Origin of the sequence: Sporosarcina sp. USHLN248 (genome assembly GCF_037144575.1) — a bacterium.
GTDB classification, from domain to species: Bacteria; Bacillota; Bacilli; order Bacillales_A; family Planococcaceae; genus Sporosarcina; species Sporosarcina contaminans.
This window is the reverse complement of the sequence record NZ_JBBCZC010000007.1, coordinates 1-57,671: the sequence shown is the minus strand read 5'-3', so window position 1 is coordinate 57,671 and position 57,671 is coordinate 1. Positions and strand designations below refer to the sequence as shown.

59 protein-coding genes (1 of these 59 running past the window's edge) are annotated in these 57,671 nt (G+C 43.7%); 53 read left to right on the top strand and 6 right to left on the bottom strand.

Annotated elements, in window-relative coordinates:
* From WFH04_RS04315 to pyrG, 6 genes are all read left to right on the top strand, one after another.
* A protein-coding gene (locus WFH04_RS04315) for an acyl-CoA dehydrogenase (RefSeq protein ID WP_336822833.1) crosses the window boundary here: on the top strand, positions 1-754 show its 3' portion. Its footprint begins 383 nt before the window's first position; 754 of the gene's 1,137 nt are visible here — the last part of the coding sequence; its start codon lies off the left edge, out of view; it ends in the stop codon at positions 752-754.
* Between the two features lie 166 nt (positions 755-920).
* The gene (locus WFH04_RS04310) at positions 921-2,060 is read left to right on the top strand and encodes an acyl-CoA dehydrogenase (protein WP_336822832.1); all 1,140 of its coding nucleotides are present in this window, start codon (positions 921-923) and stop codon (positions 2,058-2,060) included.
* 13 nt (positions 2,061-2,073) lie between these two features.
* Entirely contained in the window at positions 2,074-2,700 is a 627-nt protein-coding gene (locus WFH04_RS04305) for a TetR/AcrR family transcriptional regulator (RefSeq protein WP_336822831.1), read from the top strand.
* Between the two features lie 73 nt (positions 2,701-2,773).
* On the top strand, positions 2,774-6,031 hold the full coding sequence (gene icmF / locus WFH04_RS04300) for a fused isobutyryl-CoA mutase/GTPase IcmF (protein WP_336822830.1): 3,258 nt from the start codon (positions 2,774-2,776) through the stop codon (positions 6,029-6,031).
* A gap of 859 nt (positions 6,032-6,890) precedes the next feature.
* A complete protein-coding gene (gene rpoE, locus WFH04_RS04295) occupies positions 6,891-7,466 on the top strand; it encodes a DNA-directed RNA polymerase subunit delta (RefSeq protein ID WP_336822829.1) in 576 nt (191 codons plus the stop codon).
* A gap of 171 nt (positions 7,467-7,637) precedes the next feature.
* Positions 7,638-9,248 (top strand): CTP synthase, encoded by a 1,611-nt coding sequence (gene pyrG, locus WFH04_RS04290; protein WP_336822828.1) that lies wholly within the window; start codon positions 7,638-7,640, stop codon positions 9,246-9,248.
* 304 nt (positions 9,249-9,552) lie between these two features.
* Here pyrG and WFH04_RS04285 read toward each other — a convergent pair whose 3' ends face one another.
* The gene (locus WFH04_RS04285) at positions 9,553-10,065 is read right to left on the bottom strand and encodes a DUF2529 family protein (protein WP_336822827.1); all 513 of its coding nucleotides are present in this window, start codon (positions 10,063-10,065) and stop codon (positions 9,553-9,555) included.
* 276 nt (positions 10,066-10,341) lie between these two features.
* Between WFH04_RS04285 and WFH04_RS04280 the strand changes: the two genes are divergently transcribed.
* The 41 genes from WFH04_RS04280 (at position 10,342) to WFH04_RS04080 (ending at position 47,017) form a co-directional block, all read left to right on the top strand.
* The gene (locus WFH04_RS04280; RefSeq protein ID WP_336822826.1) at positions 10,342-10,698 is read left to right on the top strand and encodes a response regulator; all 357 of its coding nucleotides are present in this window, start codon (positions 10,342-10,344) and stop codon (positions 10,696-10,698) included.
* Positions 10,699-11,092: 394 nt separating this feature from the next.
* Positions 11,093-11,950, top strand: a complete 858-nt coding sequence (locus tag WFH04_RS04275) for a class II fructose-bisphosphate aldolase (RefSeq protein ID WP_336822825.1) — start codon at positions 11,093-11,095, stop codon at positions 11,948-11,950.
* 82 nt (positions 11,951-12,032) lie between these two features.
* A complete protein-coding gene (gene fsa / locus WFH04_RS04270; protein ID WP_336822824.1) occupies positions 12,033-12,680 on the top strand; it encodes a fructose-6-phosphate aldolase in 648 nt (215 codons plus the stop codon).
* Positions 12,681-12,699: 19 nt separating this feature from the next.
* The gene (locus WFH04_RS04265; RefSeq protein WP_336822823.1) at positions 12,700-13,977 is read left to right on the top strand and encodes a UDP-N-acetylglucosamine 1-carboxyvinyltransferase; all 1,278 of its coding nucleotides are present in this window, start codon (positions 12,700-12,702) and stop codon (positions 13,975-13,977) included.
* Positions 13,978-14,070: 93 nt separating this feature from the next.
* A complete protein-coding gene (glpX, locus tag WFH04_RS04260; protein WP_336822822.1) occupies positions 14,071-15,036 on the top strand; it encodes a class II fructose-bisphosphatase in 966 nt (321 codons plus the stop codon).
* A 329-nt stretch (positions 15,037-15,365) separates the two neighbouring features.
* Positions 15,366-16,649, top strand: a complete 1,284-nt coding sequence (gene rho, locus WFH04_RS04255; protein WP_336822821.1) for a transcription termination factor Rho — start codon at positions 15,366-15,368, stop codon at positions 16,647-16,649.
* A gap of 284 nt (positions 16,650-16,933) precedes the next feature.
* On the top strand, positions 16,934-17,149 hold the full coding sequence (gene rpmE / locus WFH04_RS04250; RefSeq protein WP_336822820.1) for a 50S ribosomal protein L31: 216 nt from the start codon (positions 16,934-16,936) through the stop codon (positions 17,147-17,149).
* Positions 17,150-17,779: 630 nt separating this feature from the next.
* On the top strand, positions 17,780-18,385 hold the full coding sequence (locus WFH04_RS04245) for a thymidine kinase (protein WP_336822819.1): 606 nt from the start codon (positions 17,780-17,782) through the stop codon (positions 18,383-18,385).
* A 169-nt stretch (positions 18,386-18,554) separates the two neighbouring features.
* Complete coding sequence (gene prfA, locus WFH04_RS04240) at positions 18,555-19,631, top strand: peptide chain release factor 1 (protein ID WP_336822818.1); 1,077 nt, start codon at positions 18,555-18,557, stop codon at positions 19,629-19,631.
* Positions 19,624-20,478, top strand: coding sequence for a peptide chain release factor N(5)-glutamine methyltransferase (prmC, locus tag WFH04_RS04235; RefSeq protein ID WP_336822817.1), 855 nt, complete (start codon positions 19,624-19,626; stop codon positions 20,476-20,478). The genes prfA and prmC overlap by 8 nt, the downstream gene beginning before the upstream one ends.
* A 43-nt stretch (positions 20,479-20,521) precedes the next feature.
* Entirely contained in the window at positions 20,522-21,094 is a 573-nt protein-coding gene (locus WFH04_RS04230; protein WP_336822816.1) for a stage II sporulation protein R, read from the top strand.
* Positions 21,095-21,154: 60 nt separating this feature from the next.
* Complete coding sequence (locus WFH04_RS04225; RefSeq protein WP_336822815.1) at positions 21,155-22,186, top strand: L-threonylcarbamoyladenylate synthase; 1,032 nt, start codon at positions 21,155-21,157, stop codon at positions 22,184-22,186.
* A gap of 64 nt (positions 22,187-22,250) precedes the next feature.
* A complete protein-coding gene (locus WFH04_RS04220; RefSeq protein WP_336822814.1) occupies positions 22,251-22,757 on the top strand; it encodes a manganese efflux pump MntP in 507 nt (168 codons plus the stop codon).
* 57 nt (positions 22,758-22,814) lie between these two features.
* Positions 22,815-23,261 carry a low molecular weight protein arginine phosphatase gene (locus WFH04_RS04215; RefSeq protein WP_336822813.1) on the top strand — a complete coding sequence of 149 codons (447 nt, stop codon included), beginning with the start codon at positions 22,815-22,817 and terminating at the stop codon, positions 23,259-23,261.
* Entirely contained in the window at positions 23,258-24,547 is a 1,290-nt protein-coding gene (locus WFH04_RS04210; RefSeq protein WP_336822812.1) for a methyl-accepting chemotaxis protein, read from the top strand. Before WFH04_RS04215 ends, WFH04_RS04210 begins: the two co-directional genes overlap by 4 nt.
* Positions 24,548-24,647: 100 nt before the next feature.
* The gene (gene rpiB / locus WFH04_RS04205) at positions 24,648-25,094 is read left to right on the top strand and encodes a ribose 5-phosphate isomerase B (protein WP_336822811.1); all 447 of its coding nucleotides are present in this window, start codon (positions 24,648-24,650) and stop codon (positions 25,092-25,094) included.
* 7 nt (positions 25,095-25,101) lie between these two features.
* The gene (locus tag WFH04_RS04200; protein WP_336822810.1) at positions 25,102-25,647 is read left to right on the top strand and encodes a TIGR01440 family protein; all 546 of its coding nucleotides are present in this window, start codon (positions 25,102-25,104) and stop codon (positions 25,645-25,647) included.
* A 104-nt stretch (positions 25,648-25,751) separates the two neighbouring features.
* On the top strand, positions 25,752-27,005 hold the full coding sequence (gene glyA / locus WFH04_RS04195; RefSeq protein ID WP_336822809.1) for a serine hydroxymethyltransferase: 1,254 nt from the start codon (positions 25,752-25,754) through the stop codon (positions 27,003-27,005).
* A gap of 654 nt (positions 27,006-27,659) precedes the next feature.
* Entirely contained in the window at positions 27,660-28,289 is a 630-nt protein-coding gene (gene upp, locus WFH04_RS04190; RefSeq protein ID WP_336822808.1) for a uracil phosphoribosyltransferase, read from the top strand.
* Positions 28,290-28,305: 16 nt separating this feature from the next.
* Entirely contained in the window at positions 28,306-29,424 is a 1,119-nt protein-coding gene (gene wecB / locus WFH04_RS04185; RefSeq protein ID WP_336822807.1) for a non-hydrolyzing UDP-N-acetylglucosamine 2-epimerase, read from the top strand.
* A gap of 521 nt (positions 29,425-29,945) precedes the next feature.
* On the top strand, positions 29,946-30,320 hold the full coding sequence (locus WFH04_RS04180) for an ATP synthase subunit I (RefSeq protein WP_336822806.1): 375 nt from the start codon (positions 29,946-29,948) through the stop codon (positions 30,318-30,320).
* A gap of 34 nt (positions 30,321-30,354) precedes the next feature.
* A complete protein-coding gene (gene atpB / locus WFH04_RS04175) occupies positions 30,355-31,065 on the top strand; it encodes a F0F1 ATP synthase subunit A (protein ID WP_336822805.1) in 711 nt (236 codons plus the stop codon).
* A 65-nt stretch (positions 31,066-31,130) separates the two neighbouring features.
* Complete coding sequence (gene atpE / locus WFH04_RS04170; protein ID WP_252501943.1) at positions 31,131-31,355, top strand: F0F1 ATP synthase subunit C; 225 nt, start codon at positions 31,131-31,133, stop codon at positions 31,353-31,355.
* Between the two features lie 163 nt (positions 31,356-31,518).
* Positions 31,519-32,070 carry a F0F1 ATP synthase subunit B gene (atpF, locus tag WFH04_RS04165; protein WP_336822804.1) on the top strand — a complete coding sequence of 184 codons (552 nt, stop codon included), beginning with the start codon at positions 31,519-31,521 and terminating at the stop codon, positions 32,068-32,070.
* A complete protein-coding gene (locus tag WFH04_RS04160; protein WP_336822803.1) occupies positions 32,067-32,606 on the top strand; it encodes a F0F1 ATP synthase subunit delta in 540 nt (179 codons plus the stop codon). Before atpF ends, WFH04_RS04160 begins: the two co-directional genes overlap by 4 nt.
* A 23-nt stretch (positions 32,607-32,629) precedes the next feature.
* The gene (gene atpA, locus WFH04_RS04155) at positions 32,630-34,141 is read left to right on the top strand and encodes a F0F1 ATP synthase subunit alpha (RefSeq protein ID WP_336822802.1); all 1,512 of its coding nucleotides are present in this window, start codon (positions 32,630-32,632) and stop codon (positions 34,139-34,141) included.
* 55 nt (positions 34,142-34,196) lie between these two features.
* Positions 34,197-35,054, top strand: coding sequence for an ATP synthase F1 subunit gamma (atpG, locus tag WFH04_RS04150; protein ID WP_336822801.1), 858 nt, complete (start codon positions 34,197-34,199; stop codon positions 35,052-35,054).
* Between the two features lie 40 nt (positions 35,055-35,094).
* Complete coding sequence (atpD, locus tag WFH04_RS04145; protein WP_336822800.1) at positions 35,095-36,510, top strand: F0F1 ATP synthase subunit beta; 1,416 nt, start codon at positions 35,095-35,097, stop codon at positions 36,508-36,510.
* A 152-nt stretch (positions 36,511-36,662) separates the two neighbouring features.
* Complete coding sequence (locus WFH04_RS04140) at positions 36,663-37,064, top strand: F0F1 ATP synthase subunit epsilon (RefSeq protein ID WP_336822799.1); 402 nt, start codon at positions 36,663-36,665, stop codon at positions 37,062-37,064.
* A 97-nt stretch (positions 37,065-37,161) separates the two neighbouring features.
* Positions 37,162-37,389, top strand: a complete 228-nt coding sequence (locus WFH04_RS04135) for a DUF1146 family protein (protein WP_336822880.1) — start codon at positions 37,162-37,164, stop codon at positions 37,387-37,389.
* 497 nt (positions 37,390-37,886) lie between these two features.
* Positions 37,887-39,188: a UDP-N-acetylglucosamine 1-carboxyvinyltransferase gene (gene murA / locus WFH04_RS04130; RefSeq protein WP_336822798.1), complete on the top strand. Its 1,302-nt coding sequence runs from the start codon at positions 37,887-37,889 to the stop codon at positions 39,186-39,188.
* A gap of 724 nt (positions 39,189-39,912) precedes the next feature.
* Positions 39,913-40,914, top strand: coding sequence for a stage II sporulation protein D (gene spoIID / locus WFH04_RS04125; RefSeq protein WP_336822797.1), 1,002 nt, complete (start codon positions 39,913-39,915; stop codon positions 40,912-40,914).
* Between the two features lie 10 nt (positions 40,915-40,924).
* Complete coding sequence (locus WFH04_RS04120; protein ID WP_336822796.1) at positions 40,925-41,578, top strand: peptidoglycan DD-metalloendopeptidase family protein; 654 nt, start codon at positions 40,925-40,927, stop codon at positions 41,576-41,578.
* 167 nt (positions 41,579-41,745) lie between these two features.
* On the top strand, positions 41,746-42,015 hold the full coding sequence (locus WFH04_RS04115; RefSeq protein WP_336822795.1) for a sporulation transcriptional regulator SpoIIID: 270 nt from the start codon (positions 41,746-41,748) through the stop codon (positions 42,013-42,015).
* Positions 42,016-42,381: 366 nt separating this feature from the next.
* Positions 42,382-43,374 (top strand): rod shape-determining protein, encoded by a 993-nt coding sequence (gene mreB / locus WFH04_RS04110; protein ID WP_336822879.1) that lies wholly within the window; start codon positions 42,382-42,384, stop codon positions 43,372-43,374.
* Between the two features lie 37 nt (positions 43,375-43,411).
* Positions 43,412-44,251 (top strand): flagellar hook-basal body protein, encoded by an 840-nt coding sequence (locus tag WFH04_RS04105; protein WP_336822794.1) that lies wholly within the window; start codon positions 43,412-43,414, stop codon positions 44,249-44,251.
* A 30-nt stretch (positions 44,252-44,281) separates the two neighbouring features.
* A complete protein-coding gene (locus WFH04_RS04100) occupies positions 44,282-45,118 on the top strand; it encodes a flagellar hook-basal body protein (protein ID WP_336822793.1) in 837 nt (278 codons plus the stop codon).
* 23 nt (positions 45,119-45,141) lie between these two features.
* A complete protein-coding gene (locus WFH04_RS04095; RefSeq protein ID WP_336822792.1) occupies positions 45,142-45,471 on the top strand; it encodes a DNA-directed RNA polymerase subunit beta in 330 nt (109 codons plus the stop codon).
* Between the two features lie 53 nt (positions 45,472-45,524).
* Positions 45,525-45,968, top strand: coding sequence for a 3-hydroxyacyl-ACP dehydratase FabZ (fabZ, locus tag WFH04_RS04090; RefSeq protein ID WP_336822791.1), 444 nt, complete (start codon positions 45,525-45,527; stop codon positions 45,966-45,968).
* A 140-nt stretch (positions 45,969-46,108) separates the two neighbouring features.
* Positions 46,109-46,498 carry a hypothetical protein gene (locus WFH04_RS04085; protein WP_336822790.1) on the top strand — a complete coding sequence of 130 codons (390 nt, stop codon included), beginning with the start codon at positions 46,109-46,111 and terminating at the stop codon, positions 46,496-46,498.
* Positions 46,499-46,591: 93 nt separating this feature from the next.
* Complete coding sequence (locus WFH04_RS04080; protein WP_336822789.1) at positions 46,592-47,017, top strand: hypothetical protein; 426 nt, start codon at positions 46,592-46,594, stop codon at positions 47,015-47,017.
* 384 nt (positions 47,018-47,401) lie between these two features.
* On the opposite strand, the gene WFH04_RS04075 is transcribed toward WFH04_RS04080, so the two are convergent.
* On the bottom strand, positions 47,402-47,857 hold the full coding sequence (locus tag WFH04_RS04075; RefSeq protein WP_336822788.1) for a YwpF family protein: 456 nt from the start codon (positions 47,855-47,857) through the stop codon (positions 47,402-47,404).
* 267 nt (positions 47,858-48,124) lie between these two features.
* Between WFH04_RS04075 and WFH04_RS04070 the strand changes: the two genes are divergently transcribed.
* The gene (locus WFH04_RS04070) at positions 48,125-48,589 is read left to right on the top strand and encodes a single-stranded DNA-binding protein (RefSeq protein ID WP_336822787.1); all 465 of its coding nucleotides are present in this window, start codon (positions 48,125-48,127) and stop codon (positions 48,587-48,589) included.
* A gap of 235 nt (positions 48,590-48,824) precedes the next feature.
* Positions 48,825-49,004, top strand: a complete 180-nt coding sequence (locus tag WFH04_RS04065; protein WP_336822786.1) for a hypothetical protein — start codon at positions 48,825-48,827, stop codon at positions 49,002-49,004.
* On the opposite strand, the gene WFH04_RS04060 is transcribed toward WFH04_RS04065, so the two are convergent.
* From WFH04_RS04060 to WFH04_RS04050, 3 genes are all read right to left on the bottom strand, one after another.
* The gene (locus WFH04_RS04060; protein ID WP_336822785.1) at positions 48,990-51,734 is read right to left on the bottom strand and encodes a DEAD/DEAH box helicase; all 2,745 of its coding nucleotides are present in this window, start codon (positions 51,732-51,734) and stop codon (positions 48,990-48,992) included. The two genes, WFH04_RS04065 and WFH04_RS04060, sit on opposite strands and share 15 nt — an antisense overlap.
* Positions 51,731-53,302, bottom strand: coding sequence for a hypothetical protein (locus WFH04_RS04055; RefSeq protein ID WP_336822784.1), 1,572 nt, complete (start codon positions 53,300-53,302; stop codon positions 51,731-51,733). Before WFH04_RS04055 ends, WFH04_RS04060 begins: the two co-directional genes overlap by 4 nt.
* Before the next feature lie 456 nt (positions 53,303-53,758).
* Positions 53,759-53,926 (bottom strand): hypothetical protein, encoded by a 168-nt coding sequence (locus WFH04_RS04050; protein WP_336822783.1) that lies wholly within the window; start codon positions 53,924-53,926, stop codon positions 53,759-53,761.
* Positions 53,927-54,107: 181 nt separating this feature from the next.
* Here WFH04_RS04050 and WFH04_RS04045 point away from each other — a divergent pair, with 181 nt between their 5' ends.
* From WFH04_RS04045 to WFH04_RS04030, 4 genes are all read left to right on the top strand, one after another.
* Positions 54,108-54,464, top strand: a complete 357-nt coding sequence (locus WFH04_RS04045) for a hypothetical protein (RefSeq protein ID WP_336822782.1) — start codon at positions 54,108-54,110, stop codon at positions 54,462-54,464.
* Positions 54,465-54,574: 110 nt separating this feature from the next.
* Positions 54,575-55,024, top strand: a complete 450-nt coding sequence (locus WFH04_RS04040) for a transcriptional regulator (protein ID WP_336822781.1) — start codon at positions 54,575-54,577, stop codon at positions 55,022-55,024.
* Between the two features lie 346 nt (positions 55,025-55,370).
* Complete coding sequence (locus WFH04_RS04035; protein WP_336822780.1) at positions 55,371-56,057, top strand: hypothetical protein; 687 nt, start codon at positions 55,371-55,373, stop codon at positions 56,055-56,057.
* Entirely contained in the window at positions 56,058-57,311 is a 1,254-nt protein-coding gene (locus WFH04_RS04030; RefSeq protein ID WP_336822779.1) for an efflux RND transporter periplasmic adaptor subunit, read from the top strand. It abuts the gene before it with no gap.
* 55 nt (positions 57,312-57,366) lie between these two features.
* On the opposite strand, the gene WFH04_RS04025 is transcribed toward WFH04_RS04030, so the two are convergent.
* Positions 57,367-57,671: hypothetical protein (locus WFH04_RS04025; protein ID WP_336822778.1), on the bottom strand; the 305-nt coding region annotated here is incomplete at its 5' end.

Here is a 57,671-nt window from a genome sequence, read left to right as displayed (position 1 = left end):
TTCGGGATCAGACGCAGGCTCTTTGAAGACACGGGCAGTAAAAAAAGATGATCATTATGTGCTGAACGGCTCTAAAGTATTCATTACAAACGGCGGCGAGGCGGATGTGTACATCGTTTTTGCATCGACCGATTCAGCGCAAGGAACGAAAGGAATTACGGCGTTCATTGTCGACAAAGATACACCGGGGCTTATCATCGGCAAGGATGAAGAAAAGATGGGGCTGCACGGCTCCCGTACCGTTCAGCTGACGTTTGAAGATATGGAAGTGCCTGCAACAAACCGCTTAGGCGAAGAAGGCGAAGGGTTCAAAATTGCGATGGCGAATTTGGATGTCGGCCGAATCGGCATAGCAGCTCAATCTTTAGGCATTGGAGAAGCGGCTTTGGAGGCGGCGACTGAATATGCAAAGCAACGTGAGCAATTCGGCAAGCCGATTGCTGCCAACCAAGGTGTAGGCTTCAAGCTTGCGGATATGGCGACTGCTTCAGAAGCGGCGAGACTGTTAGTATACCGGGCGGCACAGCTTCGGGCTGAAGGAAAACCTTGCGGGAAAGATGCTTCTATGGCAAAACTGTTCGCATCACAAACGGCAGTAGATAATGCGATCGAAGCTGTGCAAATTTTTGGCGGCTACGGCTATACGGAAGATTATCCAGTCGAACGTTATTTCCGTGATGCGAAGGTGACACAAATTTACGAGGGAACAAGTGAAATTCAACGGATTGTCATTAATAAACATTTGATGGATTAACAGCAATCGTGCTTATGCGACTTATAGTCATTACAATTCATAGGATTGTATTTGAATACATATCGATTGCCTATAAAAGATTGTTGTTTTCGTTCATTATGCAATCGTTGTTCACGAATCGAAAAATGTTTACACAGGCACCGACAAAACAATAGGGGGAATAGACATGAATTTTACATTATCCGAAGAACATGAAATGATCCGAAAAATGGTACGCGACTTTGCTGAGAAGGATGTGGCGCCAACAGCTGCAGAACGGGATGAAGAAGAACGATTTGATATGGAAATCTTTAAGAAAATGGCGGAATTGGGGCTGACAGGCATTCCTTGGCCTGAAGAATATGGCGGCATCGGAAGTGATTACTTGGCGTATGTCATCGCGGTTGAGGAATTATCACGCGTTTGTGCGTCAACTGGTGTAACGTTATCTGCACATACATCGCTTGCAGGATGGCCGGTATATAAGTTCGGTACAGAAGAGCAAAAGCAGAAATACCTTCGTCCAATGGCGGAAGGGTCAAAAATAGGAGCTTACGGTTTGACGGAGCCTGGGTCCGGTTCAGATGCGGGGGGCATGCGCACAACTGCGAAATTGGATGGCGATGAGTATGTGTTGAATGGCTCCAAGATTTTCATTACAAATGGAGGTATTGCAGACATTTATATTGTCTTTGCGGTAACCGATCCGGCATCAAAGCATAAGGGCACAAGCGCGTTCATCGTAGAAAAAGACTTCCCGGGCTTCTCTGTCGGCAAGAAGGAGAAGAAATTAGGAATTCGATCTTCTCCAACTACGGAAATTATGTTCGATAATTGCCGTGTGCCAAAGGAGAATTTGTTAGGAGAAGAAGGCCAAGGGTTTATTATCGCAATGAAAACGCTTGATGGCGGCCGCAATGGAATCGCTGCACAAGCGGTCGGAATTGCGCAAGGTGCGTTAGATGCTGCAACGGATTATGCGAAGGAACGTGTGCAGTTCGGCAAGCCGATTGCTGCCAATCAAGGCGTAGGCTTCAAATTGGCTGATATGGCGACAGCGACAGAGGCTTCTCGCTTGCTGACGTACCAAGCAGCTTGGCTGGAATCCAATGACTTGCCATATGGAAAGGCATCCGCGATGGCGAAACTGATGGCTGGAGATACAGCGATGAAAGTGACGACGGAAGCGGTTCAAGTGTTCGGCGGCTATGGCTATACGAAAGATTATCCAGTTGAACGCTATATGCGCGATGCAAAAATAACGCAAATATATGAAGGAACGCAGGAAATTCAACGTCTTGTCATCTCCCGCATGCTGACGAAATAATCGGGGGTGCGAAATGCAAGTGAAACGTGTAGTGAAATCGTCGGTAAAGGATGCGAATTTAATTGAAAAACGGCGCGAGCAAATCATTAGTGGAGCTGTCCAGCTGTTCAAGGTGAAAGGGTTCCACCGCGCGACGACGAGGGAAATTGCCAAAGCGGCCGGCTTCAGCATTGGAACGCTGTACGAATACATCCGTACGAAAGAGGATGTCCTCTACCTCGTTTGTGACAGCATTTACAATGAAGTACAAAGACGCCTGTCGACGGTCGCTGATCACGCAGGCGATATAAATGGCCTTCGAATGGCGATCGATGCGTATTATCGTCTAATTGATAATATGTCTGATGAATTCGTCGTCATGTATCAAGAGTCAAAATCATTGCCGAAGGACGCTTTGCAATACGTCCTAAAAAAAGAGATGGAAATGGTCGCATTATTTGAAGGCTTGCTTTCAACTTGCGTGCATTCGGGGGAATTGCGCATTGGGGAAGAAGAGGTTCCTGCAACAGCACATCATATCGTCGTAATTGGACAAATGTGGGCATTCCGCAGATGGGCATTGCAACGCGACTACTCAATTGACGATTTCATCCGTTATCAAACCGACCAAATTATGAATGGGATTGTGAAAAGTTCTTAATGTATTGGGAACGCGCTATGCAATTAGAATAAAATCTTTTGCAGGCGCATGAACAGAAGGGGTGAATGGAAAGATGGCAACTACTGAGATTTACAAACCAAAACACCATGTCCGCTTTGTCACGGCGTCCAGCTTATTTGACGGACATGACGCTTCCATTAACATTATGCGCCGTATTTTACAATCGACCGGGGCAGAGGTAATTCACTTAGGGCATAACCGTTCTGTCGAGGAGGTCGTTAATGCGGCAATTCAAGAGGATGTCCAAGGAATTGCGATTTCTTCTTATCAAGGCGGTCACGTAGAATACTTTAAATATATGTATGACTTGCTGCAGGAAAAAGGAGCTCCGCATATTCGCATTTACGGCGGCGGGGGCGGTGTCATTTTGCCGAAAGAAATAAAGGAATTGCATGATTACGGCATCGCATGGATTTTCTCGCCGGAAGATGGTCGAAAAATGGGGCTTCAAGGAATGATCAACCGGATGATGGAGGAATGCGATTTCCTTACTGAAACGGAAGATGAGCTAGCGAATCTTGACAATGTTAGTACGGATCGGCCCGAAGTATTGGCCAATTTGATCACATATGCGGAAGAAATGCATGATCAAAATAATGAACGAGCCAAAGCACTTATTGAGAAGGCTAAAGCAATGTCAAAAAACACGCCGGTTTTAGGGATAACTGGCACAGGGGGAGCAGGGAAATCTTCGCTCACTGATGAATTGATCCGCAGATTTTTGCGCGAGCTGCCCGATAAAAAAGTGGCCATCCTATCGATCGACCCGACGAAACAGAAGACGGGTGGAGCGTTGTTAGGCGATCGAATTCGGATGAATGCCATTTTCAATAATCGAGTATTCATGAGGAGCTTGGCGACACGTGGTTCAAGAACTGAACTGTCGGGAGCGATTAAAGATGTATTGGATGTCGTAAAGACAGCAGGGTATGATTTAATCATCGTTGAAACGAGCGGTATCGGGCAAGGCGATGCAGAAATTACGGAAATCTCAGACGTGTCGATGTATGTGATGACGAGTGAATTCGGTGCGCCGACACAGCTTGAGAAAATCGATATGATCGACTTTGCGGACTTGATAGTCATTAATAAATTCGAAAGAAAAGGATCTGAAGACGCGCTGAGCCAAGTGCAAAAGCAATATCAGCGAAGCCATCTTCTTTTCGATAAAAGCTTAAATGATATGCCAGTGTACGGCACGATTGCAAGCCAATTCAACGATAAAGGGACGAACTCGCTATTTGCCGCTTTAGTAGCAAAGTTGAATGAAAAATGCGGTACGGACTGGGAAACGTCGTATACGGAATCAGTGAAAACACAAAAACAGAACGTCATCATCCCGAATGACAGGACGCATTATTTGCGTGAAATCGCAAGCACGATCCGAGACTACCATAAGAAGTCGGGGGAGCAAGTCGAGCTTGCACGACGTCTGTTTCAATTGGAAGGTGCGATTGAGGCTGTCAATGAGAAATCCCCTGATGACGCACTTGTCACTTCATTGCAATCATTGGCGGATGGTGTACGTGATGAACTCACTGCAGAATCCAAGCGCATCTTGAAAAACTGGGAAACGTTAAAAGAGTCATATGCCGGAGACGAATTCATTACAAAAATTCGGGATAAAGAACTGCGGACACTATTAAAGACAGTCAGTTTGTCGGGCTTGAAAATACCGAAAGTGTCTTTGCCGAAATTCAAGGACTACGGAGAAATTCTTCGCTGGGTTTATAAAGAAAACGTGCCGGGTTCCTTCCCATATACGGCAGGTGTATTCCCGTTTAAACGTGAAGGAGAAGATCCGAAGCGTCAATTTGCCGGAGAAGGGACACCGGAACGGACGAATCGCCGCTTCCACTATTTGTCGAAAGATGACGATGCGAAACGGTTGTCCACAGCTTTTGACTCAGTGACATTGTACGGGGAAGATCCAGATGAGCGCCCTGATATTTACGGAAAAGTTGGAGAATCCGGCGTTAGCATTTGTACATTGGACGATATGAAAAAATTGTATGCAGGGTTTGATCTTTGCGCACCGTCTACATCTGTATCGATGACAATTAACGGCCCTGCGCCGATCATCCTTGCGATGTTCATGAATACAGCAATTGATCAGCAAGTGAAAAAGAAAGAGGAAGAAGTTGGCCGTCCTCTCACAGTGGAAGAGTTTACGGAAGTGCGGAATGCGACATTGCAAGTCGTCCGCGGTACGGTACAAGCTGATATTTTGAAAGAGGACCAAGGTCAAAACACATGTATTTTCTCGACAGAATTCGCGCTCCGCATGATGGGCGATATCCAGCAATATTTCATTGACCAAAAAGTACGGAACTACTATTCTGTTTCGATTTCGGGCTATCATATTGCAGAAGCTGGTGCGAATCCAATTTCACAATTGGCATTTACATTGGCGAACGGATTCACGTATGTTGAGTACTATTTAAGCCGTGGCATGAACATCGACGACTTCGCACCAAACTTGTCGTTCTTCTTCTCAAATGGTTTGGACCCAGAATATACCGTTATCGGAAGGGTCGCCCGACGCATATGGGCGGTCGCTATGCGTGAGAAGTATGGTGCCAACGAACGGAGCCAAAAGCTGAAATATCATGTCCAAACTTCCGGACGAAGCTTGCATGCGCAGGAAATCGACTTTAACGACATTCGGACGACATTGCAAGCGCTAATGGCGTTGCAGGATAACTGCAACTCGCTCCATACGAATGCTTATGACGAAGCAATTACGACGCCGACGGAAGAATCTGTCCGCCGCGCGATGGCAATCCAAATGATCATTACGAAAGAGCACGGTTTATCGAAAAATGAAAATCCGTTGCAAGGCTCTTTCATCATTGAGGAACTGACAGACCTTGTCGAAGAAGCCGTACTGCAAGAATTCGATCGTCTAAACGACCGCGGCGGAGTATTAGGTTCGATGGAAACTCAATACCAGCGAGGCAAAATCCAAGAAGAATCGATGCATTACGAAATGAAAAAGCACTCGGGCGAACTGCCGATCATCGGGGTCAACACATACTTGAATCCGAACCCGCCTTCAGAAGAAGAAATCGACAATATGGAAATCGCCCGTGCCACAAAAGAAGAAAAAGAAACACAAATCGCCAATTTGCGGGCCTTCCAATCACGTCATAGCGATGTTGCAACGGACGCTTTGCGCAAACTGCAAGAAGTCGCAGTTTCGGGCGGCAATATTTTCGCAGAATTGATGGAAACTGTAAAAGTCGCGAGCTTAGGCCAAATTACGAATGCACTTTACCAAGTTGGCGGACAGTACAGAAGAAATATGTAAATGGGCGGACGCTTCTTGAAAGAGGCGTCCGTTTTATATGATGGGAATGCATTCGGGAAAGAAGTTTAGAGGCAAGTTATGCGTACGAATCGCGATTTATGAGTTGTTATGAGACTTTATTCGTTTAATCGTCGCTTTATGCGTTTTCGCCACAGTCTATACACTTTTCCCCTGGATGTATGAGCTTTCCCTATTATATAGACGCTATAAAATGTCGAGGGCGTATCGTGGATTCCCAATAGCGCAGCGTCATGCCGAATGCCTTTGACAAATGGCGAGCTTTTCTGTTTTTAATGTAAAGCTTTACATAGTCATTAGTGGGAAACTTGATAAATGACAAACTAAAGAGGCGGCAACTCCTCGAAAATGCTATACATTCCATCAGTAAGGATAGAGGATCTTTCCCTATCCTTCGAGGTAAGGGTGACCGGCAAGGTTCTGTCGAGGCGACTAAACGTCAATCCATATTTCTTACCTACATAGAAAGCTCCACCATTCATTTATAAAATGAGTAGCCCTTAGCCCTTATTTCACACTTATAAAATGTAGCCAAAAATATCGGTTTGTAGTGGATTTTTCAAACAACTCGCACGTATAATGAAATCAACGAGCGAAAGAGGTGCGGAACGTGAAACTGTATCACCACCTATTGATTATCGCAATCCTAATTCTCCTCCTTTATTTCCTATATGACAAAGGTCTTGGCATCGTCCCGTTTCTGCTTGCTGCCTTATACTTTGGGTACATTGGCATTAAAGAATTCCAGCGTTTTAAGAAGAGTAAAAGATGGTAGCATAATAGGGACTTCATTGTATATAATGATAAGTATGTTTTTGTTCAGAGAAAGGACGTGCGTTAGATGAATCTTAACGAACTGACACAAGAAGAGCTCTTAGAAGAATCACTGATTGACATTGCGTATGCAATCTTAACGGATCGACGTGAGCCCTTAACCATTCAAGAATTGATGGCTGAAATCCAAGACCTCACAGGTATGACAGAAGAACAAATGCAGGAAAAGCTTCTGCAATTTTACACGGATATGAATATAGATGGACGCTTCCTTGCGATCCATGACAACCGTTGGGGACTCCGCGAATGGTACCCAGTAGATCAAATCGAGGAAGAAACAGCGCCTGTCGTAAAAGTTCGCAAAAAGAAAAAGAAAAAAGCGTATGATGAAGACGAAGAAGATGAAGACGAAATTGAAATCGATGAAGAAGATCTTTTCGAAGAAGATTTTGACGAGTTGGATGATGACGATGATGAGTTAGAAGACGATGATGAAGAAGAGGAAGAAGACATCTTAGAACTCGAAGAAGATCTCATCGATGAAGATGAAGAGCTTGAAATCATTCCGGACGATGAGATTGATATCGACGACGATGAAGAAGAGGAAGAAGACGACGAAGAAATGGAAGAGGAAGAACTCTAACACTTTGTACTTGACTTCATGCGTCGTAACCTTTAACCTTTTATTTGGGCTCCTTGAAAAAGGACACATGAATCAGTGTATAAGCGCTCCTCTTGTAGACAAACTACAGTGGAGCGCTTTTTTGATTTTTATACATCGGACAACCCCTACTATAAAAGGAGGCGTTTATTCATGACAAAATATATTTTCATAACTGGCGGCGTCGTTTCATCATTAGGAAAAGGAATTAATGCCGCTTCTCTCGGCAGACTCTTGAAAAGCAGAGGCCTTCAAGTAACGAACCAAAAATTTGATCCGTATATTAACGTAGACCCGCGAATGATGAGCCCGTACCAGCACGGAGAAGTTTTCGTAACGGAAGACGGTGCGGAAACCGATTTGGACTTAGGTCATTACGAGCGCTTCATCGATATTAAATTAAATAAATACTCCAACGTCACAATGGGGAAAGTGTATTCTTCCGTTTTAAGAAAAGAACGCCGTGGCGATTACAAAGGGGCAACTGTCCAAGTTATTCCACATATTACAAATGAAATTAAAAGCCTGATTAAGCGTGCAGGGCAGGAAACAAATGCCGATGTTGTCATTACTGAAATCGGCGGAAGTGTAGGAGACATTGAATCCCTTCCATACCTTGAAGCGATCCGTCAAATGAAAACGGATTTAGGAAAAGATGATGTCATGTACATTCATAACACGCTCATCCCATATTTGCATGCAGCAGGGGAAATGAAAACAAAGCCTACACAGCACAGCGTAAAAGAATTGCGTGGACTCGGTATCCAGCCAAATATGATCGTTGTGCGAAGCGAATACCCCGTTCCGCAAGAAATGAAAGACAAAATCGCGTTATTCTGCAACATTAAGCCTGAAGAAGTAATTGAAGCGCTTGATGTGGAAACATTGTATGAAGTGCCGATTCGTCTTCATGAGCAAAATATGGACAAGTTAGTAGTCGACTTCCTTGGACTTGAAACGAAGGAGCCGGATTTGACAGAAATCGAAGAGCTTGTGAATCGCGTTAGCCATTTATCGCGTAAAGTGAAAATTGCTCTTGTCGGAAAATATGTTGAACTGCAAGATGCATATATTTCTGCAGTTGAAGCATTCCGTCACGCAGGCTATGAATTTGACACAGATATCGAAATTGACTGGATCAATTCAGAAGAAGTTACACAGGAGAACGTAGCGGACATCCTAAAAGATGCAGATGGTATTTTTGTGCCGGGTGGGTTTGGAGATCGAGGAATTGAAGGCAAACTTGTCGCAATCCATTACGCACGTGTTCACAAAGTGCCGTTTTTAGGAGTTGGACTCGGCATGCAATTAGCTGCAGTTGAATACGCACGCGATGTATTAGGAATTGCAGATGCCCATTCTGCGGAATTTGACCCAGAAACAGCAAATCAAATTATTGAAAACAATAGTGACTTCGAAAGCCGCGCAGGCATCGAAGAAGCAAGCGGCGACATGCGTTTAGGCGCTCATCCTTGTAAATTGAAAGAGGGTACAAAAACGCAAGCAGCTTACAATGATGAGTTAGTATATGAACGCCACCGCCATCGTTTTGAATTCAATAACACGTATCGCGATCAATTCGAAAACGCAGGCATGGTGATCGCCGGGGAAAGCCCAGACGGACATTTAGTGGAAATTATCGAACTGAACGACCATCCATTCTTCATCGGTACACAATTCCACCCAGAATTCGCATCACGGCCAACTCGCCCGCAACCAATCATCCGCGAATTCATCCGTGCATCATTGGATCACCAAAACTAACGAACGTGAAAACGGCAGGAGCCTATAATAGGCCCCTGCCGTTTTTTTATAATTCCCTATAAAAGCCACTGAAACGCATACCATCAGCAGCGAAGTGCATAAAATTAAACAAGTATGCATAAATAGCGATGCAGCACGCATAACATCTTCTCAACACGTATAAACTCATTCGCCACGGCATAACAGACCTTAAGTCCGCATCAATACACGCGCCCTCGCATAACTAAAATCAAAAGCTCAAAAATCAATACGTTAGCACATAATTTGCTCCCAAATCCCTTACACTCACACAGTACAAATAAACCTATTCTTGAATCATTTCGTCATAAGATAGCTTTACTGCTTCATAGACAAATAAAGCTGCCATCAAATGCGGCTGCACGATCCGTCCGCCATCTTCACCTGGCAAAATGCCTTTCACCAAACCGGTTGATATGTACGTATAGGCTAAATCTGCCAACTCGTTTGAGCCGTCATCTTTTTCTCCAGCTAGTACGGAAAACGGAATAAATTGATTGGACAAGGAACGTGCCAACTTGATTGCACGTGCATCAGAAGCGCTTCGGGCGAAAATCCAGACGCGATCTGTCGAGTCGATGTCCATGCCATCTTCATATTGAACAGCACCTGTAAAAGGTTCTGCACTAAATTGCGCATTTAAGCCGACTCCCGCCAGTTCATCAAAACCGACGAAAATGACTCGTCCTTGGCCGATCGTAGCTTGAGCCAATAAACGAGCTGTTTCTTCAATTGCTTCTTCATTATTCGCACCGATTCGCTGTAAAAGCCCGCCCGTTTGTGTCGTTAATATTTTCAACTGAAACCACCTCGCATTCCATTATATTTTTCATTTGACATAAAACCAAGCAGAACACGTATGGGACAAAAATTGCCTGTGAAATATTTATCTGTTAAGACCATGCTGAGACGGTAAAAGGGTTGTTGCATCAATGTTCTGAGGAAGAATAGCTGTAATAGTTCATTGGAAAATTTACTATTAATTCCTTTATTAATGAAGAAAAGAAGGATATTGCACAGAATGTGTCAAACTATATAGATGGGCAATGGAGACTAAAGAAGAGGGGTGGGACGTTTGAAAAGTTTGTTAATCGTTGACGATCAAACCGGAATTCGGCTTTTACTCGACGAAGTATTTAAAAAAGAGGGATTTGAAACGAGGTTAGCTGCAAACGGTGCAGAGGCACTTCAAATGGTTCAAGAACGAGCACCTGACTGTGTGTTGCTCGATATGAAAATGCCGGGCATTAACGGTGTAGAAGTGCTGAAGAAAATAAAAAAAGATTGGCCGCAAGTCCCTGTCATTATGATGACGGCTTATGGGGAAGTTGATTTGACAGAGGACGCCTTTGAAAATGGAGCGGAACGTTATTTTACAAAACCATTCAATATTTATGAAGTAAGAGATGCAGTGACTGCACTTTTAAATTAATATTTTCCAAATCTTAACTATGCAACTGATAGGCTTCGCGGGTTTGTCTTTCATTCAATTCAGTAAAAACATTGGGCAGTCGCTTTGCCCGCGGAGTTTGACGTAAGATTTCGCAAAACGTCAAAAACAATAGAAATATTTATTGCCAAATAGAGTATCGAAGATTCAAGTTTTAGCAAACTAAAGAAAACGGAAGCACAGTTCTGTTTTGCACGAGAACATCCAAACCGCTTACATATGAATTTACCGAACAGGCAGCTGCCGGTATTTAGTTGCACTGTGATCATGAACCCCGGACAGTAGTAAATACTGTCTGTTTTTGTTATGATAAAAGAGGCAAAAAACGTATTAGCTCCGTAAATTCATCTCAACAATTCAGAGGAGGATTTTTTCCATGGCACTTGTTTCAATGAAAGAAATGATGATTAAAGGTAAAAAAGAAGGATATGCAATTGGTCAGTTCAACTTGAACAACCTTGAATACACGCAAGCAATTTTGCAAGCTGCTGAAGAAGAGCAATCACCTGTTATTTTAGGCGTTTCCGAAGGTGCGGGACGTTATATGGGCGGGTTCAAGACGGTCGTCAACATGGTGAAAGGTCTGATGGAAGACTATAACATCACTGTTCCTGTGGCGATTCACTTAGATCATGGTTCAAGTTTTGAGAAATGTAAAGAGGCGATTGATGCTGGATTTACATCTGTTATGATCGATGCATCTTCCAAGCCATTCGAAGAAAATATTGCAATAACAAAGCAAGTCGTTGAGTATGCACATGAGCGCGGCGTTTCCGTTGAAGCGGAATTGGGCGTTGTAGGCGGACAAGAAGATGATGTAATTGCAAGCGGCGTCATCTATGCAGACCCAGCTGAATGTAAAGAGTTAGTCGACAAAACAGGAATTGATTGCTTAGCGCCGGCTTTAGGGTCAGTTCACGGTCCGTACAAAGGTGAACCGAACTTAGGCTTTAAAGAAATGGAAGAGATTTCAAGTCAATCAGACCTTCCACTAGTTCTTCACGGAGGTACAGGCATCCCGACGAAAGATATTCAACGTGCGATCTCATTAGGCACTGCGAAAATTAACGTTAACACGGAAAATCAAATTGAAGGTACGAAAACAGTCCGTGAAATTTTGGAGTCAGATAAAGAAGTTTACGATCCGCGCAAATATCTTGGTCCAATGCGCGAATCGATTAAACAAACAGTAATTGGCAAAATGCGTGAATTTGGCAGCTCTCAAAAGGCTTAACGACAAACTTATACAAAGAGGAGAAGCATCGCAAAAAGGTGCATTCTCCTTCTTTTCCATTCATGAAGGAGGAACAGAATCCGTGAAATTTTTCATCGATACAGCAAACTTTGAAGAAATTAAAGAAGCACATAGCTGGGGAATTCTATCTGGCGTTACAACAAATCCATCTTTAGTGGCGAAAGAAAATGTTTCTTTCCACGATCGTCTTCGTGAAATTACCCAACTAGTACCTGGATCGGTTAGCGCCGAAGTCATCTCTCTTGACGCTGAAGGAATGATTGAAGAAGGCCGTGAATTGGCTAAAATTGCCCCCAATATCACTGTAAAGCTCCCAATGACGCCGGAAGGATTAAAAGCATGCTCTGTTTTCGCTCAAGAAGGCATTAAAACGAATGTAACGCTAATTTTTAGCGCAAATCAGGCATTGCTTGCTGCACGTGCAGGAGCTACATATGTATCTCCGTTCCTTGGCAGACTGGACGATATCGGACAAGAAGGCGTCCATCTCATTAGCACGATTGCGGATATCTTTACATTCCATGATCTTGATACTGAAATCATAGCAGCTTCCATCCGCAGCCCACAACATATTACCGATGCAGCGCTTGCAGGAGCGCATATTGCTACGACGCCATTCAAGGTGCTTCAGCAACTATTTAACCATCCCTTAACAGACAAAGGTATTCAGCAATTTTTGGACGATTGGGCTTCAAGAAAGAACAAGTGAAACGCCAAAGGAGACTGAAATGGACGTTTATAAAATTAGAGGTGGCAAACCTCTGCAAGGTACAATAAAGGTAAGTGGCGCAAAAAACAGTGCAGTTGCATTGATACCTGCTTCCATCTTGGCGGATTCTCCTGTAACGATTGAAGGCTTACCTGAGATTTCAGATGTTTTTACGCTGAAGGCACTCCTTGAGGACATCGGCAGCAAAGTCGATTTTGAGTCAGGAAAAATGATAATCGACCCGACAGAAACTATTGCGATGCCACTACCGAACGGCAATGTGAAAAAATTACGCGCTTCCTATTATATGATGGGTGCGATGTTGGGGCGGTTCAAGCATGCCGCAATCGGTTTGCCTGGCGGCTGCCATTTAGGGCCGCGGCCGATCGATCAGCATATTAAAGGCTTCGAGGCATTAGGCGCAAAAGTGACAAATGAGCACGGTGCAATCTATTTGCGCGCTGATGAATTAAGAGGGGCAAAAATCTACCTTGATGTAGTCAGTGTCGGTGCAACGATTAACATTATGTTGGCCGCTGTTTTAGCGAAAGGCCGCACGATTATCGAAAATGCGGCTAAGGAACCCGAAATCATAGATGTCGCCACATTGCTTTCAAATATGGGCGCTAATATAAAAGGTGCAGGAACGAATGTCATTCGGATAGAAGGCGTTGAAAAACTGCATGGTACGAAGCATACGATCATCCCTGACCGGATTGAAGCAGGGACTTTTATGATTATGGCTGCGACAGTCGGCGATGGCATTACAATTGACAATGTCATACCGTTCCACGTAGAAGCTTTAACAGCTAAACTGCGTGAAATGGGTGTGGAGGTCGTTGAAGGGGAAGAACAGATTTTTATTCCGAAGTCGAAAAGCTTAGCGGCTGTCGATGTGAAGACGCTCGTATATCCAGGATTCCCAACAGATTTGCAACAGCCATTTTCCGTTTTATTAACACAAGCGACTGGCACATCTGTCATTACAGATACGATCTATTCCGCTCGTTTCAAACAAATAGACGAGCTGCGTAGGATGAATGCCGAAGGAAAAGTAGAAGGCCAGTCTGTCATCTTATCTGGTCCGACACATTTGCAGGCAGCAACTGTCCGCGCGACTGATTTACGTGCCGGTGCTGCGCTCGTCATTGCGGGTTTATTGGCTGAAGGGGAAACCGAAATTCAGGAAATTAAGCATATCGAACGCGGATACAGCTCATTAATTGAGAAGCTGCGCGGTATTGGAGCGGACATTCGGAAGGAAAATGTTCCTGAAAAGGCTACCGTAAAGGAATAATCGAGAATCGAATGTCTTCTTTTATGCTATACTGTACAGTGAAAAAACATACGGCTTGAAGTAGCTAACCGTAAAACGGGAGGAACACATATAATGGAACGCAGTTTATCGATGGAATTAGTACGTGTAACTGAAGCGGCGGCTGTATCGGCGTCCCGCTGGATGGGACGCGGTTTGAAAAACGAGGCGGATGATGCCGCAACTTCAGCGATGCGTACTGTGTTCGACACCATTCCGATGCAAGGTGTTGTCGTTATTGGTGAAGGTGAAATGGACGAAGCTCCGATGCTCTATATCGGCGAAGAATTAGGGACAGGTCAAGGGCCTGCGGTTGACGTCGCTGTCGATCCTTTGGAAGGCACAAATATCGTAGCATCTGGCGGCTGGAACGCATTGGCTGTCATTGCGATCGCAGATAGAGGAAATTTACTGCATGCACCTGACATGTATATGAATAAAATCGCAGTCGGTCCGGAAGCGGTCGGCAAAATCGATATTGATGCATCGGTTACGGATAATCTCCACGCCGTTGCAAAAGCAAAGAATAAAAAAATCGAAGACGTAGTTGCAACTGTGCTGAACCGGGAACGTCATTCAAAAATCATTGAAGAAATCAGAGCAGCGGGAGCACGCATTAAACTGATCAATGACGGAGATGTAGCAGGTGCAATTAACACGGCATTTGACGATACTGGCGTCGATATTTTATTTGGACTAGGCGGCGCTCCTGAAGGCGTGATTGCTGCAGTCGGACTGAAATGTCTTGGCGGTGAAATCCAAGGGCGTCTCGTTCCATCTAACCAAGAAGAAATCGACCGTTGTAAAAAAATGGGCATCGATGTGAACAAAGTGCTTCGCATGGAAGACTTAGTGAAAGGCGATGATGCCATTTTTGCTGCTACTGGTGTAACAGATGGTGAATTGCTGCGCGGCGTACAATTTAAAGGCGGCTACAGCACAACTCATTCACTCGTTATGCGTTCAAAATCAGGTACGATCCGTTTTGTGGAAGGCCGCCACAGCATGGAGAAAAAACCTCTACTTGTAATGCAAGATTAATAAACGACAGCTTCGCTAATGAAGCATATGGCAATTTGTATGATACTGCCTCATCGCCCGGCCTTGCGCCGGGCAAACTTCACTAAAGGAATGCCTACCCGAATTTATCAACCTCAAAAATTATTGCGACCGGATTTTTAAACTAGGAGCCTACAATGGTGTAGATCATATGTTGTGACAAGATGTAACAAGCTGCATACCGCTATTGTTCAGCTATCTTTTGAGCAATGGCTGATTAGGATACAGCAATATCCTTTCGCTTCCCCATAGAGGTAGGAGTCTTCAGCTGAATTAAAATCAAATAAAATAAAGAGTGGTGCTAATAGAATATGGCAATATTAACGATTGCAAGTTTAGAAAATATGACCTTAAAAGAATTATATGAACTTGCTAGGGAGTACAAAATCACTTATTATGGCAAGTTGACGAAGAAAGAACTTATTTTTGCAATTCTTAAATCCCGTGCTGAACAAGAAGGCTTCTTCTTCATGGAGGGTGTTTTAGAAATTATTCAATCGGAGGGCTATGGATTTTTGCGTCCGATTAATTACTCGCCAAGCTCGGAAGATATTTATATTTCAGCTTCCCAAATTAGAAGATTCGATTTGCGGAATGGCGACAAAGTAACAGGGAAAGTACGTCCGCCAAAAGAGAATGAGCGCTATTACGGCCTCTTGCAAGTAGAAGCAGTAAACGGTGAAGACCCGGAAGTTGCACGTGAACGTGTGCATTTCCCTGCGCTCACTCCGCTCTATCCTGAACGTCATATCCAACTGGAAACGACACCAAATAAACTTTCGACACGCATAATGGACCTTGTTTCGCCGGTCGGTTTTGGCCAACGGGGGTTAATTGTTGCTCCACCAAAAGCTGGAAAAACGATGCTATTGAAAGAAATAGCAAACGCTATTACGACGAATCACCCCGAAGCTGAATTGATCGTACTACTCATCGATGAGCGTCCGGAAGAGGTGACGGATATCGAGCGTTCTGTAAAAGCAGACGTCGTCAGTTCTACGTTTGATGAAGTTCCAGAAAACCACGTAAAAGTAGCTGAATTGGTTTTGGAGCGCGCCATGCGCCTCGTTGAGCATAAACGCGATGTTGTCATTTTAATGGACTCTATCACTCGGCTTGCTCGTGCATATAACCTTGTCATTCCGCCGAGCGGGCGTACGTTATCCGGCGGTATCGATCCCGCAGCATTTCACCGTCCGAAACGCTTTTTCGGCGCAGCGCGGAACTTGGAAGAAGGCGGCAGCTTGACGATTCTTGCGACGGCGTTGATTGACACTGGATCGCGAATGGATGAAGTCATTTACGAAGAATTTAAAGGAACAGGTAATATGGAATTGCATCTTGACCGTAGTCTTGCTGAACGCCGCATTTTCCCGGCACTTGACATTCGCCGATCCGGCACGAGGAAAGAGGAATTGCTTATCCCTTCCGATCAGCTTGAAAAACTATGGGGAATTCGAAAAACATTCTCCGACGCACCGGACTTCGCAGAACGTTTCTTGAAAAAATTGCGCCAATCCAAATCGAATGAGGAATTCTTCAATAAGCTGAACGAAGAAATGAAAGCCCATCGAAATGGAAAAGGACTCATTTAACGGTTTAAGTTCTATAAACTGAAAAGATTTTCATTTGAATATAGAGTGTGCAAGCGCAATAAGTTGCCATTGAATGTGCTATGATTTGATGATAAAAAATTTGGGCAAAACAGTTGCACTACTATGGGAGATTTGTTATACTTTCAAAGTATGGTTTATGACCATCTGCTGCATATACGGCTGGCAAACACGGGCCGTGTAAGGCATCAGTCTTGTTCATACTTTGAACAACCCTTACAATAATACTCTGTTCCAGATGGTTCAGGGCGAGAGGAGAGAGACCGATGAGAGCAGGAATTCATCCAAATTACAAACTTGCAAAAGTCACTTGTTCATGTGGTAACACATTCGAAACAGGTTCTGTTAAAGAGGACATTCGCGTAGAAGTTTGCTCAGAATGCCACCCATTCTACACTGGACGTCAAAAATTTGCTGCAGCGGACGGCCGCGTCGACCGCTTCAACAAAAAATATGGCCTCAAAGAAGAAGGACAAGAATAAGACAATTGAAATACCCGCCGGGTCGAATGACCCAGCGGGTATTTTTAATGTACATATTAAAGAAGCAACGAAAACGATATAAGATGAAATGTTTTATTGTAAAGCAAAGTTGCAATATTGAGCAGGTGCTCTGAAGTACGCCATATATGCCATGCCGGTTGTCTGGCATCTACATTGTGCTGCTCAGTCTCTACATTGCAAAGCGACCCGCTTACATGATAAGGCGACGTCTCTACGTTTCGATGCACGTTTTATATTGTGTTGCGAAACCTTTACGTTGTGAAGCGCCACGCTTACATTGCGTTACAAAGCCTTCACGTTCTGTTGCACGATTTAGATTTACATTGCGATACGAAGCTCCTACGATGTGAGACGGCTCCTTATGCTGTAGCAGAGACTCCAATTTTATTCATTCTCTGCTTATAGATGATGAAACAAAACGTTCACACTGCATTATTAAGCCGTAGAAATGCCGTCTCTATGCGGTATTTGTCACTTTACACCGTTCTGTCTATCACATCCAACCTAAAATGTAAAGACATCATTTCTATCCGTTTTTGTTGTATGATAGACTTTCCTATGGCAAACGATGAACACCTACATAGAACAGTTTTTGAAAGGGGAACCTACATGTACGTTGCAATGCAAGGCGGCTGGATTGAAGTAATTTGTGGAAGTATGTTTTCTGGTAAATCGGAGGAATTGATACGGCGTGTTCGACGTGCTCAATTTGCGAAGCAAAAAATTGCCGTTTTCAAACCAGAGATCGATGACCGTTATAGCGAGGAAGCAGTTGTAAGTCATAATGGGACAACTGTCATTGCTACGCCTATTGCGGATTCTTCCCAAATTATAGAGTTCGTAACGGATGACTACGATATTATTGCAATTGATGAAGCGCAGTTTTTCGATGACGGACTGATTCAAGTCGCAAGTGATTTAGCTGATCGTGGATTTCGGGTAATTGTAGCGGGGCTCGATATGGATTTCCGTGGAGTGCCTTTTGGTCCGATGCCGCAATTGATGGCAATTGCCGAAAACGTCACAAAACTTCAAGCAGTGTGTACCGTTTGTGGCTCGCCCGCAAGTCGCACACAGCGGCTTATTAATGGACAACCTGCAGGCTACGATGATCCGGTCATTCTTGTCGGTGCGTCTGAAGCATATGAGGCAAGATGCCGTAAACATCATGAAGTACCGAACGGCGTCACTGCCAATTCTGTAAATGCACAGTGATCCACATTTCCAGACAACTTGGGGATAAAGTCCAAGTTGTCTTTTTTTATCCATAACGGCCTATCAATTCTTCATTACCACTCTAATCTAAAAGAAATTACTGTATTTCATCCGCCTATTCCCGTACAATAAATGTACAAAATCGACGTAAATAGAGGTGTGCAAAACTATGTTTGAAAGGCTTCAAGCCGTGGAAGATCGCTATGAGCGACTCAATGAATTGCTCAGTGATCCTGATATTGTAAGTGATATGGAAAAATTGAGAACGTATTCAAAAGAGCAATCCGATTTGCAGGAAACAGTTGATACGTACCGTGCTTATAAAGAAGCAACTAAGCAATTTGATAGTGCAAAGCAAATGTTGGAAGAGCCATTGGATGATGAAATGAAAGACTTAGTGAAAATGGAAATCGCGGAACTGAGCGAGCAGATTGAATCGTTGGAAGGACGTTTGAAACTGCTCTTAGTGCCAAAAGATCCGAATGACGATAAAAACGTCATTATGGAAATCCGCGGTGCAGCAGGTGGAGATGAAGCAGCTTTATTTGCAGGCAATCTTTATCGGATGTATAGCCGCTTTGCTGAAATGAATCATTGGAAAGTGGAAGTGATGGATGCTTCACCGACAGAATTGGGTGGCTTTAAAGAAATCGTCTTTATGATTAACGGAAATGGCGCCTATTCCAAATTAAAGTACGAAAATGGCGCACATCGAGTGCAACGGGTACCAGAAACTGAATCAGGCGGCCGAATCCATACATCGACTGCGACTGTGGCAGTGTTGCCGGAAGCTGAAGAAGTAGAAATCGAAATTCATGACAAAGACATCCGTGTGGACACATTCGCTTCGTCAGGACCTGGCGGGCAATCCGTTAACACAACGATGTCTGCAGTCCGCTTAACGCATCTTCCGACCGGCATTACCGTATCATGTCAGGACGAAAAATCGCAAATTAAAAATAAAGAAAAAGCGATGAAAGTATTGCGTGCCCGTATTTACGATAAATTCATGCAGGAAGCGCAAGCTGAATACGATGAAAAGCGTAAATCGGCAGTCGGGACAGGCGATCGTTCTGAACGCATCCGAACGTATAATTTCCCCCAAAACCGGGTGACCGATCATCGTATTGGTTTAACGATCCAAAAGTTAGATCAAATTATTGAAGGGAAAATGGATGAAGTGATTGACGCGCTCATTGTAGAAGATCAGGCAAGACGCCTGGAAAGCTTGGAAAAGCATGACTGAACGCATTTATGAAGCGATCAAAAAAGCATCATCGCTACTATCCTCCAAAGATCTTGATGAAAACGCAGCACAGCTCCTAATGGAATTTGTCACGAATAAAAGCGGCGCTTCCTTACTGGCTGACATGCGTGATTACTTGACAAAAACGCAGCAAACCGCTTTTTGGAAACATACCGAGGAATTGCTCACAGGAAAGCCGATACAACATATTATCGGCTATGAAATGTTTTATGGCAGACAATTCGAAGTGAACGGCAATGTTCTTATTCCAAGGCCTGAAACCGAAGAACTCGTTGAAAATGCACTCAAAATCAGCATGAAGCTGTTCGAAACAAAAGATATCCACATGGCGGACATCGGAACAGGCAGTGGAGCAATTGCGATCTCATTCAAAAAAGAGTGGCCAGAAGCGACTGTCGCGGCTACGGATATAAGCGAAGAGGCGTTAAAAGTCGCTGAGCGTAACGCAAAAAAGAATGAAGCTGACATTACATTTTATCAAGGTAATTTAACTGAACCGATTAAACAGCAGAAATGGGATGTCGTCCTTTCGAATCCACCATACATTGCGCCGGAGGAATCGGCTGCCATGTCGAAGACGGTAGTGGATTTTGAGCCGAAGCATGCATTGTTTGCTGAAGAGGACGGGCTGTATTTTTATAAAAAGCTTGCGAAGGAGCTTCCACGGGTTATGAAGACACCTTCTTTAATCGGCTTGGAAATTGGCTATCAGCAAGGTACCGCAGTCCGGGAGTTGTTCCAAAAAGCGTTTCCGGAAGCGCAAGTTGAAATTATACAAGATATAAATGGTAAAGATCGAATGATATTTTGCGAGATTCATGAATAAAACTCTTTGACCCTGTCAACAATGGGGTCAGGGAGGGATTGACATGTTGCAAGACTATGAAATTCAAAAACAACCGAATTGGACAAATAGAATTGTTGCCGTAGTAGAATTTATTTTAGTTTTATTCGTCATCCAATCAGCGCTATTGCTGTTCATGGGACCGGAGGAACAGCCGGAAGAAATTAGGTTTCGTATTTTAGCGCATTCCAACTCACCGGCCGATCAAAAAATCAAACATTCGATCCAACAAGAAATCGAGCCGCTTATTTACAAAGCGATCGGACAAGCAGAAACGACAGCGGAAATAGCCGCCAATTTACAAGCGATTGAGTCGGTCATTTACGATATTGCAGTGTCAAAAGCAGAAGGTAAAGAGATTTCATTCGAACGGAAAGCCGCTTTGTTCCCGCCGAAGAGGTCCGGTATGTTCGTTACTCCGCAAGCTGCGTATGATGCATATGTTTTAACAATCGGCAGCGGCCGGGGGGATAATTGGTGGTGTGGATTATTTCCGAGAGTCTGTTTTCCTGACAAAGAAGTGGATAACAATGAAGAGCAAGAGCAAGAAAAAGTCACTTTCTTCATTTGGGAGTGGATAAAATCATTGTTCGACTAAAGTTATTCACAAGTTTTGTGGATAAGTGCTTTAAAGTGTGAATAAAAGGAGGGTTGCACATTGGAAACAAAAATCGTATCTGTGGACAGCGAAGTGGATAATGTTCGAAACTATCAACAAGCTGTGGATATTTTAAAAAGTGGAGAAGTCGTCGCCTTTCCGACCGAGACTGTATATGGATTAGGTGCACTTGCGACAAAGCGAGAAGCCGTTCAAAAAATCTACGATGCAAAAGGGCGCCCATCCGATAATCCACTCATCATACATATAGGGAAGAAAGAAGATGCGAATAAATACGCAGTCGACATTCCTGTAGCTGCTCAAAAACTGATGGACCAGTTTTGGCCTGGGCCTTTGACGATGGTTTTCCATAAACGGCCAGGTATCATTGCGGAAAATGCGACGCCGGGTTTTGAAACGGTAGGCATCCGGATGCCCGATCACCCCGTTGCGTTGCAATTGTTGAACATGTTAGATGGCCCGCTTGCAGCTCCGAGCGCCAACCGAAGCGGGAAGCCGAGCCCGACAGAAGCGGAGCATGTGTACGCAGATTTGAACGGCCGGATACCGATGATTGTGGACGGAGGACAGACAGGGGTAGGCGTCGAGTCGACTGTCTTGGATATGACGACAGAACCACCTGCTATATTGCGTCCAGGCGGATTGACGAAAGAGATGATTGAAAAAGTGATTGGTCCTGTCCAATCGGAAGGAAAGACAGAAAAAGACAAAGCGCCGCGAGCGCCAGGCATGAAATATATGCACTATGCACCAAACGCACCTTTGTTCATGATTGAAGCGAGTGAAACTGCCATTCAAACGGCAGTGCAAAACCTCCATAAAGAAGGGAAGCGTATTGCGGTTATCGGTCCCGAAGAATTTTCAATCGAAGAAGCGGACTGGTATTTTTCTGTCGGTAGCCTTCATGATTATGATGCCATCGCAGCAAATTTGTATCGGGCAATCCGACAATGTGATGAGACAGAGGCGGATGTGATCCTTGCCGCAGAAACAGAGGCTAGTGGAGTCGGCGAAGCGATTATGAACCGATTGACGAAAGCCGCAAACGGCAAACGTTATAGCCAAAGGTAAAATGAATGACCTTCCAACCCTTCGCATAGGATGAATCGATGCGGTATATTGGGAGGTCTTTCATTTGGTAGAACTCATAGCGGCAAGTTTAACAACAATCGATGTAGTCATTTTATATTCTCTTATGCAAATTAATTCGGGGAGACTGATGCTGTCGATCTGGACAGCTTTTTTGAACATGGTATTCCCGTTTGCGGGTTTTCTAATGGGCGCCTTTTCAGCGGAAATTTTCAGCGCATGGAGCCATACATTATCCGGGGTGTTACTAGCTTGCATCGGACTGCATATGGTGCTTCAAACGGAAGATGGCAATAAGGAGCTCATCCGCAATATTCATCCGTTTCTATTGGCGATGGCTGTCAGTGTCGATACATTTTCAGTAAGCGTCTCTTTCGGCATGCTGCAGCTGAACAAAATATTGTTTATCCTTTCTTCGGGCATTCTCTCTTTCATTTTTGCTTGCGGTGCGCTTTATATTAGCGGTGGTGTTGGTATGAAAAGAGGAAAGCATTTACGGAGATTATCCGGTATTGCTCTTGTTGTTATGGGAGTAATGTCATGTTTTCGTTAATATTATCTGTTTCTTTTCTCATAGTTTTCGTGTATTCTATTAAGTAGGTGATATGGAATGAAAATTTATTTTATTTGCACAGGAAATACATGCAGAAGTCCAATGGCAGAAGCAATATTACGGTCCCAAAAATTGGAAGGCATCCATGTTCGCTCTGCTGGTATTTATGCGACGGATGGTGAGCCAATTTCGGATAATGCAAAAACGCTTATCGAAGAATCGGACATGCCCTATACGTCGGTGTCAAGGTCGGTGACAGCAGAGGAGCTTTCATGGGCAGATCTCATTTTGACGATGACGGAATCGCATAAAAGGACGTTGTTACATGCATTTCCCGAAGCTGCAGGCAAAACGTATACGTTAAAAGAATTTTCATTGCCAAATGAAGAAGGGGATGTCCATGATCCTTACGGAGGGGACTTGTCAACATACCGCCACACCTTTAAAGAATTGCAGACATTGATCGACCTGCTAAAAAAGAAACTGATGGAGGATGGAACATGAACGATGGAAGAAAAAAGAACGGACTGAAGAAAAAGCTTATTCTATTCGTTACAATCTTGGCGCTCATAACGTATGTGACAAGTGCTGTGTTCATTAATTTTATTGGCCCACAATTCTTTTCGGGCGTCAATCCAGTCTTGTTTGGCATCATTACATATTCTTTGGGCATCATCTGGTCAGGTATTTTGGCGGCCCTTTTCGGGTCATTTTTAACGAAGTCATTGCAAAATTTGGAGAAAGCTGCGATTTCAGTAGCAGCTGGGAAGTTAGGGACGGAAATTGAATTGCCAAAATCTAACGATGAAATTCGATCCGTCTCGGAAGCATTCCAAAACTTAGTTCATAATTTACGTACGATCGTCGATGAAATCGAAACAAACTTTGAACGTACAGCAAAAACAGTAGACGCGTTGTCCGGTGAGACAAGCTTGGCTGCTTCACAAGCAGATGCGGTAGCTTCAACGATTATGGAAATTTCAGCTGGAGCTGAAGCATCCGCAGTCGCTATTCAGGAAACAGCAGAAGCGATGGAAGATGTCCGTACGTTAGCGGCAGAGGTGAGCAACCGCGCTGAGCTATCTTCCGAGCAATCAAAAGAGATGCTTGCTGTTTTGGATCATACAATTGGCGTATTCAGAAATCTTGTCGAAGGCATTCGGAAAATGTCGAGTCAAAGCGAACAATCGTTATTGACGATCCGTGAACTTGATCATAATGCACAAAAGATCGGGGAAATCGTTCAATTGGTCGGCAGCATAGCAGGGCAGACGAATTTATTAGCATTGAATGCCTCAATTGAAGCGGCGCGTGCTGGAGAACACGGAAAAGGCTTTGCCGTCGTGGCGGAAGAAGTCCGTGTATTGGCAGATGAAAGTGCGAAAGCAGTACATAGCATCGATGAACTTGTAAAATCGATCCAATCTGACGTTTCAAAAGTTGTTAAGGAAATCGAACAGCAAGTGAAAACAGCTGCCGATGAAGCGGAACGTGCAAATGATACGAGCGAAAATGTCGAGTCAGTCGCGGAAAAAGTGAACGGCATGGCCCAATCGGTCGTTGAAATTACACGCCTCGTAGAAAATCAATTATCCAATATTGAAACGACAGCAAGACAGTCACAAGAAGTAGCTGCGATTGCTGAAGAAACATCAGCTGGCGCCCAAGAAGTGAGGGCCGCAACGGATGAGCAAGTTCGTTCCATCGAACAGACAGATGCGTTGGCAATCGAATTGAAAAAGCAGTCTGAAGACCTATATAAAGTGATTACCCAATTTGATCGTTCATAAGTATTCATTTCACAGCCCGAAATAGGAGTTCGAGGGCTGTGTTTTTTTGTCGATCAATGATAGAATTAGTTGTGAGTAAATTAAGAAAAGAGGCGACGTAATGAAAATCGCAATCTCTTCGGATCATGGCGGCAACCGCCTGCGACATGAAATTATGCAATTATTATCTGAAATCGGTCTTGACTATGTCGATTTCGGACCCGACTCGGACGATTCAGTTGACTACCCGGATTATGCAACTCCTGTTGCAAACGGTGTAGCAAGTGGAGAATTCGATCGCGGAATACTGATTTGCGGCACTGGCATCGGTATGTCAATTGCGGCAAATAAGGTGAAAGGAATTCGTTGTGCACTTGTCCATGATGTATTTAGTGCTAAGGCTACAAGAGGCCACAATGACTCAAACGTTTTGGCGATGGGAGAACGAGTTGTCGGTCCAGGCCTTGCAAGGGAAATCGTCACTGCATGGCTTGATACTTCTTTTGAAGGTGGCCGTCACGAGCGACGGATTGCCAAGTTGAAGGAACTCGAAGAAGAATCGAGGTGAGTTGGCAATGGAAATCTTGAATTTATGGAAGCTCCAACTTGAACAATTGCTATCGGAAATGGCTGAGCAAACGAAGTTCACTCCACATACAGTTTTTGTAGTCGGATGTTCGACATCGGAAATCGCTGGTCAACGGATCGGGACTGCTGGTGCTCTTGAAGTCGCAGAAGCTTTATTCGAACCGTTGCACGACTTTGCGAAAAAGCATAAGCTATTTTTGGCTTTTCAAGGTTGTGAACATATTAACAGAGCGCTCACTATAGAGCGGGAAGCGGCAGATAAGTTCGGTTACGAACCCGTCTCCGTCCTTCCTGCTATCAATGCGGGCGGCTCCATGTCCACTTATGCATACGAACATTTGAAGGACTCCGTTGTTGTTGAATCGGTGCGTGCGAACGCGGGCATTGATATCGGGCAAACACTCATCGGTATGCATTTGAAGCCGGTAGCGGTTCCGATCCGTACTTCCATCGATAAAATCGGAGACGCAGTCGTAACGGCAGCAACTACTCGTCCGAAACTAATTGGCGGGGAACGTGCAGTGTACGTGTGACCGGATTCATTCGCCTCATCATCCTTCCGCTTTGTAGGCGAGGACGTAGAGGACAGTTAATGAACGATTAGACAAAAATATTTATTTAAAGGGGAAATGGCTAAATGGATTTGAGCAATGTGAAACGTGAAGATGCAGCAGTATACGAAGCGATCATGGCGGAAAAAAACCGTCAAAACTCGAATATTGAGCTGATCGCCTCTGAAAACTTTGTTACAGAAGCGGTCATGGAAGCGCAAGGCTCTTACTTGACGAATAAATATGCTGAAGGTTATCCAGGTAAACGTTACTATGGCGGCTGCGAACATGTCGATGTCGTCGAAAATATCGCACGCGACCGCTTGAAAGAAATTTTTGGCGCTGCCTATGCGAATGTCCAAGCCCACTCTGGCGCACAAGCAAATATGGCTGTCTACTTCACAGTGCTCAAGCCGGGAGACACTGTTTTGGGCATGAATCTTTCCCACGGTGGCCACTTGACTCATGGCAGCCCGGTTAACTTCTCAGGTACCCTTTATCAATTTGTCGACTATGGTGTAAGTGAAGAGGACGAGCGTATCGATTATGAAGACGTTCGCCAAAAAGCGCATGAGCATAAGCCGAAATTGATTGTCGCTGGTGCGAGCGCATATCCGCGAGAAATCGATTTTGCCAAATTCCGTGAAATCGCCGACGAAGTGGGTGCATATTTGATGGTCGACATGGCGCATATCGCTGGACTTGTCGCTGCTGGCGAACATCCAAGCCCTGTTCCGCATGCGCACTTCATCACATCTACGACACATAAAACATTGCGCGGACCACGTGGCGGGCTTATTTTGCTAAACGAGGAATTTGCAGAGGAGTTCGGCCGTAAAATCGACAAAACGATTTTCCCAGGCATCCAAGGCGGACCGTTGATGCACGTTATCGCTGCGAAAGCTGTCGCATTTGGAGAAGCGTTAAAACCTGAATTCAAGACGCATATCCAACAAGTGAAAAAGAACGCAAAAGCACTTGCAGAAAGCTTGATGGCTGAAGGTGTTGACATCGTTTCAGGCGGCACGGACAACCACTTGCTGCTCGTTAACTTGAAGTCACTCGACATTACAGGAAAAGTAGCCGAACACGTTTTAGACGAAGTCGGTATCACTGTAAATAAAAACACCATTCCATTTGATACGGAAAGCCCATTCGTCACTTCCGGCATCAGAATCGGGACACCAGCTGTTACAACACGCGGTTTTAAGGAAGAGGAAATGAAAGAGGTCGGCGCGATCATCGCGAAACTTCTCAAAAATCATGAAGACGAATCTGTCAAAGAAGAAGCAAAAGAACGTGTAAAAGCACTGACTGACAAATTCCCGCTTTACGCATAATACCACCCCGCCTGTCATCTGCAGGCGGGGTTACTTTATCCACTAAAACGCATAAATTCTTTAATAAGCGCATAATAACGGGGCTACGCGCATAAATTCGTTTAAAAACTCATAAATGTCCCGATTTGCGCATAGTTGTCAATGGAAACGCATAAATCCCTCCGCACGAGCATAACTCGGGATAAACCCGTTCTTGGTCAATTGGTAGCTGTCTTAAATTCCGTATAAAAAGAAATAAAAGCTTTTATTTGTCAGAGGCATTCGGCGCGATCGTAAATAGGATTGGTAAACTTTCAAATGGTTCGCGGAATGTAGCAACACAATGTAAAGTGCTCGCAACGCAAAATAACCCCTCCGCAACACAAACGTAAATGCATCGGATTACAACGTAAAACTCCAACAGTACAGTCAAATTAATGCAAAACGCATAATTTATTCTCTAAACATGCATATTTAGATATGAAATGCGTATAGCATTTCTGTATGAAGCGCGCTAATAAGTCGTATAATCCTAAGATGACTTGCACGTATTCTACTGAAAAATCCTCGAAGTATTCCCTATTCATTGATAACTTCATTCTTTATATTCCAAATGCCCATACAGCAGCGTATCTGCTATAATGTACAGGACATTCCTAAAAAGGAGCGATTTTAATGGCAAAAGTACATGTTTTCGATCACCCGCTGATCCAGCATAAATTGACGCATATCCGTGATGTGAATACAGGGACGAAGGAGTTCCGCGAACTTGTAGATGAAGTGGCAACATTGATGGCATATGAAATTACTCGTGATCTTCCATTGACGGAAGTTGAAGTTGAGACGCCTGTACGTGTTGCAAAATCCAATGTTTTGGCTGGTAAGAAATTAGGAATCGTGCCAATCCTTCGTGCTGGCATCGGCATGGTGGATGGTATTTTGAAATTGATTCCAGCAGCGAAAGTAGGTCATATTGGTTTATTCCGTGATCCTGAAACACTTCAGCCGCATGAGTATTTCGTAAAGTTGCCGTCTGATGTGTCGGAGAGGGAATTCATACTTGTTGACCCGATGCTTGCTACAGGTGGAACAGCTGTGGAAGCTGTTAATTCTTTGAAAAAGCGTGGCGCGAAAAATATCCGTTTTATGTGCCTCATCGCTGCACCGGAAGGCGTCGAAGTTTTTACGGAAGCGCATCCTGATGTAGATGTATACATTGCTGCTTTGGACGAGAAGTTGAATGAAAAAGGCTATATCGTTCCTGGATTAGGAGATGCAGGAGACCGTCTATTTGGAACAAAATAAGAAGGAGGGGATGGGAATGCAACAAAAATGGAAAGTGATGACCATCTTTGGAACAAGACCTGAAGCGATTAAAATGGCCCCGCTTGTTTTGGAATTGGAAAAGCATGAAGAGATCGAGTCAATCGTCACAGTTACGGCACAGCATCGCCAAATGCTTGACCAAGTGTTAGAGACTTTCGGGATTCAGCCTGACTACGATCTCAATATTATGAAAGACCGTCAAACACTTGTCGACGTGGCAACGAAAGGACTTGAAGGACTCGACCGAATCATGAAAGAAGCGAAGCCGGATATCGTCCTTGTCCATGGAGATACATCGACTACGTTTATCGGAAGTCTTGCCGCTTTTTATAATAAGATTGCAGTAGGGCATGTGGAAGCGGGCCTTCGGACATGGGACAAGTATTCTCCATATCCTGAGGAGATGAACCGCCAACTGACCGGCGTATTAGCCGACCTTCATTTTTCGCCTACTGAGAAATCAGCTCAGAATCTATTAAATGAAGGAAAGCCTGAAGATCGCATATACATAACGGGCAATACTGCTATTGATGCGCTTCAGACAACTGTGAGAGAGCAATACAATCACCCGATTTTCGATAAAATCGGGGATGACAGGCTAATTCTTTTGACGGCACATCGCCGTGAAAACTTGGGCGAACCGATGCGTAATATGTTTCGGGCGATCGTTAGGCTTTTGGAAAAGCATCCTGACACACAAGTCATTTATCCAGTGCATATGAATCCAGCTGTTCGGGAAGTTGCGGATGAAATCTTAGGGAAAAATGAACGTGTCCATTTAATTGAGCCGCTTGAAGTGCTTGATTTCCATAACTTCGCATCTCGTTCGCACATCATTTTGACGGATTCAGGGGGCATTCAAGAGGAAGCTCCATCTTTAGGTAAGCCGGTCATTGTTCTTCGCGATACGACTGAACGTCCGGAAGGAATTGCAGCTGGAACGCTGAAGCTTGCCGGAACAGACGAAGAAACGATTTTTACGATGGCAGACGAGCTGTTGTCCGATGAGACGGTTTATAATGAAATGGCTCATGCATCAAACCCATATGGTGATGGTCATGCTTCAGAACGGATCGTAAAAGCTTTAAAAGAGTATTTATCCAGCAATAACTGATAGACGAACCAATCGACAACGGGTAAATAAACCAGTCGTTACTTTCATTTAACGATAGGAATCAAACAACAAAGTCGGTGTGGAAAATACTCCACACCGACTTCAATTATAGTAGGGATTTCCCTTATAGGCAGAACAAGTAATTCAATTATGTCGATTATTTGACAATGAGAACAGTTTGTGAAGAATTTCACGGGAATCAATTGACATCAAAATGCCCCTATTGTATGCTTACAAAGGATAAGAATGATAGGGGATATGTACATCTAAAACTGTTAAAAAACAGTAAAATATGTATGATTCTATCAAGTCTTTCACTGGAAGTCGTTCCGAATGAAACACATGCCTTGTTCATGTGTGCATATACATTCATTTGCAGACGACATTCAATCACAATTATAGGTTCCGACCTTCATTTGGAGTCTTAATCTTAGTACAAGCCTTACACGGCTCTGTACACACTTTACCCTTTCAATCCGCTTGCTAAACCGGCAAAATACATTTCAGGAGAATCATCCATCATGCATACTTTGCGACAAATTTTTAATAGGCAGAAGAAAGCGCTCTTTTTTTTGTCTGCATTGTTTGTTTTAGGGTGGGCATTTACTGATTGGAAAACGATTTTTGCAGGGTTGATCTTAGGTTCTTTGTTCGGATTGTATAATTTTTGGATACTTGTCCGTAGAATGGAAAGATTTGATCAAAGCATAACGGAAGGGAAAGAGCGTAAGTCAATCGGAGGAACCGCATTGCGATTCGCTTCGGGCGTCGCTGCGGCGGCAATTGCTTTATCGATGCCGGAGAAATTCAACCTGATTGGAACTGTAATCGGGCTAATGATTCCGTATGTCTTGTTGCTTGTCGACAGGATTATCGTGCACGTAAAGCACTACTAAACTAAATTGATTGCAAAAGGGAGGTGAACGAAACGTGAACCATGAAAATCCGGATTTCTCAATCGGAATCTTAACCTTTAACCCAGCAAACATACTCATGCTGTTTGTTACATGTCTTATCGTATTTTTGATTGCATTCTTTTCTACGCGTAATCTGAAGCTAAAACCGACGGGCATGCAAAATTTCATGGAGTGGGTTATGGATTTCGTCAAAGGGATCATCAAGAACAACATGGACTGGAAAACAGGTGGTCGCTTCCATGTCTTAGGTATCACGCTGATCATGTTCGTCTTCGTTGCCAATATGTTAGGACTGCCGCTTGCGGTTGTATGGAAAGGCGAATTGTGGTGGAAATCGCCGACAGCCGATCCAGTCATCACGCTGACGCTCGCTTCGATGGTAGTCGTTTTAACGCACTATTATGGCGTGAAGCAGCTAGGCACGAAAGGGTACTTCAAAACGTACCTGCAGCCGATGCCTTTCTTGGCACCGCTGAAAATCATTGAAGAATTCGCAAACACGTTGACATTAGGTCTGCGTCTTTATGGTAACATTTTCGCTGGTGAAATCCTGATTGGCCTATTGGCGGGATTAGGTGCTTCCAGTGCATTCGGTTTAGTAGGTGCATTAGTTCCTGCACTTGCATGGCAAGGGTTCTCCATTTTCATCGGAGCGATCCAAGCATTTATTTTCGTTATGTTAACGATGGTCTACATGGCACATAAAGTCGAAACAGACCATTAAACATATATTGCCCTTCATACGGGTTGCATAAAACAAAACATGAATTTTTAGGAGGATATTACACTATGGTAGGTTCAGTAGGTCTATTAGCAGCAGCACTTGCAGTTGGCTTAGGTGCACTTGGTGCAGGTATTGGTAACGGTTTGATCGTTTCGAAAACAGTTGAAGGTATCGCTCGTCAACCAGAAGCACGCGGTATGCTTCAAACGACAATGTTCATTGGGGTAGCGTTAGTTGAGGCCCTTCCGATCATCGCGACAGTTATCGCGTTTATCGTAATGAACCAATAATAGTTTTAAAACTTATGGCGAAGAACGCGATGGACTGCCCTTCGCCATTCATTTATGTCACAAATGACGTTTGAAAAGCAGTTTTAAAGTTGAAAATTAAGAATGACGTTCTTTCTATACAATTACGAAAATGACACAAGCTCTTGAAGGGAGTGAAACAATCGTGTTAGGAAATACCTTCGTCCTTTTGTCAGCAGATGCTGACGCCGGATTTTTGGCGGCATTGAATAAAAACCTTAACTTAGGTGACATCATCGTCACTGTCCTATTCTTCACGATTCTCATGGTTCTTCTGAAAAAGTTCGCATGGGGCCCGCTTATGGGAGTGATGCAACAACGTGCCGAGCTGATTTCGAGCGAAATTGAAGCGGCAGAACAGAGCCGTTTAGAATCCCAAAAGTTATTGGAAGAACAACGCGCATTATTGAAAGAAGCACGTGACAATGCACAAGCGATTGTGGAAAATGCTCGTAAGCAAGGTGAAACACAGCGTGAAGAGCTAATTTCTGCAGCACGCTCAGAAGTATCTCGTATGAAAGAAGCAGCTACGCTTGAAATTGCGACTGAAAAAGAAAAAGCAGTTGCAGCAGTACGTGAAGAATTCGTATCTCTTTCCATCCTTGCAGCGTCTAAAGTACTTGGGAAGGAAGTTTCCGAGGAAGATAACCGCGCATTGATTGAAGAAACGATTGTGAAGGCAGGCGAAGGCCGATGACACAATCGGTAGTCGCAAAACGTTATGCTTCCGCATTGTTTAACCTTTCACAACAAAAAGGGCAAACCGCTTTGGTTCAAGAAGAAATAGAAGAATTAAAGAAAGCGTTCAAAGAGAATAAAGAATTGGAACAACTTTTAAGTTCTCCAAGGTTCTCGATCGGTAAGAAAAAAGAGATGGTTGCTGCAATCTTTAGTGGAGCAAACCCAATCATTTTAAATACCCTATTCGTTCTGCTTGATGCTAAGCGCATGAGCGAAGTGTTAGATGTTTTTGCTGAATTCCATGAGCTTGCAAATGAAGCTGCAGGAATCGCGGACGCGAAGGTCTACTCAACTCGTCCGTTGACAGATGTAGAGTCGAACTCGATTTCTACAACATTTGCACATAAAGTCGGTAAACAATCATTACGTATTGAAAATATCATCGATCCAAGCTTGATCGGAGGCGTACGCCTTCAAATCGGCAATCAAATTTACGACAGCAGCTTGAGTGCGAAGCTATCTAAGCTGCAACGTAATTTAATTGGATCATAATCTGAAATTGAGGGGTGACATACATGAGCATCAAAGCTGAAGAAATCAGCGTGCTGATTAAGCAGCAGATTGAAAACTATCAGTCTGAGATGGAAGTTAGCGAAGTCGGTACGGTTATCAGAATCGGTGACGGTATCGCTCTTGCTCATGGCCTCGACAACGTCATGGCTGGAGAACTTCTTGAGTTCTCAAACGGTGTCATGGGTATGGCGCAAAACTTGGAAGCGAACAACGTAGGTATCGTTATCCTCGGACCATACACTGACATTAAAGAAGGCGATGAAGTACGTCGAACTGGCCGTATTATGGAGGTTCCTGTCGGTGAACAATTGATTGGACGTGTAGTGAATTCACTCGGAATGCCGGTTGATGGATTAGGTCCAATCGAAACGACAAAAACTCGTCCAATTGAAAGTCCTGCGCAAGGTGTTATGGCGCGTAAATCTGTTCATGAGCCATTGCAAACAGGCATTAAGGCGATCGATGCACTTGTACCGATCGGCCGTGGACAGCGTGAATTGATCATCGGTGACCGTCAAACAGGTAAAACAACTGTTGCGATCGATACGATCTTAAACCAAGCTGACCAAGATATGATTTGTATTTATGTAGCAATCGGACAAAAAGAATCTACTGTGCGTGGGGTAGTTGAAACACTTCGTAAACACGGAGCGCTTGATTACACAATCGTTGTAACAGCATCGGCTTCATCTCCAGCACCGCTTCTATATCTTGCACCATATACAGGTGTAACGATGGCAGAAGAATTCATGTTCCAAGGCAAGCACGTACTTGTTGTCTACGATGACCTTTCGAAACAAGCTGCTGCTTACCGTGAGCTTTCCTTACTACTTCGCCGTCCTCCAGGTCGTGAAGCGTACCCTGGTGACGTATTCTACTTGCACTCCCGTCTATTAGAGCGTGCAGCGAAGTTGAACGATACATTAGGAGCAGGTTCAATCACTGCCCTACCATTCGTTGAAACACAAGCTGGGGATATCTCTGCTTACATTCCAACGAACGTAATTTCCATCACTGATGGACAGATCTTCTTGCAATCGGATCTATTCTTCTCGGGCGTTCGTCCGGCGATCAACGCTGGTCTTTCCGTATCCCGTGTTGGTGGTTCCGCGCAAATCAAAGCGATGAAAAAAGTTGCTGGTACACTTCGTCTTGACCTTGCTGCATTCCGTGAACTTGAGGCGTTCTCACAATTCGGTTCTGACCTTGATGCTGCAACGAAAGCGAAACTTGACCGCGGTGCACGTACAGTTGAAGTGTTGAAACAAGACTTGAACAAACCGCTTAAAGTTGAGTATCAAGTCGTAATTCTATACGCATTGACTCGCGGCCTACTTGATGATGTAGCTGTACATGACATCTTGCGTTTCGAAAGTGAAATTACAAGCTGGCTAGAGTCGAACCACACTGAAGTGTACGATCATATCCGTACGACGAAAGACCTTCCGTCTGACGATGTCATGAAAGACGCGATCAACGCGTTCAAGAAAAACTTCGTACCGTCTGAAGCTTAATTCGAACAGAATTTTAGGATTTTGATCTACTATACAATAAGGTGGTGAATTGCCAGTGGTATCTTTACGCGATATTGAAAACCGTATTAAATCAACTAAGAAGACGAGTCAGATTACGAAAGCGATGCAAATGGTTTCTGCTTCCAAATTGAACCGTGCCGAATTAAATGCGAAAGCGTTCGTTCCATACATGGAGAAAATACAGGAAGTTGTCGGTGCAATCGCGAGCGCGACAAGCGACTCCGGACATCCGATGCTCGTTTCCCGTCCAGTGAAAAAGACAGGTTATATTATCGTTACATCCGACCGTGGCCTCGTCGGCGGTTACAACAGTAACATCTTCCGTGCTGCACGCCGTGCCATCGAAGAACGCCACACCTCAAAAGAGGAAGTGAGGATCATTGCGATCGGACGCAAAGGATATGAATTTTTCAGCCGTCTTGGCTATGAAGTTGTCGATAGCTTGTTGGGCGTATCTGACCATCCTTCATTTGATGAAATAAAAGCAATCGCGAACCGAGCTGTTGGCATGTTCACAGAAGGCGAATACGATGAAGTGTATCTTTACTACAATCACTTCATCTCCGCCATCTCCAATGAAGTGACGGAAAAGAAATTGCTTCCGCTCACAGACCTTTCATCAGCGTCAACGATGGCTTCGTACGAATTTGAGCCTTCAGCGGAAGCGATTCTTGAAACGCTTCTTCCGCAATACGCGGAAAGCCTCATCTACGGAGCAGTGCTTGATGGAAAAGCGAGCGAACATGCTTCCAGTATGACAGCGATGAAGACTGCAACGGATAATGCATCCGAATTGATTGATTCGTTAACTCTTTCATTCAACCGTGCACGCCAAGCGGCAATTACGCAAGAGATCACAGAGATCGTCGGCGGAGTCGCGGCATTAGAATAAGCACGTACTGAACGGTAAAAGTAAGACAGGAGGGAAAAGCATGAGTAAAGGACATATCCTTCAAGTTATGGGTCCGGTTGTTGACGTTAAATTTGAAAACGGCCAGCTTCCAGAGATCTACAACGCATTGAAGGTACAAATTGACCGTCCGAACGAACAACCTGTAACGTTGACGCTTGAAGTTGCGCTCCACCTTGGAGACGACTCAGTACGTACAATTGCGATGTCATCTACTGATGGCCTTAAACGCGGTACTGAAGTTGAAGACACAGGCACAGCGATTTCAGTTCCAGTTGGTGAAGTAACTCTTGGACGCGTATTTAACGTCTTAGGAGATGTAATTGACCTTGGTGAGGAGATCCCGTCTTCTGAACGACGCGACCCAATTCACCGTGAAGCTCCAAAATTCGAAAGTCTTTCAACAGAAGTTGAAATTCTTGAAACAGGTATTAAAGTTGTTGACTTGCTTGCACCATATATTAAAGGTGGTAAAATCGGCCTCTTCGGTGGTGCGGGTGTAGGGAAAACAGTTCTAATTCAAGAATTGATCAACAACATCGCTCAAGAACACGGTGGTATTTCCGTATTCGCAGGCGTTGGAGAACGTACACGTGAAGGGAACGACTTGTTCCACGAAATGACGGACTCCGGCGTTATCAATAAAACAGCAATGGTATTCGGTCAAATGAACGAGCCTCCTGGTGCACGTATGCGTGTTGCACTTACAGGACTTACAATGGCGGAATACTTCCGTGACGAACAAGGCGCGGACGTACTTCTGTTCATCGACAATATCTTCCGCTTTACACAAGCAGGTTCTGAGGTATCGGCACTACTTGGCCGTATGCCGTCTGCGGTTGGTTACCAACCGACACTTGCTACTGAGATGGGGCAGCTTCAAGAGCGTATCACATCTACAAACGTTGGTTCTGTAACATCAATCCAAGCGATTTACGTACCTGCCGATGACTACACTGACCCGGCACCAGCTACGACATTCGCTCACTTGGATGCAACAACGAACCTTGAGCGTAAACTATCTGAAATGGGTATCTACCCTGCGGTTGACCCACTTGCATCTACTTCACGCGCACTTAGCCCTGAAATCGTCGGCGAAGAGCACTATGACGTAGCACGTCAAGTACAAACAACTTTGCAGCGTTACCGTGAACTTCAAGATATTATCGCAATCCTTGGTATGGACGAATTAAGTGAAGATGACAAGTTAGTCGTAGGACGCGCTCGTCGTATTCAATTCTTCTTATCACAAAACTTCCACGTTGCCGAGCAATTTACAGGTCAACCAGGTTCATACGTACCGGTTGCTGAAACGGTTAAAGGCTTCAAGGAAATTTTGGAAGGCCGTTACGATCACCTTCCAGAAGATGCATTCCGCCTAGTCGGACGCATCGAAGAAGTGGTTGAAAAAGCGAAAAGCATGGGTGTAGAGGTCTAACAGTATTGTGGATCGAATTGGTTAGCCTTTGCCAAAGGACGCGGCATAATTTGGCTAACTTCCCTACTTCTGTTGTATGGTAAGAGGGGACAAAGGGACCCTACTTATCAGTGCCGAGGCATAATTGATTAAAGGGACCAGGAGGAAAAATCATGCAGACCATTAAAGTCAATATCGTCACTCCCGACGGCCCTGTTAGTGAAACTGAAGCGGATATGGTCATTGCGGCCACAGAAACCGGCGAAATCGGGATCCTTCCCGGTCATATCGCAATGGTTGCACCCCTTCAGATCGGTGCACTCCGCCTAAAAAAAGGAAGTTCGACTGAAAATGTCGCCGTCCATGGCGGGTTCATCGAAGTTCGTCCGGATGTTGTCACCGTTTTGGCACAACATGCAGAAATGGCTTCCAATATCGATATCGAACGCGCTAAGCGTGCGGCTAAACGTGCGGAAGAAGCACTACGGGCAAAAACGGATAAACTTGAGGCGCAATTGGTGGAACTTGATTTAAAACGTGCCATGAACCGCATCAAAGTTTATGAGATGAAATAAACTGTGACTAACCGGCGGGCAGAGGGAACTATTTCTTCTGTCCGCCTTTTTATCCGTACATACATTCGATATGTAGGAGGTAATCAATTTGAGTGATATGTTCTTATATAATCCATTGTTAGCAATCTTTTCCCATATTTTTTTCATTGGGATATCCTTCTATGCATTACAAGCGATTATGCCAGAAAAAATCATAAAAAAACACCGTGTTTTCCAGGCGCAATTACTTTTCATTTTATTGAGTTTTGCGATCGGTTCTTCTGTATCAAATTTCTTTTTAAACATATCCTATTGGGCAGGAAGGCTTCCAATTTTTTTTAGCTGACTGGTTTGCTGTAGAAAAAAACGGGTAAAAATTAGTAGTTGCGACGGAATCATTCATTCCATGTTATCGCCGCGTGTATGAATACGCGCATGCACGGGGCGATGGCATGAAAAATGATTATGTGACCAATCTTCAAGGAATTTACATAGTACAGAGGTCTTTCATGTCTCAACATAGCGAGAGCACAAATTGGGAAAGGGCTACATATTATAGACTATCTTGTAGATAGAGGGAAAATGGCTCTGTAGTAACTTGTCTAATCATGTAGAGCATTGTAGAATAGTATGTGTTTTTACGCTTTCATTATGAGTAAATTTTTCTGTACAATGGAACTAAGAAAAGTGCAGAAATAATCGTTGAAAACGGAGAATAAAAAATTGAGGGAATCGCTGGCATAGGGGTACTGTCAGTGTCCCACGAAGTTTCGTTCTATCGTATAATAATGGCAAATGGATAAAATGACAATTGAGTATAACTTAGAGTCGGAGGGGCTTTTTGTGGACAAAATCATTATAAACGGTGGACGCGCGCTTCATGGAAGTGTGCGTGTGGAAGGGGCTAAAAATGCCGTCCTGCCCATTTTAGCTGCCGCGCTTCTTGCAACTGAAGGGCCGAACATCATTCGTGATGTACCGAACCTTTCGGACGTCAAGACGATCAACGAAGTGGTAAAAAGCTTAAACGCCAAAGTCGAATATGATGCAAACAAAGGTCAAGTGATTATCGATTCTACTGAGCAGCTAAAAAGCGAAGCTCAGTTTGAATATGTTCGAAAAATGAGGGCATCCATTTTAGTAATGGGGCCGCTTTTGGCTCGGAATGGTTTTGCCCGGGTCGCATTACCAGGCGGTTGTGCAATCGGATCTCGACCAATCGACCAGCATTTAAAAGGCTTCGAAGCAATGGGTGCCGAAATTACATTTGGACACGGACATGTCGAAGCGAAAGCGCCAAACGGGTTAAAGGGAACGAAGATTTATCTGGACTTCCCGAGTGTCGGTGCAACCGAAAACATTATGACAGCTGCCGCATTGGCTGATGGAACGACAATCATCGAAAATGCAGCGAAAGAACCGGAAATTGTAGATCTTGCTAACTTTATTAACGAAATGGGCGGGAAGGTGGTCGGTGCAGGTACCGATGCAATCCGTGTTGAAGGTGTCAAACAACTGCACGGTACGATTCACCACATCATCCCGGATCGAATTGAAACCGGTACATTCATGGTAGCAGCTGCGATTACAGGCGGAGATGTTGTAATTGAAAACGCGGTACCTGAACATAATGCAGCACTCATTTCAAAATTAGGCGAAATGGGCGTCAACATTATTGAATTGGATGAAGGCATCCGAATCCAGGCGAACTATCCATTAAAAGCGGTTGACCTAAAAACGATGCCGCATCCGGGTTTCCCGACAGACATGCAATCTCAAATGATGGCGCTTATGCTGACCGCAACCGGAACAGGCGTACTAACCGAAACAGTATTCGAAAACCGTTTCATGCACGTCGAAGAATTCCGCCGCATGAATGCCAACGTTAAGATAGAAGGACGCTCCGTCATCATTTCGGGTCCGTCCAAACTGCAAGGCGCAGAAGTCGCAGCAACCGACCTCCGCGCAGCAGCAGCGCTGATCTTAGCAGGTCTTTCTGCAGAAGGCGTCACACGTGTAACCGAACTCGACCACTTAGATAGAGGTTACGTCGACTTCCATAAAAAACTAAAAGCATTAGGAGCCGACATTGAACGCGTTTCAACAGAAGAAACAAAAAAACAAACAGAGAAGCAACACGCATAACGTATTCATCACATACCTTATCCGAAGCTTCAAGACTGTCCACGCCCGGACAGTCTTTTTTGTTGTGAATCAAATACCGTTGCTCCCCAGACGTATGACTCACGTGCCATGGGCTAAGAATAGTGCGAAACGCTGTGTAGAAACGCCCAATACTTTTGAACTGCGTTTAATTGCTATGGATTACGCATAACTAAAGCAGTTTACATAATGATTGCTAGATGCATGTGGATCGTAGCAAACGTATAAAACCGTGAAATAAACGCATATTTGTTTTTGAATACGTATTAAGTAGATCAACGTTACATAATCCGCAAAACGAAAACATGAAAAATATTCATTTGGCAAAAGCATGTACCATGCCAAATCAATCTCTTTCCAATTAGCAGATCCTCACGGTTATAGCATCCACAGCCAATGTAACTCGCCCACATCACAAATATCTTGTCCATAGCATGCGTAATCTGTTCACAGGCGCATAAACAGCTTTAGAATACGCAAAACGCTGTAGAATGGCGCATAAACAGCTTACGCAACGCATAACGCTCATCATACGCTCATAACTCGCTCCCGCGCCCTCATAACTGTCACTAATCGCCGCACAAAGCTCTCTCATACGAACGCATAACCAGCCCCGGTCACCGGACCACTTCCGCAAATCAAGCCAAAACCATACACCTACAAAATCTACCTGCAATCGCAAACTCACAACAGACGATAATTTTCCATGAATGAATCAATCATTTCATTCATATATTCAAATATGGACAAACTACTAGCCGTTTTATTCATCATTCTACTTTTTTTCATCCCAATTACATTGAAAAAGACTTTTGTAGACGAGAAAGCAGTAAAAGAGGCAGAGGAACCATGTACCGTCTTCATTACCGTTGAGGGAGAAGAGCAGCCGATCCCGCTTGAAGAATACGTCTTAGGCGTTGTAGCCGGAGAGATGCCGGTTTCTTTCCATGAGGAAGCGTTGAAAGCACAGGCAATTGCTGCTCGCACGTATGCACTTCAGACAACGGATCATGGCAAAAAACCGATCGCTGCCACTGTGGCCGCTCAAGTGTATAAAACGAAGGCGGAGCGCAAAAAAAGATGGGGAAAGGAGTATAAGCGCAACGAACGCAAATTGCGTAAAATCGTAGAAGCAACAAATGGACAAACAATCGTATATGGAGAAGAAATGATCACAGCAATGTTTTTTTCCACATCGAATGGCAAGACTGAGACTGCACAGAACTACAGTGGCAATTCGATCCCTTATTTACAAAGTGTTGAGAGCCCTGATGAGGAAATAGTGGAAGCGACTGTCGAACGGCAAATTGAACTCCCAATCCAAAAATGGAACGAAGCGCTCAATATAAATTGGAATGCAGAGCATTTCAAAAGTTTGAAGTTAGTTCGGAACCAGACAGGACGGGTACAAAAAGTCATTTCCACAAACTTTGAAATGTCGGGTCGGGAAATGCGGGAAGCATTAGGTCTTGCTTCAACGGATTTTGATATTGCATATGATGTAACAAACAAAATTGTCATCATCTCAACAAAAGGATATGGACATGGTGTAGGGATGAGCCAATACGGAGCAGAAGCGTTTGCTCAGAAAGGATGGAACGCGGAAAACATCTTAACCTACTATTATTCCGGCACAAAAATAAAAAAGTTTCAACTTAATGAATCTGAATGTTTAAAAACGTTCTCACTTGCAAACAATAGCAATTGAGGTGATGACAATGCGAGAAGAAAAACCGAAATCTCCTTCTCAGAAGAATAAGAGTCCAAAGAAGAATAGATGGCTCTGGCCTGCTATCTATTCGGGCATTGCTATTGTATTTGTCGGCATGATTTGGGGCTACAATGCCTTCGTACAAAAAGATAAGAACGAAACTGCCGACGTTACAGATGCAAATGAGCAGCCGATTGTAGAAACAAATGCATCATCCGAAGTACTCAAATACCCTTTCAGCGAAGATCTTTTTGAAAATGTGGCAATTTTACAAGAGTACTATGATGCAGAAGCAGATGAAGATATGCGTGAGAGCGCACTATTAGTCTTCAATCAAACCTATTTGACGAACAAAGGCTTATCGATTTCGGTGGATGGCCAACCATTTGAAGTCGTCGCAGCGTTGAGCGGAACAGTAGAAGAAGTTGTTATTGATGAATTCCGAGGTAGCGAAGTGACCATCTCACACGCTGATGGAATGACAACAATCTATGGCTCACTTACTGGTATTTTAGTAAAAGAAGGCGATCAAGTCCTTCAAGGGGACCCGATCGGCACTGCAACAAGCAACGAATGGAACGCTAAAGCTGGTACACACTTACATTTCCAAGTGCTGCAAGACGGTGTTCCAATCAACCCGCGCTCATTATTAGCTTTTTAAAATCAAGCCATTCCGGCAAACGGAGTGGCTTTTTTCTTTATCCGAACGGGACAGTTAAACCTGATCCTATTAAATGCAGTTCACAGTCTTACCCCGATAAGCATAATCATGCCCTCCATCGCATACGATAAATGAAGAAACGGAGCTGACAGGGAAAGGAAGAGGGCGTGCACGAGCAAATTCGGAGGCGATGCGTGCGCCTCGGCAAAATGTTGCTGGACACAGGACTTACCGTACGGGCGCTGGCGAAAGCTACGGGCTACTCAAAAAGCACGGTCCACAAAGATTTGACGGAACGTTTACCGAATGTCGATGTGGAATTATCTGAAGAAGTCGCCAAAATCTTAGCCTATCATAAGTCTGTCAGACATTTAAGAGGCGGTGAAGCAACACGTATGAAATGGATGAATGAAAATAAGAAAACGAGCAATACGTAACGGAAACAGACGGGGACGTGACCCAACCTATCGACAATAGGGAGCGGGTGGACCCTGTCTTTTCGCTAGTCTGCAAATGGGACCTCGAAAAACTCCTCACAAAGTTTAATGAAAATACCCATGTCTTTTATAATGGAAATATAAAGTCTTAGGAAATACAATAGATAAAAACTACAAATGTATAAAATTACATGTAAAAATATTCCATAATGTAATCTATCCAACCCATCTTTTTTTGAATAAAAAAATGCTAAATTCCGGAATTATCATATGTTCAACAATACGTGGTTATGCTACAATATAACCTAGTAGAATAGACTGACATAAGTATGTTTATTGAAGATGCTGGAAGGGGAAGCGGGATTGATGTTTGCAAAAGATATCGGGATCGACTTAGGTACGGCTAATGTATTGATCCATGTGAAAGGGAAAGGCATTGTGCTGGATGAACCAGCTGTTGTTGCAATAGACAAGCAGTCGAACAAAGTGTTGGCTGTTGGTGAAGAAGCAAGTAAAATGGTAGGAAGAACACCGGGAAATATCATCGCCATCAGACCGATGAAGGATGGTGTTATCGCGGATTTTGATGTGACCGAAGCGATGCTGCGTCATTTTATCAATAAGCTGAACGTCAAAGGTTTTTTATCGAAACCACGCATTTTAGTTTGCTGTCCGACCAATATTACGAGTGTAGAGCAAAAAGCGATTCAAGATGCTGCCGAAAAATCCGGAGGTAAAAAAGTATACTTGGAAGAAGAGCCGAAAGTGGCCGCGATCGGTGCAGGAATGGATATTTTCCAGCCAAGCGGCAATATGGTGATCGACATAGGTGGCGGAACGACTGACATTGCAGTTCTTTCCATGGGAGACATCGTTACTTCTGAATCCATAAAAGCAGCTGGCGATATGTTTGATAATGATATTATACAATACATTAAAAAGCAATATAAACTGCTGATAGGCGAAAGGACGGCCGAAGCGATCAAAGTGAGCATCGGAACTGTATTTGAGGGTGCCAAAAATGAACAGATGGACATTCGGGGGCGCGATATGGTGACCGGATTGCCGCGAACAATTACGATCCGTTCTGCTGAAGTGAATGAGGCTTTGAAAGAATCAGTCGGATTAATTTTGCACTCATCGAAAAACGTGCTTGAAAAAACACCGCCGGAATTATCTGCGGATATTATCGACCGAGGCATTTTCCTAACTGGAGGAGGCGCGCTCTTGCATGGAATTGACCAATTGCTTGCAGAAGAATTGAAAGTTCCGGTTTTCGTATCAGAAAACCCACTAAGTTGCGTTGCAGTCGGCACAGGAATTTTATTGGAAAATATCGATAAAGTATCTCGTTACTAATAATGGTATGGCTCATATATGAAGGAGGCGGACAGTTATGTTCCGTGGTTTTTATACAGTTGGCTCAGGCATGATTGCCCAACAGCGAAGAACTGAGCTGTTAGCTAACAATTTGGCAAATGCAAATACACCAGGTTTTAAAGCCGATCAATCTACAATTAGGTCATTTCCAGAAATGTACATGTCCAGTTTGAATGCTAACCGCATTCCGACTGAAAAAGGGTTGAATTTGAAAGGTTTGTCCCCTGTTGGAGAGCTATCGACAGGCGTTTATATGCAGGAGACGCTGCCGCTTTTCACTCAAGGCCAATTGCGTGAAACGGGCTTGACGACGGATATTGCGCTCGTGGATGGCGTACTGCCGATCAATGAAGAAACTGGACTGCCCGGAGCTGTCTTTTATAGGCTTGAAAACGGCAATGGCAATGAATATTACACGAAAAACGGCAATTTCATGCTCAATCCTGAAGGCTATTTAACAAATCCGACAGGGCAATATGTCTTAAGTGCAAATGGGCAAAGAATTCAGCTTCAAAATGACGATTTCCAAGTGACTAGCGAAGGAGTCATTATGGATGGCGGTACAGCTGTTGCAACATTAGGTGTTGCATTTGCGGCGCAGCCTGAAACTTTATCAAAAACGGGCAATGGGCTCTTTGCGAGTGAAGATGGCAATCTGCCGAACGCAGCTGTCACGAACGGTGTAAGCTTTTCATTCCAGCAAGGCTATATAGAGGGCTCAAATGTCGATTCAGCTCGCGCAATGACGGACATGCTCTCTGCATACCGCGCATTTGAAGCGAACCAGAAAATTTTGCAAGCCTATGACCGCAGTATGGAAAAAGCGGTGAATGAAATCGGACGGGTCAACGGATAACGTGAAATCGGAAAGGAACCGTGGTCGATCATGATACGAACGATGACAACTGCTGTAAACACAATGAACCAATTACAGCATCAAATTGATATAATAGGGAATAACTTATCGAATTCATCTACCAATGGCTATAAAGCGACGGGTGCAAGCTTTCACGAAATGCTTTATCAGCAATTCGACAATGACAAGGCGGATACGGCGAATCGCCAGTCTCCAGCAGGCATCCGCTATGGCGTTGGGGCGATGTTAGGTGCTACTCAGATGAATTGGAAAGTTGGTTCTTTGCAAATGACGGGCCGTGAATTGGATTTTGCGTTAACAGAGCCGAAGCAATATTTTACACTGATCATGCCTGGGGCTGATGGTGACCAGACGGTGTATACACGCCAAGGGAACTTTTATGTATCTCCAGTAGAAGGCGGACAGCTCATGCTTGTAAACGGCGATGGATACCCAGTAGCGGATAGCCAAGGATTGCCGATCACGTTTGCAGACAACGTGAAAAACTATAGCATGCTGCCGAACGGAACGCTTGAAGTTACTCATGATGACGGTGCGGTAGATCGCATTCAAATGGGCGTCGCAACATTTGAGCGTCCGAATTTAATGTCTCGCCTATCAGCTACACTATTCGGTTTACCGGAAAATATGGCGGAGCTTGGCTTGACGGCGAATGACATATTGACTGAGATGGTAGGCGCAAACCGAAGTCAGATCGGAATGGAAAACCAAAAATTGGAGTCTTCCAACGTCAACTATGAAAAAGAAATGACCGATCTCATTAACGTGCAACGTTCTTACCAATTTAACGCCCGGTCAGTGACACTTGCGGATCAAATGTTAGGATTAATTAACAACATCCGATAAATCCGCAGTAGGGAGATTTTAATATGATAGATGAAAAGCGAAACAACCCGCAAAGGGAACAGAATAAGCAGACAGATGCATCGACGGGAGTGATCGCTTCTCGCGCAGAACGCAATCAAAAACGTAAAACAGCGGTTGAAGAAGCGTCTGACACTAAAAAGCGAATATGGGTGCAAATCCGTTTAATTCCAATTTGGCTTCGTGTCCTGCTCGTCCTTTTGCTATTGTCTACAGCAGCTGTCGTCGGCGCTATGATTGGCTACGGCTATATAGGAGACGGCCAGCCGTCTGACGTTTTGAAAAAAGAGACTTGGGTGCACATACTTGACATCATCAATGGGAAAGAGTCGTAACTGGCTCTTTCGTTTTCATTTTTCACTAAAAATAACAAGAGAGGGGAATGGACATGCTAACAGCAGAAGAAATCAAAAAAATCATACCGCATCGCTATCCTTTTTTATTGGTCGATCGCATAACGGAAATTGAAGAGGGAACAAGAGCGGTAGGCTTGAAAAATGTAACAGTTAATGAAGAGTTTTTCAACGGCCATTTTCCGGGTTATCCCGTTATGCCGGGTGTTTTGATTGTTGAAGCACTTGCACAAGTCGGAGCAGTCGCTCTCCTCAAAAAAGAGGAAAATAAAGGGATGATCGGTTTGCTTGCAGGTGTCGATAATTGTCGATTCAAGCGTCAAGTAATCCCTGGCGATACTTTGAAATTAGAAGTGGAAATTACAAGAATGCGCGGCAAAATTGGCAAAGGGAAAGCAGTTGCGACAGTAGAAGGGGAAGTCGCTTGCGAAACAGAAATTACATTTGCACTATCTCCAGGTGGAGATAACGCAAATTAATTTGCGTATATGTCGAATTTTAGCTACAATGGAATGTGCAGTGGACACCTATAAAAGGTGGACGAAAAGCACTGCATCTTTCGTGAACTACACTACCTATATCGGCAATGTACGCTTATAGTGGGAGGTACCAAAAAGTCATGTTCAAAGATCTTTCTCCAAATATAAAAAGCAGTATTACACGTTCTATCACACAAACTTTCGAGCAATATATGAGCAGCATTGGATGGAGCGAAGAAAGATACAGCATTGAGGATTTCATTAACACCTGGCGCGAATATATTACGACGAAAGCACTATGGTATTCAAAAATTCCGGACTCCATGAAAAATGATCCGAAATTCCATGAAGACCTCGCCCAGCGAATTAATGAAATCATCCACCGCATCTTAAGCGAACCGCCGTCCGACGAGCAAATCGCTTCTATCCAAATGATGCAGGAACAACTAGATACTCACTACAGCTACGATTGTAAAGCAGAAGCGGTCTACGTTGAATCGCTTTTAAAAGAACGGGTCGAACAACAATAAAATATTCATGGATAGTTCCCTCTTTTTGTGCCAACCTACAAGTATCATACGGATTTGTATGATATACGGCTTGTGGAAAGGAGGGAATTTTTCATGTTCAAAAAAGCGATCCCGCTCGTCTTAGTATCCGGAATTGTTCTAACGGGTTGTGCCAACAACAATAACGATGATGGTCTTCCAAACAATAACGAAACCCCAATGGAAGACTTGAACGACCGTGCGCGTGACCTCACCCCAAGGGTCAACAACGGTGCCGGCTCTGACTTAGACGGCATCAACAATGGTCGTGACCAAAACATCAACAATACAAGTGATGGTATCATCAACAACGATAGAGACGGCCTCAATGGCGGCGGACTCAATGGGAACGACAATGACATCCGTAATGGAAACATGAACGGTGACAATACAACGGCTCCCAATCAAGAAATCATCACAGATGACAACACGACTACGCCAAATAACGACATGAACAACAACCGCAAAAGAAATAACAACAACAGCAACAACAACCGCTAACCGCAAGCCGTGAGAAAAACCGCCTTTTTTGGCGGTTTTTCTTGTATAAAACGCATAAATAGTTCTGAATGCGCATAACTCTTATTTGCCCCGTATAAACAGCACTAACTACGCATAAATTTTACAGAAAAAGCATAAAGTCACCTCTGCCCACATAATTAGCTACGTTCTGCGCATAAAGTGATCTATGCACTCAAATTGCTTATTCGCTTTGAGTGACCTGTCTACGTAGTAACACGAATAAAAATTTAGCGCATACAACTGATCTCCATGCAAAACGTTACCGCTCTACGCATTAAGCCCAATTACTACGCGAAACTGCCTCACCGCCATATAATTCCTAACCTCCATCAGCCAAACAAAAAAAGCCGCAATCTACGGCTTTCACAAACTTTCCTGTTCTGTTTCTCTTTCTCTTTCTTTTTTCAAACGAGGGCGTGATCGCATATCATGCTCGAAACGTTGCAGTAACTCATCCCCGCTTAATCCTTCGGTCAACAGTTCTTCTAATAAATGCTCTGCATATTGTGAACGTGCACGCTTCAATCGTCCTTTAAGTAGAACGGAAATGTGGTCTCCAATCCGTTCTACCGCATCTACGGCGACGAGGAATCCGGCAGGCTCATTTTCCGGATAGGAGATGACGACGCGTGCATCTAAAACTTCCTTTGATGCTTTCCATTCTTCAAAAATTTGCTGGTGCTTTTGTTCAATAAATAATTCAAGAATCCACATGCGGTGACTATTTTCTTGGTTAATAATAATGCCATCAACCAACGGAAAGTTATTGATTTTATCATCAACCAATATTCCGACGGATATCATTTTAAATGTTTTCAAAGGCGCCACCCCGCTCGATTTTTACCTAATTATAACATATAAGAGGAAAATAATTTGGATTATATACTAAAGTCGAATTATCTCAGAATGTGAACAATTTGCAAACCTTAATTTGTCAGTGGTTTACAAAAATATGCAGGTAAATTATGGAATGAAAAATTCGCTTTTGATTCACAAAACACCTGCAAAATCCATTTTTCCTCATTTGCATGAAAAAAAGCCCTTCCTGTATGATACGGATAATCTATAAAGAAAGGAGGGGAAACGTTGAATCAAGTTGCACTTGTCGGTCGCATTACAAAGGACCCCATTTTACGGAGGCTGTCCGAAGGAAGATTGCAGACAAGCTTTGTCTTAGCTGTCGATCGCAAATTCAAAAATCAGCAAGGGGAAGTGGATGCTGATTTCATCCTATGCACAACTTGGGGGAAAGTGGCTGAAAACACAGCGAAACATTGTGGCAAAGGCTCACTCATAGGAGTAGGGGGAAGAATTCAGTCAAGAACCTATGAAAGAGAAGACAAAAGCCGTGTTTTCGTAACGGAAGTAATCGGGGAAGAAATCCGCTTCTTATCTACAAAACGAAGAACAAATGATAATTTGTATGGGGAAGCGCCCATCGTGCAACAAAAGGAGGGCAGTGAAAAGGGCGGGCGAAATGTAGATCACCAAAACATCCAATCGAATTTTCACACGCCAAGCAATGAAGAAGAAGGTCTCCCTATATTTTGATTCAACATACATAGCGGAGACCGTCGAACTTCAAAGAAAGGTGGATAGAAATCGGAAAGACCGTAACGTGAAAACAAAACATATCTAAGAGAAGAGTAGGGTAAGAGATGAAACGTTCATACGGGGGTATTGTTCGTTTCATAGACAAAAATGCAAATGGGACAAAATGATCCAGCCAAAAAAATTGCGGCGGAGACCGCATTTCCGCCGCAATCGTAAAAAAGGAGTGAAAGGAATGTTGGAACGCAATAAAGAGATGATTAGGATGGAACTTCAAATCGGCCAGTTAATTCGTATCGTTGCAACGATGAACGAGCGAATAAAAGAATTGGAAGACCTTGAAAAAAGCAGGAAAGTTGTATCCCTACATAGATTAAGAAGCCCTGAAAAACAGTTCTCCTCAACGTTCAAATGATAGCAAATCATCCAATTCATCATCTGACAGCTCAGTTAGCCATTGGCTCGAATGAATCAACTCAGCGGAAAGCGCGGATTTTTCTTCAAGCATTTTATCGATCTTCTCCTCAATCGTGCCGACGGTTACAAACTTATGCACATGGACAAATTTTGTCTGGCCGATACGATATGCTCGGTCTGTTGCCTGATTTTCGACAGCGGGATTCCACCAACGATCCGCATGCAATACATGATTTGCACCGGTTAAGTTCAATCCCGTTCCTCCAGCTTTCAACGATAGGATGAACACCGGAAACTCGCCTGTTTGGAATGCTTCCACAAGATAATCTCTCTGTCCTTTCGGCATACTGCCAGACAGAAATGGTACATCGATTCCGTGCAATTCCGATAAGCATTGCCGGATCAATTGTCCCATACCGATATACTGAGTAAAAATCAAACATTTTTCGCCATTCGCAGCAATTTCGGCGGCCATCGACACGATTCTTTCCAATTTGATGGAACGGGTAAGCATTTCGCTTGCAGGTGCATTAGGTTCCTTCAAAAACAAAGCAGGATGATTGCACAATTGCTTCAGCCGGCTCAACATTTTTAAGATCAAGCCTTTACGCTCAAATGGAGTTAAATCATTCATTTTGAATTTCGTGTCTTCAATATAGCTTTCATAAAGTGCAGCCTGTTCAGTCGTTAACGGACAGTACTCATTTTGCTCTAACTTTTTCGGCAAATTCAATTGAAGTTCCGGATCATCTTTCGTTCGCCGCAAAAGAAACGGTTTGATTTTCGAACGAAGCTTCCGTTTATGCAGTTCGGAATCATCCCGCTCAATTGGAATAATGTAATCTTCCGTAAACGCGCGGAAACTGCCGAAATACCCTTTATGAATAAAATCAAAGATCGCCCACAACTCGGAAAGCCTATTTTCAATAGGAGTTCCAGTCAAAGCAATTTGATGTTCTCCGCGCAGCTTGCGAATTGCACGTGACTGCTTCGTCTGCATGTTCTTTATGTTTTGTGCTTCGTCGAGCGTGATGCTGTTAAAATACGTTTCCTTTAGCATATCGCCGTCTTGCGTCGCTGTTCCATAGGTCGTCAAAATGACAGCGGGACGCTGTTGTTCAATCATAGCTTTGAAGTCATCATCCTTTGCGCGGGAAGGTCCATAATGCGTATGAACTGATAATGACGGTGCAAAACGGTTAATTTCTTTTTGCCAGTTCCCTAAAACACTCGTAGGGCAAATGATCAAAGAAGGTCGGTCGATTTCCTCAGAAGAATGAATATGCAATAAATAGGAGATGAGTTGGATAGTTTTCCCCAATCCCATATCATCCGCCAAGCATGCGCCAAATCCATTTTCTCGCATGAAAACGAGCCAATCATACCCTTCAACTTGGTATGGCCGAAGTTCAGCATTTAATTGCTCAGGAATCCCTGCTGACGGAAGACCCTTTTTATTGGATATCAAATCGACATACTCGCGCAATGACTGCTGCATCGTAAATGAAAGCAATGGATCCGTATCCACATCAGACTCATCCTCGATCGGAACAATCTCTTCAGGGATTTCCTGGAACAGCAAATCCATTACCGTCCATTCGCCTGAATCGGCTTGTTCCATCAGTTCTCGAATTCGTTTCAGCCATTCGGGGTCAATATGAAACCAGTCATCACCCGATCGTATATATTCTCGATTTTCATCGACCATGCGCTGAAAAGTGTCTCGATCGATTTCCTGTCCTGACAACGAGAAACTCCAATCAAATGAAAGTACTTCATTCAAACCAGCTGCAGATCGATACGATTGTACACTTGCACTCGTTTTCACTCGCATTTTCGTTTCAGTGACCGACTTCAGCCATGCAGGTAAAATGACGGGGAAGCCGAACGACTGAAAAATAGGAAGGTCTTCTTGAATGAACATCCGAACTTCAGGATCTGACATCCTTACAGAGAGAAAACGGTTTTCATCCGTTACCGAAACAGATTGCAAAAAGGATGCCATTTCAGATTGTCTGCTTTGGATGTCTTCCGAGAATTCTTTCCATTTTGCAGGTAGCGCATCTGCGATAGGCGCATTTTGCTTTCGGACTGCAGGCGTCCAATGAGCGCCACGTCCACTGACGACAACCGTCTCTAAAAGCCAGTCGCTATCCTCCATTGGCTCGGTTAAGCGGAAGGCAACTTGGACGGGAAGCGTAGAAGACTCGCCTTCATTTGGCCAGCCGTATTTGCGTAAATGCGGCAACAACATAGGCAATTGATCCATTCGCATATTCGAAGCGATAAGTTTATCTCTTACAGCATCGTGTAAAATTGATGCCGATAAATCGGAAATTCCAATTTTATCAACGTCAAAAACAATCATTCCATCCTGCAGTTCAGCGTATTGCCAAAAATTAGGTTCTTTCCAAATGCGGCCGGCCTCCTGTAAAGCTGCTATATGCGCTTTGTCATCGGCCGATTGTCCGTCGTAGGAAACAAATGGATGCTGTTTTCCCGTTATGACTTGCAACAAATCATATGAGGATAAATAAACAAATTGCTCATCTTTTTCCGTTAGGAGCCCGTATAAAGATTGTTCATCATTGTAAAAAAGAAACGAAGACAATTTTTCGGGAGATACGGCTTTCATAGAAGGCTCAGTTGCGGATACTTTATATCGTCCGTCATCGATGCGCTCCATCGAGAGATAGAAAAGAAGGTGAATTGTATTTGTTTTATTCATAAATGCAAATTGCTCCTTTCCATTTCTTCCGATAGCGCGCGCAGACGGCGATGTTCATTTCGAATCGTATCGACATAGCGGTTCCAAAAATCTATTTTTCCGCTTCTTTTCGAACAGCTTTTCATCGTTTTGAAAATCTTAACGGCTCTTCGATAGCCATGGCGATTCTTTTCCGCAATATAGCCCATTGCAAAATTATGCAACAACGGCAGCACAGCAGCAGGGGCTTCTAAAGCTGCCATCTTGAGCGCATCCATTTCCATCGAATCATAGGAAACGTTGTAGCGATGCATTAGCGCTGCCCAATCTGCATAACGGCCATGTTCAACTAAGAAATCCGCATACGTATCGAGACCGTCTTTACCGAACATCATGAACAGAGATTCCCGCTGTTCTTCCGGAAAATCAGAATCCTCAAGCAAGCCATCAAAATGCCGGATGAAGTAGGAGCGATCATGCTTGGAAAGCTGCTCATAATATTCTTCAATGTGAGGGAGAATACGCGACAGCAAAATGGAAAGTGCTTTGTATTCCTCTAATTCTGCAGCTTTTTCAGAGAGCTTCATCCAATGCCCAATTCTTTTGTCGTCCATTTGTTCAACCATATCGGACAATGCTTCAACATCTCCGGACAATAAATGAAACAGAGCGGCAAAAAAATTGGCATCCGGTTCATTTTCCGACATCAATCCAGAAAGTTCTTTCTCACGTGTGGCCTTTTCTTTAAATAAGGATGTCCAAAAGATTTCGTAAAGATAGAATCGATCTTCAAAAAGTCCTTCATGCTGAAGGACGAAACGTCGCACACTTGTTTTTAATTGCGTATAAAACACATCTGTCTCAAACAACCTATGTTTTGAGCCTAATAGATTCGCCTGATCTTGAATTTTCGCCAGCTGCTCATTGACCCACATGCGAATTTGCCAATGACGATAGGAAAAGTTGCCTGCAGATGCTTCGATGTAATGGTGAGCATACTGCCACCCAGCATCCAATAGATGGAGACGGTAAAACAAATCGAACAAAGGCTTCCATTCCCATTCAAACGGCGAGAGGGATGCTGCTTTCTCATCCAATAATGAAGCTTCATGGACAAAAATATGAGGATTTTCATTGACATCGATATTCGATAAAGGAGCGGTTAGCTTGGCGAGTGAACGGTTCCAAGCTTCCGGTGTCCGCTCTGGCATAGTAAGACTCATTTGCCCTGAATCGATTTGCTGCCATTGATGGTTCCAATCGATTAATGAGTGGAATTGAGAATATAAATGTAGAACGACCGCCATTTTATGAATGCACCAGTTCGGCTCATTGCATGTACACGCAGTTTTCATCGTATGAAACGACAGTTCAACTGTTTCTGGCTGCATGCCGGAAATTTGGGCCTCCAATCGATTTTCGGATGAAGAAAGAGCATATTCCGTAACGGCTCCTAACCTGACAATCGAAAGGGCTTTTCTAATTTCCATCGCTTCCTTAGGAACATCCGACCGAAATGAGTTCTGTATATCATCTATAAAGTCACTGATCTGTTCTTCATACAAATAAGAAATGCGTTCTACTCTCATGTCGCGAATCACTCCCTAACAGTACATATAGCCCGGTGCTGTTCGGACTTTTATCTTAAATAGTACATCTGTACAAAACCTTTAGCAGCTGAAGAAGCCCACAATGCATGAAAGCGGGCAAACAGATATTCAAGATCTACATTCCTTCTATTATATACGTTTCAGGCGGTGACCGTAAATGAATTCAATCCACACCATTGCCTTCCGTCTGTTATTGAAACAAATCAAATAGCGATTTAAAAGCATTCAGTAATTTTGTTCGATCTTTTTCATTCATATTTGCTGTAATTGCAACCAGTTCCTTAGCTCAGCGTTTTCTTCGAACAGCTTACGGTGGCGGTCAATCAAGTTTTCCATATTCCTTTCCAGCAGCGCACTCGTCCGGTCTTATTGAGAACCGTTCACAGACCTCACAGAATTTAGTGGTTTTCCTAATACCATATAGCAAGGAAGTAATCATTCGGAAGATCGCTTCATAACAGGCAATAAATCATTTGGAAACCTTCTTTCATTCCGTTCGTAAACTGAAAGGACAGCAGGTTTTATATTCAATTCATGAGCCGCCGCTCTTTGTTTTACATGTAAATACTCTTCGTGATATTCCTTAAATTGTTCAAAATGCATATGGACATCCCCTTTTTACCCCCAAGTGTATAAAAGAAAGAGTCCGTTTGGACAAAGTCAACAAAACGTTGATTCATACTAACGTAATGTTGGTTTTTGGAAAGAAAGTTTATAATCTGTTAAAATAGTTACTGAATTCTTAATTTAAAAATGATTCAAAGGTTATGGGAGGTGAAAGAACGTGGACCAAATTATTTTACATATACCGAACGTTACAATCCTCTTTCGTTTGAGCAAGCATTTGGCATTTGTAAAATGGTCAAACACGTACCAACAAGAAAAGCTAACAGAACGAATTCAAGAAGAAAAGTTGCATTATCTGTCATCGCCTTTCATCATGGGGGTGACAAAACATTATTTTATAGCAGTCAATTTCATGACGGATCGAGTGGCATTCAAAAAGAGAAAAGAAGCGCCGGCGAATGCAAACATTGAAATATTCCGCTTCCTATCACAAATGAAAATCGATTATTATGTCGATTCTTTCACTTTATTCATGGATTATAAAAGACCTCAAAAATTTGGCGTTCTTCGGTGACACATGAAAAACCTTTCCGATGAATAAAATGATAAACAAATCATTCACAAATCTAACCAAACTATGATAGAATGATAATAATCGGAATATTCAATATCGGAGGGATGAAGATGCTAACGGTACAGCGTATGACACCATTTTTCACCAGCCAAGAAGACTTTCGTTTACGTCTCGTATTTGCCTATCAATACTTTTCCATCGTCAAAGGCGGTGAAGTGTATCAATTCGTTCCATCTGAAGGCAAAGAAATTGTAGTCAATATGAAAAGCCTTCAAGTTGAAAACTTAGGGGAAGTCTTTGTTTTTCAAAGGGGCAGCCGGTTTATAAGATTACCGCTCTACCAATTGCTTCTCATTTCAGATCTTCATATCCACTTATCGACAATTCTTGAAGGTAAGTTGAACATCCAAGTGGAAATACCTGAAGTCGTCAAACGTGAAGCAGAAGTGCTCATCGATCAAATTGAAGAGGACAATAAAAACCGCATGATCGATTACGCACTCGAAACAAACAACAAGCAATTATTCAACCTATTGACGGAAGGAATGCAATCACATTGAAAAACAAGCCATAAGTAACACTTATCGTGTAGCAAACGGTAAGTGTTTTTTTTATGCCCTAATTCGATTAGCGGGCGATAAGGTGCAATAAAACTACAAAAACGGTTGATCCCGTCAAGCCAAATAAGAAATCAAATAGAGTGAATTTGTATGTTTCATCTTTCTTCATCCGACCTACTCTCCTTTGTCGATTTCCCGGGAAATAATGCAAAATAGGAAATGGTATACTACTATAAGACTATCCAACGGAACATTATTTTATACTCAGCGAAATCTACAACATTGAAAAACTATAAAGATTTGGTAAAGTATTGATTACAGGGATTTTCAGAAAGGGATTGACGCCATGTTTTTTGACTACAAATTTTGGCACTTCTTGACAAGACCCCATGACTTAGGGGTTAATTTGCAATCGTCTTCTATGCGAAAGTTAAATAGCCGGATAGGGATTGTCTTTCTTTTAGGTGCAGTATTATTCGTCATACGCAATATTTGGGGAATGAACACCGAAGGGATAACGTCCGTCCTGGCGACAATGACTGACACGAACTACACAATCGCAAGATATGCCTCACTTGCCGGCTCCGTCATTTGGTCGGTCTTGTACATGGCATTCCACATTTTTGGTATCGCACTTGTCATCAGCCAAATAACAAAGATCCCTTATCAGCACGTGGTGCCGTTGCAAATAGGCATTACAGGCATTCTGTTAATGGAGAAAGCATTACTGTTCCTTGTTTTCTATTTAAAAGGTGCGACAGTACCCCTTTCATTTTTATCGTTCGGCCCGCTCGCTGTTACGATTATGGAAAACTGGTACATAATTCTATTTTTAAATCAGCTTACAGTGACAACTGCATTAATTATCACTTTGCAATATCGTTTCATCCGAGCATTTAAGAAGGAAGGAAAGTGGAGAGAGCAGCTTTGGATGTTGATTGGGTTACATGTTGCGATGGCGCTCATTACTGCATCCATTGCATTCATTCCATTCGATCGTTTGCTGAATTCACTTTTCGGAGGTGGATTTTAAATGAAAAAACGAATGAATATTGCAATTGCTGCAGTCGTCAGCCTCTTTATTGCAGTCAACATCCATTTGCTTTTTTCCGAAAAAAGCAAGGTACCAAAAACGATTCATGTTTCACAATACGAACGAATGTCAACCGATCAATACGAAGAAACTGTAAAAAAAGAAGGCTTGCTGTCACCAGAAGAGATGTACACCATTTACGTTGGTGATGGAGAGTCCATCGATCAATGGCTCGTCAAAGAAGGGGATCGCATACAAGTCGGTGAAGAAATTGCGCGATTGCAAACCGAACGAGCAGATAGCCAAATGGCTGCATGGGAAGCGGAAGAAGAAGGTCTACTCGACCAGCTGTCAGCAATAGACGAAACCATTTCAGATTTGGAATATGAGCGTGACAATGCACAATCCGGAGCAAATCACCAATCTACGGAAACAGCAGGGGAGACGGAAATTGAATTAAATATTCAAGTTGATCTCCACCAAGACGGCTCTTATTCTCAAGCGATCGCTGCTGCAGAAAGGGAGCGTTCAGAAATCGAACGACAACTAAAAATTATTGAAGCGCAGCTATCCCAAAATCCATCAAGGCCAGCGCTCATAAGCCCAATCAATGGCACGGTTGCTGAAATCCATAAAAACGGCACCATCCTATCGGCTGATATTTATAGCGAAGAGAAACTTATTAAGACATATGTACAACTCGAACAATGGCAAGACATCGAAATAGATGACACCGTTCGCTTGCAGCAGAACAGCTTAAAAACAGTCATTGAAGGAACGGTCGCTTTCATTTCAGAAGTTCCTGCCAGCGAAGATAAGTGGCGTCATGCATATGAGCAATTGGATCCGCAAAGGAACACCCACTCCTTAGATTTGTATGAAATCCATATTCGTCCGATCGAGCCATTGCAAGAACTGCCGTACGGTGCAAAAATGAACGCAGAAATTGTCGTCAACGAAGCCGATGCAATCTCAGTGAACAAGCAGTGGTTACTTCCGTTTGATCGACAAACTAAAACGGTATGGACATTAAACAATGAAGGAAAGGCCGTTAACACGCAAGTTTCCGTACCTTTTTACTCACATGACCGCGCTGTTATAACGGATGGCATAGAGGCAGGTGACATCGCCATTAAATATCCAGCCGACACAGCTTCGAACGTCATCACGTCTTTGCCATTCGAATTTCCTAATAAATCCGAGTGGCGAGCATTCGGCTGGAAAAACTACTTTAAATACGCATTTCTGAAATAAACCCAAAAGCGCCACGGTCTCAGACCATGGCGCTTTTCTATCCCACACACCGACCTCATAAAAGTCCATCATCGCGCATAAACTCCCAGAGGAACGCAAAAACTTCCCGCCCGCTCATAAACTCCCCGTCGAACGCATAAAAGCTTCCCACGATGCAAAAGCTCCCCGAATACCGCAAAAACTTCTCATGCCGCGCATAAACTCCCAGAGGAACGCAAAAACTTCCCACCCCGCTCATAAACTCCCCGCCGAACGCATAAAAGCTTCCCACGATGCAAAAGCTCCCCGAATACCGCAAAAACTTCTCATGCCGCGCATAAACTCCCAGAGGAACGCAAAAACTTCCCACCCCGCTCATAA

Coding starts and splice junctions, on each gene's coding strand:
- WFH04_RS04105 (WP_336822794.1), top strand. CDS start 43,412: ATGTTCCGTGGTTTTTATACAGTTGGCTCAGGCATGATTGCCCAACAG.
- WFH04_RS04050 (WP_336822783.1), bottom strand. CDS start 53,926: ATGCATTTTGAACAATTTAAGGAATATCACGAAGAGTATTTACATGTA.
- WFH04_RS04275 (WP_336822825.1), top strand. CDS start 11,093: ATGGCACTTGTTTCAATGAAAGAAATGATGATTAAAGGTAAAAAAGAA.
- glyA (WP_336822809.1), top strand. CDS start 25,752: ATGGATTTGAGCAATGTGAAACGTGAAGATGCAGCAGTATACGAAGCG.
- icmF (WP_336822830.1), top strand. CDS start 2,774: ATGGCAACTACTGAGATTTACAAACCAAAACACCATGTCCGCTTTGTC.
- glpX (WP_336822822.1), top strand. CDS start 14,071: ATGGAACGCAGTTTATCGATGGAATTAGTACGTGTAACTGAAGCGGCG.
- WFH04_RS04035 (WP_336822780.1), top strand. CDS start 55,371: ATGTTTTTTGACTACAAATTTTGGCACTTCTTGACAAGACCCCATGAC.
- WFH04_RS04245 (WP_336822819.1), top strand. CDS start 17,780: ATGTACGTTGCAATGCAAGGCGGCTGGATTGAAGTAATTTGTGGAAGT.
- WFH04_RS04160 (WP_336822803.1), top strand. CDS start 32,067: ATGACACAATCGGTAGTCGCAAAACGTTATGCTTCCGCATTGTTTAAC.
- WFH04_RS04265 (WP_336822823.1), top strand. CDS start 12,700: ATGGACGTTTATAAAATTAGAGGTGGCAAACCTCTGCAAGGTACAATA.
- WFH04_RS04100 (WP_336822793.1), top strand. CDS start 44,282: ATGATACGAACGATGACAACTGCTGTAAACACAATGAACCAATTACAG.
- fabZ (WP_336822791.1), top strand. CDS start 45,525: ATGCTAACAGCAGAAGAAATCAAAAAAATCATACCGCATCGCTATCCT.
- WFH04_RS04055 (WP_336822784.1), bottom strand. CDS start 53,302: ATGAGAGTAGAACGCATTTCTTATTTGTATGAAGAACAGATCAGTGAC.
- WFH04_RS04030 (WP_336822779.1), top strand. CDS start 56,058: ATGAAAAAACGAATGAATATTGCAATTGCTGCAGTCGTCAGCCTCTTT.
- wecB (WP_336822807.1), top strand. CDS start 28,306: ATGCAACAAAAATGGAAAGTGATGACCATCTTTGGAACAAGACCTGAA.
- WFH04_RS04120 (WP_336822796.1), top strand. CDS start 40,925: ATGCGAGAAGAAAAACCGAAATCTCCTTCTCAGAAGAATAAGAGTCCA.
- pyrG (WP_336822828.1), top strand. CDS start 7,638: ATGACAAAATATATTTTCATAACTGGCGGCGTCGTTTCATCATTAGGA.
- WFH04_RS04060 (WP_336822785.1), bottom strand. CDS start 51,734: ATGAATAAAACAAATACAATTCACCTTCTTTTCTATCTCTCGATGGAG.
- WFH04_RS04085 (WP_336822790.1), top strand. CDS start 46,109: ATGTTCAAAGATCTTTCTCCAAATATAAAAAGCAGTATTACACGTTCT.
- WFH04_RS04200 (WP_336822810.1), top strand. CDS start 25,102: ATGGAAATCTTGAATTTATGGAAGCTCCAACTTGAACAATTGCTATCG.
- atpE (WP_252501943.1), top strand. CDS start 31,131: ATGGTAGGTTCAGTAGGTCTATTAGCAGCAGCACTTGCAGTTGGCTTA.
- WFH04_RS04140 (WP_336822799.1), top strand. CDS start 36,663: ATGCAGACCATTAAAGTCAATATCGTCACTCCCGACGGCCCTGTTAGT.
- rho (WP_336822821.1), top strand. CDS start 15,366: ATGGCAATATTAACGATTGCAAGTTTAGAAAATATGACCTTAAAAGAA.
- upp (WP_336822808.1), top strand. CDS start 27,660: ATGGCAAAAGTACATGTTTTCGATCACCCGCTGATCCAGCATAAATTG.
- prmC (WP_336822817.1), top strand. CDS start 19,624: ATGACTGAACGCATTTATGAAGCGATCAAAAAAGCATCATCGCTACTA.
- WFH04_RS04305 (WP_336822831.1), top strand. CDS start 2,074: ATGCAAGTGAAACGTGTAGTGAAATCGTCGGTAAAGGATGCGAATTTA.
- WFH04_RS04065 (WP_336822786.1), top strand. CDS start 48,825: ATGTTGGAACGCAATAAAGAGATGATTAGGATGGAACTTCAAATCGGC.
- WFH04_RS04135 (WP_336822880.1), top strand. CDS start 37,162: ATGTTCTTATATAATCCATTGTTAGCAATCTTTTCCCATATTTTTTTC.
- rpmE (WP_336822820.1), top strand. CDS start 16,934: ATGAGAGCAGGAATTCATCCAAATTACAAACTTGCAAAAGTCACTTGT.
- WFH04_RS04210 (WP_336822812.1), top strand. CDS start 23,258: ATGAACGATGGAAGAAAAAAGAACGGACTGAAGAAAAAGCTTATTCTA.
- WFH04_RS04215 (WP_336822813.1), top strand. CDS start 22,815: ATGAAAATTTATTTTATTTGCACAGGAAATACATGCAGAAGTCCAATG.
- atpA (WP_336822802.1), top strand. CDS start 32,630: ATGAGCATCAAAGCTGAAGAAATCAGCGTGCTGATTAAGCAGCAGATT.
- WFH04_RS04180 (WP_336822806.1), top strand. CDS start 29,946: ATGCATACTTTGCGACAAATTTTTAATAGGCAGAAGAAAGCGCTCTTT.
- WFH04_RS04080 (WP_336822789.1), top strand. CDS start 46,592: ATGTTCAAAAAAGCGATCCCGCTCGTCTTAGTATCCGGAATTGTTCTA.
- rpoE (WP_336822829.1), top strand. CDS start 6,891: ATGAATCTTAACGAACTGACACAAGAAGAGCTCTTAGAAGAATCACTG.
- atpD (WP_336822800.1), top strand. CDS start 35,095: ATGAGTAAAGGACATATCCTTCAAGTTATGGGTCCGGTTGTTGACGTT.
- mreB (WP_336822879.1), top strand. CDS start 42,382: ATGTTTGCAAAAGATATCGGGATCGACTTAGGTACGGCTAATGTATTG.
- WFH04_RS04095 (WP_336822792.1), top strand. CDS start 45,142: ATGATAGATGAAAAGCGAAACAACCCGCAAAGGGAACAGAATAAGCAG.
- rpiB (WP_336822811.1), top strand. CDS start 24,648: ATGAAAATCGCAATCTCTTCGGATCATGGCGGCAACCGCCTGCGACAT.
- WFH04_RS04310 (WP_336822832.1), top strand. CDS start 921: ATGAATTTTACATTATCCGAAGAACATGAAATGATCCGAAAAATGGTA.
- WFH04_RS04230 (WP_336822816.1), top strand. CDS start 20,522: ATGTTGCAAGACTATGAAATTCAAAAACAACCGAATTGGACAAATAGA.
- WFH04_RS04040 (WP_336822781.1), top strand. CDS start 54,575: ATGCTAACGGTACAGCGTATGACACCATTTTTCACCAGCCAAGAAGAC.
- prfA (WP_336822818.1), top strand. CDS start 18,555: ATGTTTGAAAGGCTTCAAGCCGTGGAAGATCGCTATGAGCGACTCAAT.
- spoIID (WP_336822797.1), top strand. CDS start 39,913: ATGAATGAATCAATCATTTCATTCATATATTCAAATATGGACAAACTA.